This is a genomic window from Streptomyces sp. NPDC001709, from assembly GCF_053596375.1.
Genome location: NZ_JBSFGB010000032.1, coordinates 68,794 through 114,834, shown reverse-complemented (window position 1 = coordinate 114,834; position 46,041 = coordinate 68,794). Strand labels below are relative to the sequence as shown.

At 72.0% G+C, this 46,041-nt stretch carries 27 protein-coding genes and 1 pseudogene (1 of these 28 only partly in view); 20 read left to right on the top strand and 8 right to left on the bottom strand.

Going from position 1 to position 46,041, the window contains the following annotated elements; genetic code table 11:
• From ACWC0C_RS35820 to ACWC0C_RS35785, 8 genes are all read left to right on the top strand, one after another.
• Positions 1–2,175: condensation domain-containing protein (locus tag ACWC0C_RS35820; RefSeq protein ID WP_450868431.1), on the top strand; the 2,175-nt coding region annotated here is incomplete at its 5' end.
• Positions 2,172–9,407, top strand: coding sequence for an amino acid adenylation domain-containing protein (locus ACWC0C_RS35815; protein ID WP_450868429.1), 7,236 nt, complete (start codon positions 2,172–2,174; stop codon positions 9,405–9,407). The genes ACWC0C_RS35820 and ACWC0C_RS35815, both read left to right, overlap by 4 nt.
• Positions 9,408–9,417: 10 nt before the next feature.
• A complete protein-coding gene (locus ACWC0C_RS35810) occupies positions 9,418–10,401 on the top strand; it encodes an ATP-binding cassette domain-containing protein (RefSeq protein ID WP_450868428.1) in 984 nt (327 codons plus the stop codon).
• A complete protein-coding gene (locus ACWC0C_RS35805; protein ID WP_450868427.1) occupies positions 10,398–11,222 on the top strand; it encodes an ABC transporter permease in 825 nt (274 codons plus the stop codon). The genes ACWC0C_RS35810 and ACWC0C_RS35805 overlap by 4 nt, the downstream gene beginning before the upstream one ends.
• A 26-nt stretch (positions 11,223–11,248) precedes the next feature.
• Positions 11,249–12,103: a tryptophan 2,3-dioxygenase family protein gene (locus tag ACWC0C_RS35800; RefSeq protein ID WP_449202013.1), complete on the top strand. Its 855-nt coding sequence runs from the start codon at positions 11,249–11,251 to the stop codon at positions 12,101–12,103.
• A gap of 43 nt (positions 12,104–12,146) precedes the next feature.
• Positions 12,147–12,695, top strand: coding sequence for a DUF3995 domain-containing protein (locus tag ACWC0C_RS35795; RefSeq protein WP_450868425.1), 549 nt, complete (start codon positions 12,147–12,149; stop codon positions 12,693–12,695).
• A 1-nt stretch (position 12,696) separates the two neighbouring features.
• Positions 12,697–13,320 carry a hypothetical protein gene (locus tag ACWC0C_RS35790; protein WP_450868423.1) on the top strand — a complete coding sequence of 208 codons (624 nt, stop codon included), beginning with the start codon at positions 12,697–12,699 and terminating at the stop codon, positions 13,318–13,320.
• Positions 13,321–13,328: 8 nt separating this feature from the next.
• A complete protein-coding gene (locus ACWC0C_RS35785; protein ID WP_450868421.1) occupies positions 13,329–14,570 on the top strand; it encodes a cytochrome P450 in 1,242 nt (413 codons plus the stop codon).
• 35 nt (positions 14,571–14,605) lie between these two features.
• Here the strand turns inward: ACWC0C_RS35785 and ACWC0C_RS35780 are convergent, their stop codons facing one another.
• From ACWC0C_RS35780 to ACWC0C_RS35770, 3 genes are all read right to left on the bottom strand, one after another.
• A complete protein-coding gene (locus ACWC0C_RS35780; RefSeq protein ID WP_450868419.1) occupies positions 14,606–16,573 on the bottom strand; it encodes an ABC1 kinase family protein in 1,968 nt (655 codons plus the stop codon).
• 81 nt (positions 16,574–16,654) lie between these two features.
• Complete coding sequence (locus tag ACWC0C_RS35775; protein ID WP_450868417.1) at positions 16,655–18,796, bottom strand: MMPL family transporter; 2,142 nt, start codon at positions 18,794–18,796, stop codon at positions 16,655–16,657.
• 155 nt (positions 18,797–18,951) lie between these two features.
• Positions 18,952–19,638, bottom strand: coding sequence for a hypothetical protein (locus tag ACWC0C_RS35770; protein ID WP_450868415.1), 687 nt, complete (start codon positions 19,636–19,638; stop codon positions 18,952–18,954).
• Between the two features lie 261 nt (positions 19,639–19,899).
• Between ACWC0C_RS35770 and ACWC0C_RS35765 the strand changes: the two genes are divergently transcribed.
• The 4 genes from ACWC0C_RS35765 to ACWC0C_RS35750 all read left to right on the top strand — a co-directional run bounded on the left by ACWC0C_RS35765 (position 19,900) and on the right by ACWC0C_RS35750 (position 26,718).
• Positions 19,900–20,955, top strand: coding sequence for a polyprenyl synthetase family protein (locus ACWC0C_RS35765; protein ID WP_450868413.1), 1,056 nt, complete (start codon positions 19,900–19,902; stop codon positions 20,953–20,955).
• Positions 20,956–20,974: 19 nt separating this feature from the next.
• Positions 20,975–22,522, top strand: a complete 1,548-nt coding sequence (locus tag ACWC0C_RS35760; RefSeq protein ID WP_450868412.1) for an acyl-CoA carboxylase subunit beta — start codon at positions 20,975–20,977, stop codon at positions 22,520–22,522.
• A gap of 382 nt (positions 22,523–22,904) precedes the next feature.
• Positions 22,905–23,606, top strand: a complete 702-nt coding sequence (locus ACWC0C_RS35755; RefSeq protein ID WP_450868410.1) for an acyl-CoA carboxylase epsilon subunit — start codon at positions 22,905–22,907, stop codon at positions 23,604–23,606.
• 124 nt (positions 23,607–23,730) lie between these two features.
• Positions 23,731–26,718: a BTAD domain-containing putative transcriptional regulator gene (locus ACWC0C_RS35750; RefSeq protein WP_450868408.1), complete on the top strand. Its 2,988-nt coding sequence runs from the start codon at positions 23,731–23,733 to the stop codon at positions 26,716–26,718.
• A 24-nt stretch (positions 26,719–26,742) separates the two neighbouring features.
• Here ACWC0C_RS35750 and ACWC0C_RS35745 read toward each other — a convergent pair whose 3' ends face one another.
• The gene (locus ACWC0C_RS35745; protein ID WP_449197880.1) at positions 26,743–27,072 is read right to left on the bottom strand and encodes a hypothetical protein; all 330 of its coding nucleotides are present in this window, start codon (positions 27,070–27,072) and stop codon (positions 26,743–26,745) included.
• Positions 27,073–27,280: 208 nt separating this feature from the next.
• On the opposite strand from ACWC0C_RS35745, the gene ACWC0C_RS35740 reads away from it, so the two are divergent.
• Positions 27,281–29,794: a BTAD domain-containing putative transcriptional regulator gene (locus ACWC0C_RS35740; protein ID WP_450868405.1), complete on the top strand. Its 2,514-nt coding sequence runs from the start codon at positions 27,281–27,283 to the stop codon at positions 29,792–29,794.
• Positions 29,795–29,884: 90 nt separating this feature from the next.
• On the opposite strand, the gene ACWC0C_RS35735 is transcribed toward ACWC0C_RS35740, so the two are convergent.
• A complete protein-coding gene (locus ACWC0C_RS35735; protein WP_449197878.1) occupies positions 29,885–30,124 on the bottom strand; it encodes a DUF6269 family protein in 240 nt (79 codons plus the stop codon).
• Between the two features lie 154 nt (positions 30,125–30,278).
• Here ACWC0C_RS35735 and ACWC0C_RS35730 point away from each other — a divergent pair, with 154 nt between their 5' ends.
• From ACWC0C_RS35730 to ACWC0C_RS35720, 3 genes are all read left to right on the top strand, one after another.
• On the top strand, positions 30,279–31,883 hold the full coding sequence (locus ACWC0C_RS35730) for a tryptophan 7-halogenase (RefSeq protein ID WP_450868404.1): 1,605 nt from the start codon (positions 30,279–30,281) through the stop codon (positions 31,881–31,883).
• A gap of 551 nt (positions 31,884–32,434) precedes the next feature.
• Complete coding sequence (locus ACWC0C_RS35725; RefSeq protein WP_450868402.1) at positions 32,435–36,082, top strand: Z1 domain-containing protein; 3,648 nt, start codon at positions 32,435–32,437, stop codon at positions 36,080–36,082.
• 1,398 nt (positions 36,083–37,480) lie between these two features.
• Entirely contained in the window at positions 37,481–37,969 is a 489-nt protein-coding gene (locus ACWC0C_RS35720; protein WP_450868400.1) for a GNAT family N-acetyltransferase, read from the top strand.
• A 381-nt stretch (positions 37,970–38,350) separates the two neighbouring features.
• On the opposite strand, the gene ACWC0C_RS35715 is transcribed toward ACWC0C_RS35720, so the two are convergent.
• A complete protein-coding gene (locus ACWC0C_RS35715) occupies positions 38,351–39,571 on the bottom strand; it encodes a metallophosphoesterase (RefSeq protein ID WP_450868398.1) in 1,221 nt (406 codons plus the stop codon).
• A gap of 1,275 nt (positions 39,572–40,846) precedes the next feature.
• Positions 40,847–41,899: pseudogene (locus ACWC0C_RS35710) on the bottom strand (fatty acid desaturase family protein).
• 248 nt (positions 41,900–42,147) lie between these two features.
• Between ACWC0C_RS35710 and ACWC0C_RS35705 the strand changes: the two are divergent.
• The 4 genes from ACWC0C_RS35705 (at position 42,148) to ACWC0C_RS35690 (ending at position 45,157) form a co-directional block, all read left to right on the top strand.
• Positions 42,148–43,125, top strand: coding sequence for a magnesium transporter CorA family protein (locus ACWC0C_RS35705; protein WP_450868396.1), 978 nt, complete (start codon positions 42,148–42,150; stop codon positions 43,123–43,125).
• A 190-nt stretch (positions 43,126–43,315) separates the two neighbouring features.
• Positions 43,316–43,864 (top strand): DUF5994 family protein, encoded by a 549-nt coding sequence (locus ACWC0C_RS35700; protein ID WP_450868394.1) that lies wholly within the window; start codon positions 43,316–43,318, stop codon positions 43,862–43,864.
• A complete protein-coding gene (locus ACWC0C_RS35695) occupies positions 43,861–44,388 on the top strand; it encodes a hypothetical protein (RefSeq protein WP_450868393.1) in 528 nt (175 codons plus the stop codon). The genes ACWC0C_RS35700 and ACWC0C_RS35695 overlap by 4 nt, the downstream gene beginning before the upstream one ends.
• 283 nt (positions 44,389–44,671) lie before the next feature.
• Complete coding sequence (locus ACWC0C_RS35690; protein WP_450868391.1) at positions 44,672–45,157, top strand: DUF5994 family protein; 486 nt, start codon at positions 44,672–44,674, stop codon at positions 45,155–45,157.
• Positions 45,158–45,195: 38 nt separating this feature from the next.
• Here the strand turns inward: ACWC0C_RS35690 and ACWC0C_RS35685 are convergent, their stop codons facing one another.
• On the bottom strand, positions 45,196–46,041 hold the 3' portion of the coding sequence (locus ACWC0C_RS35685; protein ID WP_450868389.1) for an ATP-binding protein. The gene runs 423 nt beyond the window's last position; the window shows 846 of its 1,269 coding nt (coding positions 424–1,269); its start codon lies beyond the right edge, outside the window; the stop codon is at positions 45,196–45,198.

The window sequence follows — 46,041 nt, the reverse complement described above, 5'->3', positions numbered from 1 at the left end:
GGCAGGGCGGACGACCAGGTCAAGATCCGCGGCTTCCGCATCGAACTCGGTGAGATCGAGGCCGTGTTGGCCCGCCACGACAGCGTCGGCCAGGTAGCTGTCCTGGTCCGCGAGGACACCCCGGGTGTCAGGCAGCTCGTCGCCTACGTGGTCCCACGCCCCGCAACGACCGCCGACCCGGCGGAACTGCGTGCCCATGTCGGCGAGGCCCTGCCCGACTACATGGTCCCGGCCGCCGTGGTCGTACTCGACGCCTTCCCGCAGACCCCGAACGGCAAGCTGGACCGCAAGGCCCTGCCCGCCCCCGACCTCTCCACCGCCTCCACCGGACGCCAGGCCGCCACCGAACGCGAGGAGACCCTCAGCCGTATCTACCGCGAGCTGTTGAACCTGAAGTCCGTCGGAGTCGACGACAGCTTCTTCGACCTCGGCGGCGACAGCATCATGTCCATCCAGCTCGTCAGCCGCGCCCGCGCCGCCGGGCTCGTCATCACTCCCCGGCAGGTCTTCGAGCACCGCACGGTCGCCGCGCTCGCCGCCGTCGCCGGCAGCCTGGACCAGGTCGTCGGCGAAGGCCCCGACCTCGGAACCGGAGAGGTGCCGCTGACGCCGGCCGTGCACTGGCTGCGCGAACGCGGCGGACCCATCGGCAGGTTCAACCAGTCGACGCTCCTGCAGGCCCCGGCGGACCTCACCCTGGACACCCTCACCGGCGCCCTGCGGACCCTGTTCGACCACCACGACGCCCTGCGCGCCCGGCTGATCAGAGAGACCGGGCAGTGGCGGCTGGAGGTGCCCGAGCGGGGCACGGTGGACGCCACCGAGCGGGTGCTGCGGGTCGACGCGGCCGGTCTGGACGACGTACAGCTGCGGGCGCTCACCTCCCGGGAGAGCGAGGCCGCCTGGGGGCGGATCGATCCGGACGCCGGGGTGATGCTGCACGCGGTCTGGTTCGACGCGGGGGCCGGGCGGGCCGGGCGGCTGCTGCTGGTGGCCCACCACCTGGTCGTCGACAACGTGTCCTGGCAGATCCTGGTGCCCGACCTCGCCGCCGCCTGCGACGCGCTCGGCAAGGGCGAGGAGCCCGCGCTCCAGCCGACCGGCACCTCGTTCCGGCGCTGGGCCCAGCACCTGCTGGAGCTCGCCCACACCCCGGTGCGCGAGGCCGAACTCCCGCTGTGGGAGGGCATGCTGGAGGAGCCGGACGCGCTGCTCGGGGACCGTCCGCTCGACCCCGGTCAGGACGTGTTCGCCACGATGCGCTTCCTGACCAGCACCGAGACCGCCGAGCAGGTCGCCCCGCTGCTGACCACCCTGCCGGCCGCCTACCACGCGGGCGTGAACGACGTCCTGCTCACCGCACTCGCCCTGGCGGTCGCCGACTGGCGGGCCCGGCGCGGCGAGGACGACGAGACCGCGGTCCTCGTCGACCTGGAGGGACACGGCCGGGAGGACGTCGTCGACGGCGCCGACCTGTCCCGTACCGTCGGCTGGTTCACCAGCCTGCACCCCGTGCGCCTGGACCCGGGCGAGCACGATCCGGCCGAGGTGGACCGTGGCGGCGCGGCCGTCGGCGAGGCGCTCAAGCGGGTCAAGGAGCAGCTGCGCGCCCTGCCCGACCACGGTCTGGGCTTCGGCCTGCTGCGCCACCTCAACCACCGCACCCGGGACGTCCTCCGCGACCTCCCGGGACCCCAGATCAGCTTCAACTACCTGGGCAGGAGCGCCCCGGCGGGCAGCGGTGACACGGCGCCCTGGACGCCGGTCGCCGACGCCGCGATGGTCGGCGGCGCCGACCTCTCCGGTGGCCGGCCCGACCCGGAGACCCCGCTCACCCACGCCCTCGGCGTCAACGCGATGACCGAGGACCACCCGGACGGGCCGCGGCTGCTGCTCGTCTGGTCCTGGCCGCAGACCCTGCTGCGCGAAGCGGACGTCCGCGAACTCACCGCCTGCTTCTCGCGCGCCGTACGGGCGCTCGCGGCCCACGCCGAGCAGGCCGGCATCGGCGGACTCACCCCGTCGGACCTGTCACTGGTCCGGCTCAGCCAGGAAGAGCTCGACGCCTTCACCTCGGGCGCCGGGCCGCTCGCCCCGGACGACCGGGACGGCCAAGACGGGGACGACTTCGACGACTTCGACGACTTCACGGACGAATGGGAGATGGCCAAGTGAGCAAGTCCGCAATCGAGGACGTCCTCCCGCTGTCACCACTGCAGGAGGGCATGCTGTTCCAGGCCCTGTACGACGAGGACGGCCCGGACCTCTACGTCCACCAGCTCCTCCTCGACCTCGAGGGACCCCTGGACGCCCGCGCCCTGCGCCTGGCCGCGCGGGCCCTGCTCAAGCGGCACGCCAACCTGCGGGTCGGCTTCCGGCACGACCGGTCGGCCGAGCCCGTGCAGCTGGTGCACAGCCAGGTCAAGGTGCCCTGGGCGCAGATCGACCTCAGCGCCCTGGACGAGGACAAGCGGGAGGCCGAGCTCGCCCGGCACGCCGACGAGGACCGGGCGCGCGGCTTCGACCTGACCCGCCCGCCGCTGCTGCGCTTCACCGTCTTCCGGCTCGGCCCCGACCGCTTCCGGCTGATGCTGACCAAGCACCACATCCTGATGGACGGCTGGTCCGTGCCGGTGCTGGTACGGGAGCTGTTCGAGCTGTACGGCAGCAAGGGCGACCCGGCCGTGCTGCGCCCGGTCACCCCCTACCGCGACTACCTGGCCTGGCTCACCGGCCAGGACGCGGACACCGCCCGCGAGGCGTGGCGCACCGCGCTCGACTCCATCGACGAGCCGACCCTGGTGGCCCCCGTGCACCGCGGCCGGGAGCTGGTCCGGCCCGGCTGGCTCCGGCACGAGGTCCCGGCGGAGATCACCGCCGCGCTGCTGGCCTTCGCCCGCAGCCGCTCGCTGACCGTCAACACCGTCGTCCAGGGAGTCTGGGCCCTGCTGCTGTCCGCCCTCACCGGCCGCGACGACGTGGTCTTCGGCGCCATCGTCTCGGGCCGGCCACCGGAGATCCCGGGCGTCGACACCATGGTCGGGCTGTTCATCAACACCCTGCCGGTGCGGGTCCGCCTGCGTCCCGAGGAACCGGTCGTGGACGCGCTCACCCGGCTCCAGACCGAGCAGGCCGGACTCCTCGCCCACCAGCACGTCCGGCTGACCGATGTGCAGCAGCTCTCCGGCCACCAGGAGCTGTTCGACACCACGCTCGTCTTCCAGAACTACCCCGTGGACCCGACCACCGAGGAACTGGAGGTCGACGGCGTCCGGTTCAGCGGTGTCGACGGCCGCGACGGCGCGCACTACCCGCTCAACCTCGCCGCCGGGCTGATGGGCGACGATCTGCACCTGCGGCTGTGCTACGCCCCCGACCTGTTCGACGAGAGCGCCGCCCGGTCCGTCCTGGACCGGCTGGTGCGGCTGTTCACGGCCGTCGTCGCCGACCCCGGCCGCCCGGTCGGGCGGCTCGATGTGCTCTCCCCGGCCGAACGCGGGCGTCTGCTCGGCGACTTCAACGACACCGCCCGCGAGATACCCGCGGCGACCCTGCCCGAGCTGTTCCGGGCCCGGGTGGCCGAGGCGCCCGACGCGCCCGCGCTGCTGTGCGGCGACACCACCGTCTCCTACGCCGAACTCGACGCCCGCGCCAACCGGCTGGCCCGCCGGCTCGTCCAACTGGGCGTCGGACCGGAGCAGTTCGTCGCCGTGTCGGTGCCCCGCTCGGTGGAGCTCGTCGTCGCCTTGTGGGCCGTGCTCAAGGCCGGAGCCGGCTATCTCCCGCTCGACCCCGCCTACCCGGTCGACCGCCTCTCCTTCATGGTGGCCGACGCCCGGCCCAGCCTGCTGATCACCACGGGTGCCGCCGCCGGGCAGCTCGCCGGTATGGCACCGGACGTACCCCGGCTGGTCCTGGACGACCCCGGCACCTCGGCGGCCGTCGCCGCCTGCGACGCCGGGGACCTCACCGACGGCGACCGGCTGGCGCCGCTGACCACCGCCCACCCCATGTACGTCATCTACACCTCCGGCTCGACCGGCCGCCCCAAGGGCGTCGTGGTCCCGCACCACGGCCTGGCGAGCCTCGTCGCCACCCAGGCCGACGCCGTCCAGGCGGGCCCGGGCAGCAGGGTGCTGCAGTTCGCGTCGGTGAGCTTCGACGCCGGCTTCTGGGACATCTCCATGGGCCTGCTCTCCGGCGCCGCCCTCGTCCTCGGCTCCGCCGACGACCTGCTGCCCGGCGATCCCCTCGCCGGCCTGGTCGCCAGGCACCGGGTCACCCACGCCACGCTGCCGCCGGTCGCGCTGGCCTCGCTCCCGGCCGGCCCGGACGTGCTCGCCGGCGCCACCCTCGTCTCCACCGGCGACGCCTGCACACCCGAGCTGGTCGCCCGCTGGGCCCCGGGCCGCCGCCTCCTCAACGGCTACGGCCCGACCGAGACCACCGTCGGCGCCACCATGAGCGGCCCGCTCGGCATCGGCGGCACCCCGCCCATCGGACGCCCCTTCGTCAACTCCCGCGTCTATGTGCTGGACCGCTGGCTGCGCCCGGTGCCGCCCGGTGCGGTCGGCGAGATGTACATCGCCGGGCCCGGCCTCGCCCGCGGCTACCACGAGCGGCCCGCACTGACCGCGACCCGGTTCGTGGCCAGTCCCTTCGGCCCGCCCGGCTCCCGCCTCTACCGCTCCGGCGACCTCGGCCGGTGGCGGGCCGACGGGCAACTGGAGTTCGCCGGCCGCGCCGACCACCAGGTCAAGGTCAGGGGCTTCCGCATCGAACTCGGCGAGATCGAGTCGGTGCTCGCCCAGCACGAGACCGTCGGCCACGCCGTGGTCGTCGTACGCGAGGACGAGCCCGGCGACAAACGGGTCGTGGCCTACGTCGTCCCGGCCGAGGGCCGCGGCGCGGACCCGGAGGCCCTGCGCGAGCACATCGGCGCCGTGCTGCCCGAGTTCATGGTGCCCTCCGCCACCGTCGTGCTCGACGAGTTCCCGCTGACCCCCAACGGCAAGGTCGACCGCAAGGCCCTGCCGGCGCCGGAACTCGCCGGCTCCACCACCGGCCGGGCACCCGAGACCGCGGAGGAGGAGGCGCTGTGCGCCCTCTTCGCCGAGGTGCTGGGCCTCGAGGCGGTCGGCGTCGACGACAGCTTCTTCACGCTCGGCGGCCATTCCCTGCTGGCCACCCGCCTGGTCAGCCGCGTCCGCTCCGACCTCGGAGTGGAACTCGCCATCCGCGCCCTCTTCGAGGCACCGACCCCGGCCGAGCTGGCCGCACGGGTCGCCGCGGCCGGCGGCGCCCGGCCGCCGCTGCGCGCGGCGGACCGGCCCGACGCGGTGCCGCTGTCCTTCGCCCAGCGCCGGCTGTGGTTCCTCAACCGCATGGAGGGCCCGAGCGCGACGTACAACATCCCGCTGGCCGTACGGCTGCACGGCCCCGCCGACCGGGACGCGCTGGACGCGGCGCTGGCCGACGTGGTGGCACGCCACGAGAGCCTGCGCACCGTCTTCCCCGCCACCGACGGCGAACCCCGCCAGCAGGTACTGCCCGCCGGGACCGCCTTCACCTTCGCCGACGCCACCGGCGACACGGTCGACGCGCTGCTGGCCGCCGAGGCCGCCCGCGGCTTCGACCTGACCTGCGAAGTCCCGCTGCGGGCCACCCTGTTCAGCACCGCGGCCGAGGAGCATGTACTGCTCCTGGTGGTGCACCACATCGCCACCGACGGCTGGTCGATGGCCCCGCTGGCCCGCGACCTCGCCGCCGCCTACGCCGCCCGCCGGGCCGGTGCCGCACCGGCGTGGACGCCGCTGCCCGTGCAGTACGCGGACTACGCGCTGTGGCAGCGCCGGGTGCTCGGCGACGAACAGGACCAAAAGAGCGTCGCGGCCCAGCAGATCGCCCACTGGAAGCGGACCCTGGCCGGCCTGCCCGACCAGCTCGAACTGCCGCTGGACCGGCCCCGCCCGGCGGTCCTCGGCAACCGGGGCGCCGGTGTCCCCTTCACCCTGGACGCCACCCTGCACGCCCGGCTCGCCCGCGTCGCGCACGACACCCGCGCCAGCATGTTCATGGTGCTCCAGGCGGCCTTCGCCGCCGTCCTCACCGCGGAGGGCGCGGGCACCGACATCCCCGTCGGCACCCCCGTCGCCGGGCGCACCGACGACGCCCTCGACGACCTCGTGGGCTTCTTCGTCAACACCCTGGTGCTGCGCACCGACACCTCCGGCACCCCCACCTTCCGGGAACTGGTGGCCCGCGTCCGGGAGACCGACCTCGCCGCCTACGCCCACCAGGACCTGCCCTTCGAGCGGCTCGTGGAGGTGCTCAACCCGGCCAGGTCGCTGGCCCGGCACCCCCTCTTCCAGGTGCTGCTCTCCGTCCACAACAACGCCGAGGCCGACTTCCGGCTCGACGGCCTCACCAGCAGCCCGTACCCCGCCGAGTCCGCCGTGGCCAAGTTCGACCTGGCCGTCCACCTCGGCGAACGCTTCGACTCCGCGGGCACCCCGGCCGGCGTCGACGGCGTGCTGCAGTACAACACCGAGCTGTTCGACCGGAGCACCGCCGAGCGGCTCGCCGGGCGGCTGAACACCCTGCTCACCGCGGCCACCGACCGGCCCGACGCACCGGTGTGCACCCTCGACGTGCTCACCCCCGAGGAGCGGCGGCGGCTGCTCGCCGACGGCGACGGCGGAACGGGCGAGGTGCCCGCGCAAGCGCTGCCCGCGCTGTTCGAGGCCCAGGTGCGGCGCACCCCGCACACCACCGCGGTCGTCGCCGGCGACGAGACCCTCACCTACGAGGAGCTGAACACCCGCGCCAACCGGCTCGCCCGGCTGCTGGTGGACCATGGCGCAGGGCCCGAGCGGGTGGTCGCGATCGCCCTGCCCCGCTCGGCCGGCCTGGTCGTCGCGCTGCTCGCGGTGCTGAAGTCCGGCGCCGCCTACCTGCCGCTCGACCCCGACCACCCGGCCGACCGCACCCGCTTCGTCCTCACCGACGCGACCCCCGTCCTACTGCTGACCGACAGCGCCACGGCCGCGGGGTTGCCCATCGGTTCGGCTTCGGCTGGTGTCACGGCCGCGGGGTTGCCCGTCGGCTCTGCTTCGGCTGATGCCGCAGCCGCCGGGCTGCCCGCCGGTTCCGCCTCGGCCGACGCCGCAGCCGCCGGGCTGCCCGCCGGTTCCGTCGCGACCGGCGCCACGGTCGCCCGACCGGCCGCCGTACCCACCCCACTGCTGCTCGACCACCCCGGCACCCTGAGGGACCTGGCCGCGCGGGGCGGTGGCGACCTCACGGACGCGGACCGAGTCGCGCCGCTGTGCCCGGCCCACCCGGCGTACGTCATCTACACCTCCGGGTCGACCGGCCGCCCCAAGGGCGTGGTGGTCGAACACCGGTCGGTCACCGACTACTTGAGCTGGTCGGCAGCCGCGTACCCGAGCGCCGCGGGCACCGCCCTGCTGCACTCCCCGGTCACCTTCGACCTGACCGTGACCGCCCTCTACACCCCGCTGGTCACCGGCGGCCAGGTGCGGATCGCCGCCCTCGACGACGCACGGGACGCCGGCACCGGCATCACGTTCCTGAAGGCGACCCCCAGCCATCTGCCACTGCTCGCGGCGGCCCCCGACGACCGCACCCCGTCCGGTGAACTCCTCCTCGGCGGGGAGGCGCTGACCGGCGAGGCCCTCGCCGCCTTCCGTGCCCGCAGGCCCGGTACCACCGTGGTCAACGTCTACGGACCGACCGAGGCCACCGTCAACTGCACCCAGTACCGCATCGGACCGGGGCAGCCGCTGCCCGCCGGACCCGTGCCGATCGGCCGCCCCTTCGCGAACACCCGGGCGTACGTGCTCGACGCCTGGCTGCGCCCGGTCCCGGCCGGCGTGCGCGGCGAGCTGTACATCGCCGGCGCGAGCCTGGCCCGCGGCTATCTCGACCGGGCCGCGCTCACCGCCGAACGCTTCGTCGCCGACCCGTTCGGGCCGGCCGGGACGCGCATGTACCGCACCGGGGACCTCGCGCACTGGGACGCCGGGGGCCGGCTCGTCTACGACGGCCGCGGCGACGGACAGGTCAAGCTGCGCGGCTTCCGCATCGAGACCGGGGAGATCGAGTCCGTGCTGACCGGGCACCCGGGCGTCGGCCGGGCCGCCGTGGTGCTGCGCGAGGACACCCCGGGCGACCAGCGCCTGGTCGCCTACCTCGGCGGGGACGCCGTACCCGGCACGGACGAGCTGCGCACGCTGGTCGCCGCCGCCCTGCCCGAGTACATGGTGCCCGCCGCGTTCGTGACGCTCGACGCGCTGCCGCTGACCCCGCACGGCAAGCTCGACGTACGGGCCCTGCCCGCACCCGGGTTCACCTCCTCCCAGGCGTACCGGGCGCCGCGCACCGAGCGCGAGGAACTGCTGTGCCGGCTGTTCGCCGAGGTGCTCGGGGTGGAGCGGGTCGGCGTCGACGACGACTTCTTCGACCTGGGCGGCCACTCCCTGCTGATCATGCGGCTGGCGGGCCGGATCCGCGCGGCCCTCGGTGCGACGCTCACCGTCCGCACCGTCTTCGAGGCGCCGACGGTCGCCCGGCTCGCCCCCCGGCTGGGCGACGACACCCTCGACGACGCCCTGGAGGTCCTGCTGCCGCTGCGCTCCACGGGCACCCTGCCGCCGCTGTTCTGCGTGCACCCCGGGCTCGGTGTCGGCTGGGTCTACTCCGGGCTCGTACCGGCCCTGGAACGGGAGCGGCCGGTGTACGCGCTGCAGGCGCGCGGACTGACCGGAGCGGACCGGCTCCCGGCGAGCGCCGAGGAGATGGCCGACGACTACCTGGACCGGATCCGCAAGGTGCAGCCGCACGGCCCGTACCACCTGCTCGGCTGGTCCTTCGGCGGGCTGATCGCCCACCTCATGGCCACCCGGCTGCAGGCGGAGGGCGAACAGGTCGCGCTGCTCGCGCTCCTCGACGCCTACCCGACCGGACGGGTGCACGTCGAGCACCACGGCGACGACTTCCTGCGCGGACTCGCCGGGCTGACCGGGCGGGCGCCCGCCGACGACGGCCGGCCGCTCGACCACGCGGCCGTCGCGGAGCTGCTCGGCTCGGGCGAGACGGGTCTGGTCGGCCTCACGGCCCGGCACGTCGCGGCCATCGAGCGCGTCGCCGCCAACAACCAGGCCGTCGGCGACGCCCTGCGGCCCGGCGTCTACCGCGGTGACGTCCTGTACTTCCTGGCCACCGAGGGCCGCGGCGCGGACGCCCCGAGCGTCGAGGCCTGGCACCGCCATGTGGCGGGACGGCTGGAGATCCACGAAGTCGCCTGCGCCCACGACGAGATGACCCGTCCCGGGCCGATCGCCGAGATCGGCCGAGTCCTCGCGGACCGAGTCCGCGGTGAGTGAGGAGCGAACAGTGGAGCTGGCGATACACACGGAAGGACTGCGCAAGCGCTACGGCGACCACGAGGCGCTGCGCGGCGTCGACCTCGCGGTCCCGGCCGGCACCGTGCTCGGCGTGCTGGGACCCAACGGCGCGGGCAAGACCACGACCGTCCGCATCCTCGCGACCCTGCTCGAACCCGACGCGGGCACCGCCCGGGTCGCCGGGTACGACGTGGTGCGCGAGCGCCGGCAGGTGCAGCGGGCCATCGGCCTCACCGGCCAGTACGCGGCCGTCGACGAGCAGCTCACCGGCGCCGAGAACCTGCGCATGATCGGCATGCTGCAGCGGCTCAGCCGCGCCGCGGCCAGGCAGCGGGCGGCCGAACTGCTGGACCGGTTCGACCTGTCCGACGCGGCCGGCCGGCCCGCCAGGACGTACTCGGGCGGCATGCGCCGCCGGCTGGACCTGGCGGCCAGTCTGGTCGCCCGGCCGTCCGTGCTCTTCCTGGACGAGCCGACCACCGGACTCGACCCGGCCAGCAGGCTCGGCCTGTGGGCGATGATCCGCGAGGAGGTCGCGGCCGGGGTCACCGTGCTGCTCACCACCCAGTACCTGGAGGAGGCCGACGAACTGGCCGACCGGATCGTGGTCGTGGACTCGGGCCGGGTGATCGCCGAAGGCACCTCCGACGAGCTGAAGCGCAGGGTCGGCGGGGAGCGCCTGGAGGTGGCGCTCACCGACCCGGCCCAGCGGCCCGTCGCCGCCGCCGCGCTCAGCCGGGCCGTGGGCGCGGTGCCGTTCGGCGACGAGGCCGGCCGGGTGCTGTCCGTGCCGGTGGACAGGACGCTGCACGACATCGCCGAGGCGGCGGTGGCACTCAGGACCGCCGGGGTGACGGTGACGGACTTCGCGGTCCGCCGCCCCTCCCTCGACGACGTCTTCCTCAGCCTCACCGGACACACCGGCGCGCAGGACCACAGCGAGGATCGGCACAAGGAGAGGACCGCGGTATGAGCGCACTGGCGGAAACCGCCCCCCGCGACGGGCTGCTGACGGGCCTGAACGACGGCCTGATCTGCCTGGAACGGCATCTGCGGCACCTGCGGCGGGCCCCGGGCCGGCTGGTCAACGCGGTCCTGCTGCCGATGATCTTCGTCCTGCTCTTCGGCGTGCTCTTCGGCAGCGTCATCGAGGTGCCGCACGGCGACTACGCCGAGTTCATCATGGCCGGCATCTTCGTGCAGGGCGTCATGAGCGCCGTACCCGGCACGGCGGTCGGCGCCGTCGAGGACCTGCGGGGCGGGCTCGTCGACCGGTTCCGCTCGCTGCCCATGTCGGGTGCGGCCGTGCTGATCGGCCGCACCCTCGGCGACACCGTGCTGCGCGCGCTCAGCTGCCTCGCCATGGCCGCCGTCGGCCTCGGCATCGGCTGGCGCACCCACGAAAACGCGCCAAAAGTGCTCGCCGGCTTCGGCATCCTGCTGCTCTTCGGCTTCACGATGGCCTGGCTGGGCGCGCTCATCGGGCTCTCGCTCGGTGACCCGGCGACCGCCTCGTCCGTGCCGTCGCTGCTGCTGATGCCCGTGCTGTTCCTGTCCAACGCCTTCATCCCGCTCACCGGACTGCCGCACTGGCTGGCCGTGGCGGCCGAATGGAATCCGCTGAGCTCCGTGGTCGGCGCCTGCCGCGCGCTGTGGGGCAACCCGGCGGCGACCGCCCGCCACTCCTTCCCGAACGACCATCCCGTCGTCCTCAGCCTGGCCTGGATGGCGCTGATCCTCGCGGTCGTCGCCCCTTGGGCCGTCCGCACGTTCCGTACCGCCGTCGCTCGTTGAGCGTCGCCCACCGAGGGGACCATCCCATGACCGACACCGTCGCCGAACGCCCGACACATGCCGCCGCCCCCGCCGAACCGCTCTCCTATGGCACGTACCTGGAGGTCCCCGAACTCCTGACGCTCCAGCGCCCGCGCACCGACGCCCATGACGAGATGCTGTTCATCATCACCCACCAGGCCTTCGAGCTCTGGTTCTCCTGCGCGCTGCACGAGCTGGAGAACGTGCGCGAAGCGCTGCAGAACGAGCGGTTCGGGCCGGCCCGCCGGGGCTTGCGCCGGCTGAACCGGATGGGTGCGCTGTGGCTCGGCCACCTCGACGTGCTCGCCACCATGACACCCGCCGGCTTCAACGAGTTCCGCGGCGCGCTGGGGGAGTCCAGCGGCTTCCAGTCCGTGCAGTTCCGCGAGCTGGAGATGATCTCCGGGCTGCGCGACCGCCGTTACCTGAACCTGCCCGGCGCCACCGTCGCCGAGCGGGAGCGGCTGCTCGGCCGCTTCCACGAACCCAGCCTCAACGACGTGTTCACCCAGGTCCTGCGGCGCCGCGGACTCACCCCCGAGGAGCTCTTCGTCCCCGGCCGGCCGCACGAGGAGCTGCGGGACACCGCCGAGGACCTCCTGGAGTACGACGCCCTCTTCCACCACTGGCGTTACCAGCACTGGCTGCTGGTCGTCCGCGCGCTGGGCACCCGCCCCGGCAGCGGCGGCAGTTCGGGCTCGGAGTTCCTGCGCTCCACCCTGGACAAGTGGTTCTTCCCCGAACTGCACGCGGCCCGCAGTCACGTTCACGCCACACCTGGCGAACAGCGGGACACCGGGTCCGGCGGCGAGACAGTCTACGGCTGCCCGATGGGGTATGGATCCGAGCTGTCCGCCTGACCCGGCATCCGACGGGACCACCGGCCACCGCGATTGGAACGTCATGGAAAACACGCCCGCCGCCGCCCACCGTACCTTCGCCCGCGTCACCGAGCGGGCCCGCCACATCCCGCCCGCGACGGCGCGGCAGCGCGGAACGGCCTTCACCGCATGCGTGTGGATGGTCGTGTTCGCGGCGTTCCACAGCTACTGGGCGCTGGGCGGCACCTTCGGGCTGCCGCCGGGTGAATCCCTGGTCGACAACAAGCCGTTGTTCGTCATCGACCTGATCGCCATTCCGATGAACCTGGGCGGGGCCGCCCTCGCGCTCGCCCTGGTGCAGCCCTGGGGACTGTTCTTCCCGCGCCGCCTGGTGCTCTTCGGGGCCTGGGGCTGCGCGCTGCTGATGGTCGGCCATGCCGCGCCGTCGATGGTGGACCTGGCCGTCTTCCTCACCGGTCAGCGCGGCAAGCCGCTGACCGGCGAGGACCGGTTCAGCGTCCTGGTGTACGAGCCCTACTGGATGCTCGGCGGCCTGCTGTTCACCGTCATGGCCCTGGCCTTCCAGCGGCGCACCCGGCAGCGGGCCGCGGCCCGGGAAGGGAGCGAGTGACATGGACGAGCGGGCAGAGGAGCAGGCAGACGGACAGGCAGACGCGCAGGCGGACGGGCGGGCACTGGACCGGCTGCTGCCCCGCTGGGACCACCGGGAGGAGCACTCGATCGCGGTGCGCGCCTCCCGCGCCCGGGTGCTGCGCGCGGTCGACGAGACCCGGTGGCGGGACGTCCCCCTCTTCCACGCGCTGATGCTGGCCGGCTCCCTCGGCACCCGCCGGGACAAGGCCGACGAGGCCTTCCTGGCCTCCATGACGGACGGCGGCTTCACCGAACTGCACCGGGACGAAAGCCAGTTGGTGGTCGGCGCGGTCGTCGCCATGGTGGCGCCCAAGGGGCCCGCCCGGCTGGCCGAGCCGGTCGCGGACGTCTTCGCCGGCTTCGACCGGCCCGGCCACTACAAGGTCGCCTTCGACTTCCGCGTCGGCGAGGGACGGCTGACCACCGAGACGCGGGTGCTCAGCACCGACGAGGCGGCCCGGCGCCGGTTCGCCCGCTACTGGATGCTCATCCGCCTGCCCAGCGGCGTCATCCGCCGCGAGTGGCTGCACGGCATCCGCAAGCGCGCCGAGGCGCCGCCCGGCGCCCACCCACCGAACCCCGAACCCGTGAACCGACAGTGAGAGCGGACATGACTGCGACCGAGACCGTCCCGGCCACCCACGGCGACCTGGACGCCGTGGACCTCACCGACCCGCGCACCTTCGTCACCTCGACCCCCGGCGACCTGCACGACCTCTGGCAGCGTTTCCGGACCGAGCGCCCGGTCCACCACCACCGGCCCACCGAGGGCCGGCCCGGCTTCTGGGCGCTCACCCGCTACGCCGATGTGCTGGCCGTCTACAAGGACAACGACAGGTTCACCTCCGAGCGCGGCAATGTGCTCGCCACCCTGCTGCAGGGCGGCGACTCGGCGGCCGGGAAGATGCTCGCCGTCACCGACGGGAGGCGCCACCGCGCCATCCGCAACCTGATGCTCAGGTCGTTCTCGCCGCGGGCCCTCGGCCATGTCGTCGAGCAGGTGCGCATCCGCACCCGGGACCTGCTCGCCCAGGTGCTGGACCGCGACGGCTTCGACTACGCGGAGGCCATCGCCGAGCACATCCCGATGGGCACCATCTGCGATCTGATGGCCGTGCCCCCGCAGGACCGCCAGCCGCTGCTCGACTGGAACAAGCAGGTGCTGAGCGCGGACAGCAGCGACGGCACGGCCGACGACGCCTGGCTCGCCCGCAACGAGATCCTCCTCTACTTCTCCGACCTGGCGCGCAGCCGCCGCAGGAACCCCGGCGACGACGTGATCAGCGCCCTGGCCACCGGTGAGATCGACGGCAGGCCGCTGACCGAGGAGGAGATCGTCCTCAACTGCTACAGCCTCATCATCGGCGGCGACGAGTCCAGCCGGATGGCGTCCATCGGCGCCGTCCTCGGCTTCATCGAACACCCCGGGCAATGGCGGGCGTTCAAGGCCGGCGAGACCGGCGTGGACAGCGCCACCGAGGAGGTGCTGCGCTGGACCACACCGGCGATGCACTTCGGCCGCCGGGCCCTGGTCGACGTGGAGATCGACGGCCGCACCATACCGGCGGGCGACGTCGTCACGCTGTGGAACAGCTCCGCCAACTTCGACGACGGCGTCTTCGCCGACCCGCGCCGCTACGATCTGGGCCGTACCCCCAACAAGCACGTGACCTTCGGTTTCGGGCCCCACTTCTGCCTCGGCGCGTTCCTCGGCCGCGAGGAACTCAAGGCGCTCCTCGCGGCTCTGCGCGACATGGTCTCCACCGTGGAGTCCCGCGGCCCCGCCCAGCGGGTGTACTCCAACTTCCTGTACGGCTACAGCAGCCTGCCGGTGGCGTTCACGGCCGCCTGAGCCGGGGCCGACCGAGCCGGCGGCTCCCCGGGGCTTCAGGGCCCGGGGAGCCGCCGCTGGGAGCGGAAGACGGTGAACACCACGCGGATGACCAGCACGGAGCTGACCACCAGCACGTTGTAGCCGAGCAGTTGGTAGAGGGTGAGCGAGGGGCTGAGCCGGGGGCCGTTGCGGGTGCCGAGCAGCAGCACCCCGACCAGTGCGGTGATCCCGCCCAGGAACGCCAGCAGCACATCGTGCACGAGGGACCGTACGAAACGGCGGTCGCGCTCGTCCGCGAGCAGCCTGACCTGCACCCCCAGCCGCCCGTGCTCCAGCGAGTTGGTGATCCGCTCGATCCGGCGCGGCAGCCGGCGCAGCATCGGCGCCAGCGCGAGCGTCTCCTCCGCCAGCACCCGGCCGACGGACTGCGGAGTCAGCTTGCGCTCCAGCTGGTTCGCGGCGAAGGCGCGTGCCTCGGCGACGATGTCGAAACCGGGGACCAGCTGTTCCATGGCCCCCTCCAGGGTCGCCAGGGCCCGGAAGGTCGCGGCGATCTCCGGGGGCACGGTCAGCCCGTGCCGGGCGACCAGCAGGAACAGGTCGGCGAACATCTCCCGGTCGGGCCGCACCCCGGGCGTGAGGTGGCGGGCCATGAACCGGCCCAGCGCACGCTCCAGACGCATCTCGTCGATGTCCTCGCGGCGGTCGACCAGTTCGAGGAGGGCGTCGGCGAGCGCGACCGGGTCGCTGCGGTGGATGGCCAGCAGCAGATTGCCCAGCGCCGCCCGCAGCACCCGGTCGATACGGCCCACCGAGCCGAAGTCCAGCAGGCCGAGCTTGCCGTCGTCGAGCAGCATGATGTTGCCGGGATGCGGATCGGCGTGGAACACCCCGCCGATCATGATCTGCTCCAGCACGCACTCCAGGAGCTGCCGGGCCAGCTCGGTCCGGTCCAGGCCGCGTTCGGTGATGATCGAGCCCGCCGCGTTGAGCGGGGTGCCGGTGAGCCACTCCAGCACCAGCACCCGCCGGCCGCACAACTCCTCGTGCAGGAGCGGCATCCGGACCGTGGAGACCATGCCGGGGCGGTCCGCCGCGGCCCGGATCGTGGCCATGTTGCGGGCCTCGATACGGAAGTCCAGCTCCTCGTTGAGCGAGGCGGCGAAGCCCTCAGCGAGCTCCACCGCGCCCATGTCCCGGCCCCAGGCGGTGTGTTCCTCGAACTTGCGGCTCATCCGGAACAGGATGTCCAGGTCCCGGTCGACCACGGCACGGGCGCCGGGCCGCTGCACCTTGACCACCACCTCCTCGCCGGTGGCCAGCCGGGCCCGGTGCACCTGGGCGATGGAGCCCGCGGCGAGCGGCTCGGGGTCGAACTCGGCGAACACCGCCTCCGGTTGCCGGCCCAGCTCGTCGGTCAGCACCTGCCGCACCTGCTCCCAGGGCTCGGCCGCCACCTGGTGCTGCAGCTTGGTGAGTTCCGTGACGAACTCGGCCGGCAGCATGTCGTAGCGGGTGGACAGGACCTGGCCGAGCTTGACGAAGGTGGCCCCGGCCTCCTCCAGGGCCAGCCGCAGCCGGACCGCCAACTGCCCGCGCTCCAGGGCCGCTTCCGGACCGCCGCGGCCCCGGCCGCGCAGCGCACTGCCCAGCCCGTGGCGCATCGCGATCCGGCTCAGCTGCCCGTACCGGCGGGTGCGGGCCACCCGCCGGCGTACCGCCTGCGGCCAGCGCACCATCCCGGACAGCGAACCGGAGGGCACCACCGCCTCGGACAGCGCGAGGAAGCCCACCGCGACCAGCACCGTCAGCCCGATCTGCACCGAGACCAGCGCCCCGCGGCGGGCCTCGCCCATCGCCGCGCCGATCAGACCGCTCGCCCCCATGGCCACCAGACCGGTGAGGGCGGCGCGCACCTTGCCGATTCTCAGTCCGAGCAGGCGCCGCGCCCCGATCGACAGCAGGGCCACGGTGAGGACCAGGGTGACGGCGGCGATGAACAGGAAAAGGGTGAGCTCCATCAGACATGCGCCGTCCGGTCCCCCCCACCCCTCGGGCGGCGGGGACCGGACGGCGCCCTCCTCTCGCACGGATCACATGGGTCACACGAGCGTGCGCTCGTCGTCCGGGACGGGTGCCGGCGCCGGGACGGCGGCCACCCGGTGCCCCGGCCACCAGGCGCGGCGGCCGAGCAGTGTCGTCAGGGCGGGCACCAGCAGCATCGCCATCACGAAGGCGGACAGCAGGATGCCGAACGCCACCGCGAAGCCCATCTGCTGGAGCATGGAGTTCTCGGCGAGCATCAGCACGCCGAAGGTGCCGGCCAGGATCACCGAGGCCGCGCCGATGGTCGGCACACACCGGGCCACCGCCCGGGCGGCGGCCTCCCGGGGAGTACGGCCCTGCTCGATCTCCTCGCGCAGCCGGGCGACCATGAGGATGTTGTAGTCGGTGCCGATCGCCACCACGAAGAGATAGACGATCACCGGCAGTGTGAACAGCAGCCCGTTCTTGCCCTGGCTGTTCTGGAACAGCCAGACGGTGGCACCGAGCGTGGCGCCGAAGCCGAGCGCGACCGAGACCATCAGGTACACCGGGGCGACCACACTGCGCAGCAGCAGGCCGAGGATGAGCATGATGGCGACGCCCGCGGCCGGGAACACCACCTTGTAGTCGTGGTCGACCGCGTGCTCGATGTCGGCGAGCACCGCCGTGGTGCCGCCGACCAGCGCCTTCGACCCCGCGGGCGCGGTCCGGTGGGCGGCGTCCCGCAGCGGTCCGGAGACCAGCTCGATGGCCTTCTCCCCGGTGGGCTTGTCGTCCAGCACCACGCTGTACTGGGCGACCCGGCCGTCACCCGAGAGCACGGCGGGGGAGACCTGGCCCACCCCGTCCACCTTGGCCAGCGCGGCGCCGTAGGCGTCCAGTTGCGCCTTGGTCAGCGTGCCGCCGCCGTCCTTCTCCAGGTACACGGTGGTCGGGTCGGTCTCGCCGGCCGGGAACCCGCGCTGCAGGTCCTTCATGGCCCGCACGGACTCCAGGTGCTGGGGGAGGGAGCTGGTGGTGTCGAACTCCGCGCGGAAACCGAGCACTCCGGTGGCCAGCACCAGCAGCACCCCGCCGGTGACGGCCGCGACGGCCGCGGGGCGCCGCTCGGCGAGCCTGCCGATCCGGCCGGCCAGGACGTTCTTCGGCTGCTTGCGCCAGGACTTGGACGGCCAGTACGCCTTGGTGCCGAGCAGTGAGAACACGGCGGGCACCAGGGTCAGACCGGCGAGCAGGGCGACCGCGACCGAGATCGCGAGCGAGGGGCCCATCGTGCGGAGCATGCCCATGGTGGACAGCAGCAGCGCCATGAAGGCGACGATGACCGCCCCGGCCGCCGACGCGATGGTCTCACCGACCAGCGTGACCGCGGTGATCATGGCCTGCTTGGGTGCCTGCCCGGAACGCAGCTGCTCACGGTGGCGGAAGAGCAGGAAGAGGATGTAGTCGGTGCCCACGCCGAACAGGACCACGATCAGGATCGCCGAGATGGAACTGTCGGCCTTGAGACCGCCCAGCTCCGCCGCCGTCGCGATCAAGCCGGTGGCGACCATGAAGGCCACCCCGATGATCAGCACCGGGAGCACGGCGATGAGCGGGCTGCGGAAGATGAGCAGCAGCAGGACGACGATGAGCACCAGCGTGGCCGACATGATCATGGAGTCGGTGTCGCCCGACGCCTTCTTGGAGTCCAGCGCGCTGGCCGCCTGCCCGGTGATGCCGAGCCGCAGACCGGTGCCGCCGAGCAGCGGCTTGGCCTTGTCGCGCAGCTTGTCCACCGAGTCCATCAGCCCCGGGTCGTAGGGGTCCTTGACGGTGGCGACGACACTGGCCAGAGCTATCTGCCGGTTGGGCGAGACGGCCTGCGCGTTGGTCTCGATCCGCTTGATGTGGTCGATGCCGAGGCCCTGCAGACGTGAGGTGATCTCGGCGACCTCGGCCTGGTCCCGGGCGGTCAGCTTCCCGCCGTCGGCGCGCTGGAACACCGCGAGGGCCGCCGGCTGTTCGTGCCGGGGGAACGCGCGCTCCTGCACCTTGCCGGCCTGCACCGACTCGTAGTGCGAGGGCAGGAAGTCGGCCTGGTCGCCGGTGGACTTCAGTTGCGGGGCGAGCACGGCCAGTGCCACCGCCGCCACGATCCAGGCCGAGATGGTCAGCCAGGGCCGGAGGACGGCGGCCCGTCCGATCCGTCCGAACATGAGACTCCTTCGTGAGCAGGTGCACGGCACGGGCCGCCCGGCCTGCCCGGCTGGGCGGCGCGGGCGCCCGAAACGGCTCGTGCGGTGGGGGATTTCGGCGAGTGTAGGAAGCGCGGACCCCCCTCATGCCGGTTCGTGGCAGCTTGCTGCCACCGTCAGGCGCAGCCGTGCCGCCAGTTCCAGCCGACGAAGGTGTGCCGCAGCTCGACGTCGAAACGGCAGGAGGCGGTGCCGTCGGCGCCCAGGTCGACGTACGAGTGGTGGCTGTTGGCGTACCAGTTCCCGGTCACGTCGAAGATGCCCCGGTAGCTGAAGTCGGCGTGTGCCTCGGTGTGGGAGACGGCGCAGTCCGCGGTGCAGTCGGCCCCGTGGCCGCTCGACGCCGGCGACCAGCCGGCGTTCCACGGCTCGCGGTTGTACTGCTCGGTGGCGTCGGCGGCGGCGCTGACGACCCGGCCGCCGCCGGTGGTCCAGTCGGCGGTCGTGTACAGGCCGGTCATCCGGATGCCGCAGCAGTCGTACATCTCGTTCCAGCCGGAGACATGATGCGTGCCGTCCGCCGCGGGGGCGGCCGTGGCCCGGTGCGCCGGCGCGGCCTGGGCCACCCGGCCCACCGGCACCAGCCGCACCGCGCCGAGCCGCGCCCGGCAGTCCGCGCCGATCGAGACGTCCTGCTGCACCGCAAGGCCCGCGGGCGGGACGGGCAGCGAACCCGTCAGCCGCAGCGCGCCACAGGAACGGGCGGCGGGCCGGGCGCCGTCCCCGGCGGCCAGGGCGGCGGGTGCGGCGGTGGTGAGCACAGTGGCGGCGAGCACCACACAGAGAGCGAATCGGGTACGCAATTCCCGTCCTTTTCCACGGAGTTCGATCGAGCCGGAGTTCGACGCGGCTTTCGGGAAGGGAACTTAACGCCGGGGCCGGGATTCCGGGCCGGTCACCCCGTAAATGGCAGGAAGCTGACGTTCCGGGTTTCCCGGCGCGCCCCCCTGGTGGCTGGCACCTTCATGTCAGCGCAGTTGAGACCCCATGGGACCGGTACGGACAGTGGTCGTCCGCAGGTGCGAGATCGGCACTGCTCCACCACGTATCGGAAGGGTCTGGCGATGAATGTGCGACACGCCGACGGGACCGCGTCGGAACTTCGCGCCGAACCTCCTTTGGAAACCGGCCCGCTCGACCGGCTCGCCCTCGACGATCCCGGCCTCCGGGCCCGGCTGCGGGAATCCCTGGAAGGTGTCGAGAAATGGCTCCTCGCCCTGGCGCAGGACGCCGGTGATCCCCGTGTGGGCGCGCTCACCGGATATCTCGCCGAGGCCGGCGGCAAACGGATGCGGCCCCTGCTGGTGCTGCTCGGCGCCGAGTTCGGCGAACCGTGGCGGGACGGGATCACCCAGGCGGCCGTCATCGCCGAACTCGTGCACATCGCCTCCCTGTACCACGACGACGTCATGGACGGCGCCCCCACCCGGCACGGCGTGCCCAGCGCCCACGCCCGCTTCGGTGAACGGGCCGCGGTGCTGGGCGGCGACTGGCTGCTCGCCCGCGCCGCCCAACTGGCCGCACAGCTCGGCCCCGAGGCCGTACAGCTCAACGCCCGTACGGCGGGCCGCCTGGTGGCCGGCCAGCTGCGCGAACTGACCGGCCCCGCCCCCGGCGAGGACCCGGTCACCCACTACTTCCAGGTGCTCGCGGGCAAGACCGCGGCCCTGCTCGCGATGTCGCTGGGCATCGGCGCCCTCCAGTCCGGCGCGCCCGCCGCGGCCGTGACCGCGCTGACCGAGTACGGCGAACACCTCGGCGTCGCCTTCCAGATCGCCGACGACCTGCTCGACCTGCGGTCCCCGGCCGACGTCAGCGGCAAGGAGCGCGGCACCGACCTGGTGGCCGGGGTGCCCACCCTGCCGGTGCTGCTGGTCCTGGAGAGCACCGACCCGGCCGACGCCGAGCTGCGCGCCCTGCTCGCGGCGGGCCCCGTCCCCGCGGGCAGCGCGCGACGCGCCCTGGACCTCTTCGCCCGCTCGCCCGCCCTCGCCGAGACCGAAGCCGTGCTGCGCCGCCGCCTGGACCGGGCCCGCGCGGCCCTCGACGCACTGCCCGCGCTGCCCGCGCGGCGCGCACTGCTCGCCCTGTGCGACTACGTCGCCCACCGAACCAGCTGAACCGGCAAGGGAGTCGGCCATGACGATGCAGGAGCGGATCGCCGAACTCGACCGCGTCCGCCGCGAGGTCCTCGACGGCGCGCCGGCCGCGACCGAGGCGCAGCACGCCAAGGGCAAGCTGACGGCGCGGGAGCGGATCGAGCTGCTCGTGGACCCGGGGTCCTTCCAGGAGGTCGAGCAGCTGCGCCGGCACCGTGCGCAGGGCTTCGGTCTGGAGGCGAAGAAGCCGTACACCGACGGTGTGATCACGGGCTGGGGCACGGTGGAGGGCCGTACGGTCTTCGTGTACGCGCATGACTTCCGGATCTTCGGTGGTGCGCTGGGCGAGGCCCATGCCACGAAGATCCACAAGATCATGGACATGGCCATCGCGGCCGGTGCGCCGCTGGTCTCGCTGAACGACGGCGCGGGCGCCCGTATCCAGGAGGGTGTGAGCGCGCTCGCGGGCTATGGCGGGATCTTCCAGCGCAACACCAAGGCGTCCGGGGTGATCCCGCAGATCTCCGTGATGCTGGGCCCGTGCGCGGGCGGCGCGGCCTACTCGCCGGCGCTGACGGACTTCGTGTTCATGGTCCGCGAGACCTCGCAGATGTTCATCACGGGCCCGGACGTGGTCAAGGCGGTCACCGGCGAGGAGATCACCCAGAACGGCCTCGGCGGCGCCGATGTGCACGCCGAGACGAGCGGTGTGTGTCACTTCGCGTACGACGACGAGGAGACCTGCATCGCCGAGGTGCGGTACCTCCTCTCACTGCTCCCGCAGAACAACCGCGAGGCACCACCCGCCGCCGCGGCCACGGACCCCGCCGACCGACGCTGCGAACGGCTGCGCGCGCTGGTGCCGCTCGACGGCAGCCGCCCCTACGACATGCGCGAGGTGATCGCCGAAGTCGTCGACGACGGCGAGCACATGGAGGTCCACGAACGCTGGGCCACCAGCGTGATCACCACCCTCGCCCGGCTCGGCGGCCAGGTCGTCGGCATCGTCGCGAGCCAGCCCAGCTCCCTCGCCGGTGTCCTCGACATCCACTCCTCCGAAAAGGCCGCCCGCTTCGTGCAGCTCTGCGACGCCTTCTCGATCCCGCTGGTCACCCTCGTCGACGTCCCCGGGTTCCTGCCGGGCGTCGACCAGGAGCACGGCGGAATCATCCGCCACGGCGCGAAGCTGCTGTACGCCTACTGCAACGCGACCGTGCCGAGGATTTCGCTGATCCTGCGCAAGGCGTACGGCGGCGCGTACATCGTCATGGACTCGCGGTCCATCGGCGCCGACCTCTCCCTGGCCTGGCCCGCCAACGAGATCGCCGTCATGGGGGCCGAGGGCGCGGCGAACGTCGTCTTCCGCCGTCAGATCGCCGGGGCGGAGGATCCCGACGCGATGCGGCAGCAGCTCGTCAAGGAGTACAAGGCCGAGCTGATGCACCCGTACTACGCGGCCGAACGCGGCCTCGTCGACGACGTCATCGACCCCGCCGATACCCGCTCCACGCTGATCGCCGCCCTGGTGATGCTGCGCACCAAGCACGCCGGCCTGCCCACCCGCAAACACGGCAACCCCCCGATGTGAGGAGGCCCTCATGACCCGCACGTCCCCGGCCCCACCCACGACGCGCGAAGAGCGGCCCGGTCCCGCCCCCGAAGGCCCACCCGATGCCGCCTCGGCGACATCCGCGATTCTGGGGGCGCCGCTCGCTCCCGTACACGATGGGCCGGTCAGCCCTGCCCCCGCTGCCCCTGCGCTCGTTGGGCCGCTGGGCCGCGGGCTCGATGGGCCGCTAGGCCCCGGGCTGGCAGGGCCGCTTGCCCCCACCTTGGAGGCGCCGCTCGACCCTGCCTCGGCCGCCCCCGCGCTCGACGGGCCGCTGGCCCCCGCGCTGGAAGGGTCGCTAGCGCCTGTGCTCGGTGGGTCGGTCAGCCCCGCTCCCGCTGCCCCTGCGCTCGATGGGCCGATGGGCCCCGGGCTGGCAGGGCCGCTTGCTCCCACCTTCGAGGCGCCACTCGCCCCCGCCCCGGCCGCCCCCGCGCTCGACGGGTCGCTCGCCCCCGCCCCCGAGGCGTGCCTCGGCTCTGCCCCGGCTGCCCTCACCCCTGAGGCGCCACTCGGCCCCGCCTCGGCCGCCCCCGCGCTCGATGAGCCGCTAGCCCCCGCCCCCGAGGCGCGCCTCGGCTCCGCCCCGGCCGCCCTCACCCCTGAGGCCCCACTCGGCCCCGCCTCGGCCGCCCCCGCGCTCGACGGGCCGCTCGCCCCCACTCCCGAGGCGTGCCTCGGCTCTGCCCCGGCCGCCCTCACCCCCCAGGCGCCCCTCGGCCCTGCCTCGGCCGCCCCCGCGCTTGATGAGCCGCTAGCCCCCACGCTCGACGGGCCGCTCGCCCCCACCCCCGAGGCGCGCCTCGCCTCCGCCCCAGCCGCCCCCACCCCCGGGGCGTCCCTCGGCCCCGCCCCGGCCGCCTCCGCCCTCGAAGGGCCGCTCGGGCCCGCCCTGTTCCGGGTCATCGGGGGGAACCCCACGCCCGAGGAGGTCGCCGCTGTCGCCGCGCTGCTCACCGCGCTCGCCGCGGCCCCCGCCGAAGCCGCCGGCCGGGAGCCGGTGCCCGCCCGCTGGCACCGCCCCGCGGCCACGCCGCCGGCGTCCTGGCGGGCCCGCGCCTGATCAGGTCCGTACTGGCAGCTTGCTGCCGCCCGCGTTGCGGCCCCGTGCGGCGCCTTGTTACTCAGACAGAAAGCGGCGAAACGGGCCGTACGGTGCGGCTGCGGCCGGAGTTCGGGAGGCAGCGGTGCTTCAGGTGGTGTTCCGGATCCTGGGGCCGCTGGACATCAGCGCCGAGGGACGGCCCATGACCCTGCAGGGCGGCCGCCAGCGCACCATCATGTCGATGCTGCTGCTCGCCCCCGGCCGGGTCGTCTCCGTCGACACCCTCGCCGACGCCGTCTGGCACGGCGAACCGCCCGCCACCGCGCGCAACCAGATCGCCATCTGCGTCTCGGCACTGCGCAAGTCCCTCAAGACCGCGTTCGGCGTCGACGGCGTCCTCGTCACCAGCCACCCCGGCTACATGCTCTTCGCCGGCGAACACCGCATCGACGCCGTCGAGTTCGAGGAACGGGCCGCCGAGGGGCAGGCCGCCGCCCGCCGGGGCGACCTGGAGGAGGCACGCGCCCACTTCGAGGAGGCCCTCGCCATGTGGCGCGGGCCCGCCCTGGCGGGTGTCACCGCCGAGCGCGTGGAGGCCGAGGCGACCCGGCTGACCGAGCTGCGCCTCGACGTGTACGAGCAGCTCACCGCCGTACGCCTGGAACTCGGCCAGCACGGCGAACTCAGCGCCGAACTCGCCCGGTTCGTACGCGACAACCCGCTGCGCGAACAGGCCGTCGCCCAGCTGATGCTGGCCCAGTACCGGTGCGGCCGGCGCGCGGAGGCCCTGGAGACGTACCGGGAGGCCCAGCGGCTGTTCGCCGAGGAGCTCGGCATCGACCCCGGCCCGGCCCTCAGGGAACTGCACGAGGAGGTACTCGCCGACTCCCCGGGACTGCTCGCGCCCCCGGAACAGGTCACCCTCGCACCGGCCACGATCGTGCCCGCCCATCTGCCGCCCGCCCCGGCCTCGTTCACCGGACGCCGGGACGAACTCGCCACCCTCGACCGGCTCCTGGACCACCTCGACGGGGCGGCCCTGCCGGTCGGCTCCATCACCGGCACCGGAGGCGTGGGCAAGACCGCGCTCGCCGTCCACTGGTCCCACCAGGTGGCCGCCCGCTTCCCGGACGGCCAGCTCTTCGCCGACCTGCGCGGGTACGACGAGGAGGAGGCACCGCGCAAACCGAGTGCCGTCCTCGACCGCTTCCTGCGCGCCCTCGGGGTGCCGGGCCCGCAGATCCCCGCCGACCAGGTCGAGCGCACCGCGCTGTTCCGCAGCGTCCTGGGCGGGCGGCGGGTGCTGATCGTCCTCGACAACGCCCGCTCGTTCGCGCAGATACGCCCGCTGCTGCCCGGCACCTCCCGCGCCTGCGTCCTGGTCACCAGCCGCGACAGCATGGGCGGCGCCCTGGCCGGCGACTACGCCTTCGTCCCCCTCCAGCTGGGCTCCCTCGCCCAGGACGAGTCGATCACCCTGCTCTCCCGGGTCGCGGGCGACGACCGCTGCGCGGCCGACCCGGTCGGCGCGGCCCGGCTGAGCGAGCTGTGCGACCGGCTGCCGCTGGCGCTGCGGATCGCCGCCGCCCGGCTCGCCGCCAAACCCCACTGGACGGTACGGACCCTGCTGTCCCGCCTGGAGGACCAGCACCGCAGACTCGACGAACTCAGCATCGACTCCCGCGGCGTGCGCGCCGGCCTCAGGCTCAGCTACCGCGGCCTGCCCGCCGGCACCGCCCGGATGTTCCGGCTGCTCGGCGTGCTCAGCGTGCCCGAGTTCTCCGCGTGGACCGGCGCTGCCCTGCTCGACCTCGACCTCGTCGACGCCGAGGACCTCATCGAGCAGCTCGTCGACGCCCAGCTGCTCGAACCCGTCAGCGTCGGCGTCGGCCACGTCCGCTACCGCTTCCAGGACCTGCTGCGGCTGTTCGCCCGCGAACGCGCCCTGGAGGAGGACCCCGACGCCGAGCGCTGCGCCGCCGTGCGTCGCGTCAGCGGCACCTGGCTCGCCCTCGCCCGCGAGGCCCACCGCCGGATGTACGGCGGTGACTACACGGTCGTCCACGGTCCGGCACCGCTGCGGGAGCTGCCCGCCCACCTCGTGGACAGCCTGCTGGAGGATCCCATGGCCTGGTTCGAGACCGAGCGGCTCGCCCTCACCGCGCTCGTCGACCAGCTGTCCCGCGAGGACGAGTCCGCCCACGCCTGGGACCTGGCCGTCACCGCGGTCACCCTGTTCCAGAACCGCAACTACCTGGAGGACTGGCGGGACTGCGCCGAGAGTGCCCTGGCCGCCGCCCGGCGCACCGGCGACCGGCTGGGCGAGGCGGCGCTGCTGCAGTCCCTGGGCACCCTGGAGATCATCCAGTGGGACTTCGACTCCGCCCATGAACGGCTGCTGCCCGCCCTGCGCCTGTTCGAGGAACTGGACCGGCACCAGGGCCGCGCCCTCGTGCTGCGCAACCTCGCGCTGTGCGCACGCCACCGCTCGGATCTGGACGGCGCCCTCGAACTGGGCCGGGCCGCCCTGGAGATCTTCCGCGAGGTCGGTGACCACTACGCGGAGGCCCATGTGCTGGGCCTGCTCGCGCAGATGGAACTGGAGCGGGGCGACGCACAGGCCAGCCTGCTGCTGTCGTCGGAGGCGGTGGCCAAGAGCCGGGGGCTCGGCGTGGCCCGCGGCGAGGCGCAGAGCACCGTACGGCTGGCCGACGCACTCATTCAGCAAGGGGACGGGGAACGGGCCGAGGCGGCGTGCCGGCGCGCCCTGGAGCTGGTGCTCGACAGCGGCGACCGGCGGGGCGAGGCGCATGTGCTGCGCGCGCTGGGGGAGGCACTGTGGTGCCAGGACCGGCTCGCGGAGGCGGAGACGGTGTTGCGGGACGCGATCGAGGCCGCCGACCAGGTGCCGGACCGGTACGTCCAGGCACGGGCGGCCGTCCTGCTCGGCTGTGTGCTGATGCTGCGCGCGGACCGGGCCGGTGCCGCGGCGAGTCTGCGCAGCGCGGGGGAACTCTTCGCCGATGTCGGCGTACGGCAGTGGCGGGACCGAGTGGACCGCCTGCTGGCGGCGCTCGCGCAGGACGAACCGGCCGACGCCGGCCTGCTGTTCGCCCTCGCCCGCCCCTGACCGGCCGCGGCGCCGGCCCGCCGGTCACGTCCACGGGTCGTCGCGCAGCGGGGCGGCGGAGGCGAGCGTGGTGGAGGCGGGAGAGGCGGGGGCGGGGGAGGCGGGGGCGGACGTCCAGGGATCGTCACGCTGCACGACCTTCCGGGTCAGCGTCCAGGGATCGTCCGCGGCCCGCACCGACGTCCACCGGTCGTCCGCCCGGACGCCGGCCGGCGCGTGACCGGCGAGGGGGCTCAGGTCGTGCGTGGCGCCGAGCGTGCCGACCGCGGCGAGAAGCAGCACGGCACCGGCCGCGAGCCGGCCCACCGGAGCGGTCGCGGCGGCCTTGCGGGCGGTGTGGAAGATGCGGTTCACGGGGTCCTCCTGGGGGTGGTGTCCGGCGGTCCGGGGCACTGCCCGGCCTGACACCGAGAACGCTACGGAGCCGCCTTTTTACGCCGCTTTCAAAGCTGTTTCGCGGCCTCGAAATCGACCCGACAATGATGAAAAACCGCAGGTCAGTAGCTTTTCGCGGCAGACGGCCCGGGACCGCAGCGGGCCCGCGCAGCCGCGGAGGCCCGCGATGGAATTCAGGATTCTCGGCCCCGTGTCCGCCGAACGCGACGGGCACCCCGTACCGCTCGACGGCGCCAAGCAGCGGGCCACTCTCGCCGTGCTGCTGCTCGCGCAGGGCGGGCTCGTCACGGACGAGCGGCTGACCACCCTGCTCTGGGGCTGGGACCCGCCCGCCACGAGCACCCGCCAGCTCTACACCTATGTGTCCCGGCTGCGCACCCGGCTCGGCCCCGGGACCCACCTGACCCGGCGCGGCAGCGGCTACCGGATGGACCTGGCCGGGGCCACCCTCGACTGGCACACCTTCCGCGAACTCGCCGACGCGGGCCGGGACCACCTGCGCGCCGGGCGCTTCGCCGACGCCGAGCGCAGCCTCGCCGAGGCGCTCGGGCTCTGGCACGGGCCGGCCCTCGGCGATGTCACCGAGCAGCTCGCCCAGGCCGAGGGGCCGCGCCTGGAGGAGGCCCGGCTCGCCGCGCTCGAGGAGCACACCGAGGCGGCACTCGCCCTCGGCCGCCACGACGACCTGGTCCCCGCCCTCACCGGTCACGTCCGCAGCCACCCGCTGCGCGAGCGCCTGCGCGGCCAGCTGATGACCGCCCTGCACCGCGGCGGCCGCCAGGCGGACGCCCTGTCCGTCTACGACGAAGGCCGCCGCCTCCTCACCACCGACCTGGGCATCGACCCCGGCCCCGCCCTGCGCACCCTCCACCAACAGATCCTCACCGGCACGGTCCCCCATCCCGAGGCCCCGGAACGCCCCACCACCCACATCACCGCACCCCCGGCGCCCGCCACGGCGGCACCGGGGGAAACGCCGACGGCCGAGCCGACACCCGGGCCGGACGCTGCGGTTGGGTCCGGGGTCGGGCTGGCGGTGGCGGCCGGGTCGGGGGTCGGGCTGGGGGTGGCGGCCGGGTGGGGGGTCGGGCTGGGGGTGGCGGCCGGGTCCGGGCTGCGGTCGGCGGCTGGGTCCGAAGTCCAGCTGGGGACGGGCACGTTGGTCGAGCCTGGGGCGGTCGGGGCGGGACCCGGCGCGGCTGCCGCTGCGAGCCGGGCGGTCGCTGGGGGAGCGCCGGCGTCGGCGGCGTCCGGCCCCGCCGCGACGCCCGCCGGCGACACGAGGGCCTGCCCACCGGCGCCGGCCACCGCGCACGCGGCGACGCCGGCCCGGATGTACCCGGCACCCGGGTCCACCATGCCGACCGCCGACGGAACGACGGCGCCCCCGACCACCGAGGCCATCCGGCCAATGGCGGCCACGGCCACCGATTACACGGCCACAAGGGCCCTTCATTACCCGGAGGCCCGGGGCGTCCCGGACCCGCCTGCTGTGGCCCCTCATGACCCGGTGGCTCCGCCCGTCCCGCAGCCGAGTGCCACAGCCATCACGCGCCCGGCCAGCACGGTCCCCCACCCCCCGGCCGCCCCCCACCCCCCGACCACCACACCCCCCGGTACACCCGCCCGTGTCATCCCCGCTCTCCTTCCCGCGCCGCCGGTCGACTTCGTGGGTCGGGGCGCGGAAGTGCGGGAGGTGATCGACGCGTTGCGGGGGCGGTACGACGTCGTTGTCGCGGGGGCGCCCGGGACCGGGACGTCGGCGTTGGCGTTGCGGGTCGGTGACGTGTGCCGTGGGGAGTTTCCCGACGGGCAGTTGTACGCGGATCTGCGCACCGGTGACGGCGGTCGGCGCGAGGCCCGCGAGGTGCTGGGCTGGTTCCTGCGGGCGCTCGGGGCCGACGGCGACCGGCTGCCCGAGGGCGTCGACGACCGGGCGCGGCTCTTCCGCGCACTGGTCGCGGACCGGCGCATGCTGATCGTTCTGGACAACGCCGCGGACGACACCCAGGTACGGCCGCTGCTGCCCGGCGGCGGCCCCAGCCGCACCGTCGTCACCGGCACCCACCCCACGCTCGCCTCGCTGGGCGCGGTGCGGCTGGTCCGGCTCGGCCCCATGGCCCCGGCCGAGGCGGCCGAACTCCTCGCGTCGGTGGCGGGCGCCGAACGCCTCGCCGCGGAACCCGAAGCGACCCTGCGCGTGGCCGAGTTCTGCGACCGGCTGCCGCTCGCGCTGCGGATCGCCGGCGTCCGGCTCGTCACGCGCCCGCACTGGCCGGTCGCCCGCCTCGCCGACCGCCTCGCGCCCGAGGAGCATCGCCTCGACGAACTGCGGATCGGCGCCCTCGACCTCGGCACCGCACTGCGCACCGCGCTGCACGCGCTCACCCCCGCCGCCGCCGAGGCGCTCGGCGTGCTCGCGGCGACCGGTCCCTCCCGGCTGACCGCCCGGGACGCCGCCGCGCTGCTGGACCTCACCCCGAGGCACGCGGAGGACCTGCTGGAAGAGCTCACCGACGCCCGGCTGCTGACGGCGTCGCCGAACGGGGACGAGGCCGGCAGCACGCACCACGGCGAGCCCTGTTACCGGCTGATGCCGCTGGTACGGCTGTACGCGCTGCAACACTGCCCGACCGCGACCCGGCACCGCCCGCACGACCGGCACACCGCCGCCGCCTGAACCAGCGCTCCGCTCCGCCCTTTCCCTCCCGGCCCGGTGGCCGGCCCACCCCTCCGACGGGCCGGCCACCGGGCTTTTGCGTGTCACGGCTCAGCCGCACCCGCCCGCGTGCCCCTCGTCCAGTCCATACGTGCCGACGTACCCGTTTCCCTCCGGCCCCCGCACGGCCAGCTCGTTCAGCGCGTCCACGTAGGCCGCCAGCAGGTCCGCCCATGGCGTCCCGGCGTCCCGCAGCAGCAGTTCCTGGTCCAGCGCCGCGGAATTCTCGATCTCCGTCAGATATTCCAGAGGGTGCTGGACCTGATTCGGGGAGTTCAGCTCGTCGTACATTTCTCCTCCTCTTCGTATCGGGTCCCTCTCAGGCCCCGCACAAACAGAGTGGAGTTCCCTTCTGTACGCACTCCCCGGCCGCTCTGTATTCGCCGGTACAGAAGGAATACAGGGCAATACAGAACGCATATGGGCCGCCGTCGAGAATTCCCTCATGGACAGCCTGGAAATAGGAGAAATCGTGGTCGTCGGCGGCACGCTGACCGCCTGGGCGGCCGCCGCCCGGCTGGCCGCCACATTCGGCCCGGCGGTCGGCGTCACCGTGCTGGAAACCCCGCGGCCCACCCCGGCGGCCGACCCGAACGGCCGGGTCGTGGCCCTGTCCCCGCAGGTGCAGCGGGACCTCTTCGACCGGCTGGGCATCCAGGAGGAGACCTGGATGCGCGCCTGCTCGGCGTCCTTCACGCTCGGCGTGCGGTACGTCAACTGGCGCAGCGGGGGCGCGGCACAACTCGCCCCGCGTCCCCTGCCCGGCCACGCACCGGATCGCTTCGACCGGCCCTTCGCGCCCCTCCCCGAATGCGAGGAATTCCCGCTGTCGGAATTCTGGCGGCTGCGCCGCCGCACGGGCGAGACCGTCGAACCACTGGACCGCGCCTGTTTCCGTGAGCCGGCGCTGCTGGACGCCCGCAGATCGCCACGCTGGCTGGACGGCAGGATCGCCGTTCCCTACGGCTGGCACGCCGACGCCGAACTCCTCACGCGATTCCTGCGCCGAACAGCCGTACAGCGATTCGGAGTCCGCACCGCGCGGGGTGCGCTGCTGGGCGCCGACCGGGACGGCGACGGCATGCTCACCGCCCTGCGCACCGCCGACGGCGCCCGGCTCGCGGGAGACCTCTTCCTGGACTGCTCCGGCCCGGCGAGCCTGCTGCTGAGCGGGGTGCTCCGCGAACCCTTCACCACCGGGGCGGGCCACCCGCTCACCGATCGCACGGTCACCGTCAGCGTGCCCTACGACAGCGCCGTGGCCGGTATCGAGCCGAACGGCACGGCCACCGCCCTGCCGTTCGGCTGGGCCTGGCACCGTCCGCTCCCGGACCGGATCGGCGCCGGACTCGTCTGCGCGAGCGCGTGGACGGACGAGGAGCGGGCGGTGCGCACGCTGTGCGCCCTGTGGGGCCTGCGCCCCGCCCTGGCCGACGTGCGCGTCGAGCACCGGCCCGCCGGGGCCGCCCGCCGCGCCTGGGTGCACAACTGCGTGGCGCTCGGCCCGGCCGCCCGGTCCGCCGACCCGCTCGCCGACGACGGCCTCGCGGGCGTACTACGCCAACTCGACCGCCTGGTACGCGACTTCCCCGCACCCCAGCACCCGCACGCCCCGGCGGACCGCTTCAACCGGGCCGCCGCGGCCGACGCGGCGGCGGCCGACGACCTGGCCCAGCTCCTCTACCGGGCCGCCCCGCGAGCGGACACGCCGTTCTGGCAGGCGCACCACGAACTGCCGCCGTCCGACACCCTGTCGGCCTGTCTGGAGGCACATCGCGCCGGACTGACCCCCGAACCGGGCGAAACGCGCCTGCGGACCGTGCTGGCCGCCCTCGACCCGCAGGGAGGCCCCCCACCGGCGGCGCTGCGGCACCGCACGGCCGCCCGCCGGGCCGCCGACGCCCACTTCACGCGGATCCGCCGCCAGCAGCGCATCCTGCTGGAAACCCTGCCCAGCGCCCACACCTACCTGCACCGCCTGCACACCCGCCACTCCCCGGCCCCGGCCCTGACGGCCGCCGGCACGCATGGTGCGACAGTAAGTTCCTGATCGCGAGTGACGGAATGTAACGCCTTCAACGCAAGGTGCCCGGCTTCGTTGAAGATGCCAGGCACTGCATGCAGTTGGACGGTGGCGCGCTGAGAGCAGATCGCGCTCCATGAAGTCGCCTGCCTCGGCCCATGTGGTGAAGCCCCAGTCAACGACTCCGTACCCACCAGGTGAGCCAGGCTGTCAGCGTGGCGCCCAATGCGGTCGCCGCACCGCGGAGCACGAACCGGCCGATCAGCAGCCAGGCCCGGCGGATCATCCGACGCGCACGTCGGGAATTCCGAGGGGAGATCTTCGACTTCCTTGGACGCTTTCGCATCGTTCGCCTTCCTCACATGCGTGACGCGCACATCGGGTCAGGGCCACGGGCATGGCCGAGCCCCGACCGTTTCGCACGGGACTCTGGTGCACCCGTGGCAACGCGTTGCCGGATCACAGCGCAACAGGCCAGGTCTGTTGCCAAATCTCCGGCAACAGACACGAGCCAGCCCAACAACCGGTAGGACTGTCTGGTGCCGTCAGAACACTGGGCAGGCGGAAACCTGCGCGAGTTGAGCAAGGAGCTGCCTGAACTCCATCAAGCCCTGGCCAAAGCCCTACGTGGTGCGTTCGAGGTCATGCAGATCACCTTGAGGGAATACGCCAGGCGACATCACCTGAGCGTGTCGGTGGTGAGTCGATATCTGAGCGGGAACCGCCTTCCGTCCAAAGACTTCATCGAGAAGACCATCGAACTGGCCGGCACCCGTCTCACCGCGGAAGACGCCACCACTTTGCGGAACCTCCACAGCCGGCGGGCTGAGGAGAAGGCGGAGCACGGAGAGAGCAGCATCCGGACACTGACGGCGCGCATGCTCAATCAGAAAGTGCAGTACGAGACGGCGACCCGCCAGCACTTGGCCACGATGGGCGCCTTGGATCGGGCCCAAGCGGAGAGCCGCAGGCTGAAGACTCAGCTGCGCCTTTCCACCGGACCGCTGGCCGACACCTCCGATGACCTCCTCAGCGAACTGGAGCGGTACGCCGCACTTCGCGCGACAGGTGCACGCGATGCCGTCACCTCCATTTCGCACGACACCCATCGCCGCTGGCGCACTGCGCTGAACCAATACGATCGCGCCCCGGCCTTGACTTGGACGGACACCGCACCGTGCACCCCCGAGCGCCGCGTGGCCAGCTATCGGCGACTGGGGCTGGATCAGCTGCATCGCGACGCGCTCGACGAACTCGTACCGTTACAGGTCGGCGGCGACGCCGCTGTCGATGACGTTGCGCTCGAGGTGCATTCCCTGGCGCTGGGAGCCATGCACGCCAACGGCCCCCGTCCGCTCGCACGCGCCCTCGAATACTGGTCCGAGGATCATTCGTCTGTATCGGGTGCCAGTGCTCTGGACGCGAGCCAGTTCACTTTCCGCAGTCACCTGGCGTCAGGCGAAACCGCTGCCCCGCTCCTGGCTCCGTGGCGACGAAGCCTCACCGAATGGGACCACGCGGAACAGCCTGCTTGGACATCCACCCCACCCCGTACTGCCGAGCGGCGCATCGCGGTGTATGAGCGCCTCGCACTGGAGCCCGCGACCCGCAGAGTGCTCACGGAGCTGATCCCGATCTCCTTCGCTGAAGGACCGATCATCATCAGTAGCGAGTTCACCCCGTGGTACACGCCCACTCACCAGCCCGGCCGCCCCTGGTACTGGCCCGCCTACCAGCGCTACCTGGCGCAAGTCAAGGGATGGACCGCCGAGGCCGTGGCCACCGTGGGAGAGAGCGCTGCCCAAGTGGTCGCACGTCTCGCGGACCCCACTGATGCTGCCGCCTACCAGTCCAAGGGTTTGGTCATCGGTTACGTCCAGTCCGGGAAGACCGCCAGCATTACTGGGGTCGTCGCCAAGGCCGTCGATGCCGGCTACCGATTGGTCATCATCCTCAGTGGCTCTCTCAACATCCTCCGCACCCAGACACAACGGCGGATCGACAAGGAGTTGGTCGGTCGCGAGAACATTCTGCGCGGAGCCCCCGAAGAGGACTGCGAGTACGCCTTGGACCCGGAGTGGAGGGCGGGACTGTTCTTGACTCACGGCGGGCTTCCATCCCTCCACGGAGCGTTCGACGTTCTCCGGCTCACGACCCTGAACAGCGACTACCAGTCCCTGCAACAGGGGATCACCGCACTCGAGTTCGAGAAGCGTGATCCCACGCTGCCGCTGTACCACCCGGCCAACCTGCATCGCACGGCCGCCCGGCTCATGGTGGTCAAGAAGAACAAGGCCGTGCTCGGCTCGGTTATCAGGGACTTGCATAGGCTCGGTGCCCAGTTGCAGGAGATTCCGGCACTGATCGTGGACGACGAGTCCGACCACGGATCGGTCAATACGCTGCACCCTGGGCATCAACGTGAAGGCCGTGAGCGCAGCGCCATCAACGGACTCCTCTCCGAACTGCTTGGCCTGCTTCCCCGAGCCCAGTACGTTGCGTATACGGCTACGCCGTTCGCCAATGTCCTCATTGATCCGCACGATGCGGAGGACGTCTTCCCAAAGGACTTCGTGCTCTCGTTGCCCCGCCCGGCCGGGTACATGGGGGCGCGCGACTTCCACGACATGGACTCTGCCATTCCTCCTGAGAAGCGAACGGTCGCCAACTCCCAGGAGATGGCCCATGTCCGCGCCATCCACGAAGCCGAACCGGGCGACGACTCCTCTCTGCAACAGGCCCTCGATGCCTTTGTCCTGTCGGGCGCCATCAAGCTGTACCGCGAAGCCCTCGACCCGAGAAGTATCGCGTACCGTCACCACACCATGCTGGTCCACGAGTCCGTGCGCATCGCCGACCATCGCCAGCTCATGGATCGTCTCCTTAAGCTCTGGTACGTCCCCGGCTCACTCGAGGCCGAGGCTCTTCATCGGCTGAGGGCGCTCTACGACCTGGACTTTGCCCCCGTATCCGCCCACCGGGCCGAAGACCTCGCACGCCCTGTCTCGTTCGACGAGCTGATCCCGTACATCGATGCCGCGCGTGCCCGCATCGCCGACGGCTCAGAGAAGCCTGTGATCATCGTCAACGGTGACAGGGATATCGAGCGCGCCAGCGTGGACTTCGACCAGCGCCCCGTATGGAAGATCCTAGTCGGGGGCGCCAAGCTCGCCCGAGGCTTCACCGTCGAGGGCCTCACCATCAGCTACTACCGCCGTGCCGCCTCACAGGCGGACACCCTGATGCAGATGGGCCGCTGGTTCGGCTTCCGCGAAGGCTATGCCGACCTGGTCCGGCTCTACATCAGTCGCGGTGAAGCTGCTGGGAACAAAGAGATCGATCTCTACGAGGCGTTCGCAACGATGTGCCGCGATGAGGAGGAGTTCCGGTCTCAACTCGCCGACTACGCACACTTGGTGGACGGCAAGCCGATGATCACTCCCGCGCAACTCCCGCCATTGGTGGCCCAGTACCTGCCCTGGCTCAAGCCGACGAGTCCCACCAAGATGTACAACGCCGAACTCGTGGAGGTCCGGTCACCGGGGAGCTGGATCGAACCGTCGGGCTACCCCCTGGACATCGGCGCGAAGCGCCGAAACACGGAGCGGTGGCGCGCGATCCTCGGCACCTTCCAGAGCCCCGTGATCCCCGTCTCCGTGCCGGCCGACGGCAGCCGGAAGGAGACCTCCTTCTCCGCGTACACGACTGTCATCGGACACACGCAGTTCCTTGAGGTGCTCAGCAGGCTGGAGTGGCTGACCCCGGGATATTTTGCACCGCACCTCGCCTATCTGCAGAACGCAAGCACCACGGGGGCAAGCATCGAGGATTGGCTGATCCTCGCCCCCCAGCTAGCTCCGCCGCAGCGCCGGGCCGGATCTGTGCTGGGGTCCCCCGAGCTCTCCCTCTTCGTCCGCAGTCGGCGCAGGGGGCCGCTCTTCGGCACTATCAGCGGCCCCGCACATCGCCTGGCCGCCCGGGCTCTTCGTGCGAGCCTTCCGGATCGCAGGGGGATCGCATTGCTCTACCCGGTCCTGGAGGCGGGTGACGCCTACCAACACACCGCGTACCTGCCCGGCACGCCGGTCGACCCGTCCCTGGTCTCTCTTGCCTTCACCCTGCTCCCGCCTGGCGACTCGAAGGATGAAGAGGCTCCGCAACCTCCTCTGGTCCGATTCCGCGCCAAGGACTCCGCGTTGCCCGATCGCCCCGTGATCGACAGGTAGGCGAAGGCGTCCTGTGCGGTTCAGGCAGTCCCGACGGTCCGCGGTCAGCGGCCTGCCGTCTCCGCTCCGGGGAAGACCCTTCGCGCCAGGACCCGCCGAACGACGTCACAGTCAGGCAAGGGTGGAGCCTTCGGCTCGGAGCGCTTGGCCTGCTGCTGGCTCCGAAGAGCCAGGGTAAGGGCGGCGATGACGGTCTCCTGATGGCCGACAGTCCCGAGCGCGCGTGCCGCACGGTCGAGCAAGGCGATGTTCAGCTCGATGGAGCATGTCGGTTCTGTGACGGCTGGCGACCGGGGGGGAGGACGTGGACGGGGTACGCCACGGTGTGGCGGCCCCTTTTTGGGCACCGCTGCGGGAGCAACAGCTGGCGCGGGTTCCGATGTGGCAGCGTCCGGGGCGCCGAGAACCGCCTCCAGCTGTTGGACCAGCTGGGGAAGGCACTCGAACGCCCCCACGAGCCCGTGCGGAACCGGAAGTTACCGAGTGGGGGTTTGGCCATAAGTCGGAACGTCAGCGCGATGACGGACAACCGCCAGCGGCTCACCGCCAGGCGGCGGGCGACCGTGTGGATCCACGTTTCGGGATGCCGGTCTCCGTTCAGTACGGATGCCATGCGAGCTACCAAGGGTGTGGGTGGACCCATTGCTCTACTTTTCACCAGAGAAACTCCGGCATTTTCACGGCGGCTCCGAGGGATTCCTTGGAGGCCGATCCCTCGAGGTCGAGGCAACGGCGTTGCCCTCGGGGGCCGCCTGGCGGTCGGCGAGTCCGGCTCGGCCGGTGCCAGTGAGTCCGAGGGCCCGGATCTGGAAACGGCCATCGCCCACCTCGAGAAGATGTGCACTGCGCATACGGTGGTCCCGGCATCGTGCCGTTCCATCGGAGTGTATAAGTGGGTGGAGTTCTCGGGACCGCGCGGTGAGACGACTCTCCCCGAATCCCTCGTGCGCACTCCGCGTGAGATGCAGGAGTACGCGGCCAGAGTGGCCCACGACATGATGGTGTGGACGGCCAGCATCGACTGATAGTGGCGAGCCCGCTGTATGTCGAGATCGCCCCGCCTCCGCGGGAGGGGGCCCTGGTGCCGCAACCCACGCGGCGCCGATGGCCCTGGAAGTTCCGGGTCTACCCGCCGGAGGTCTTCCACCTGGTCGGACAGCTACAGCCAGGACCCCGCTCATAGGGGCTGTGATACGGCGAGGCTCGCCAGAAGCCGTTCCGGTGGGGACCTCCGCGCGGAGCCGTGAGACGCCGAAGCCGCGCCGGAGCGCTCCGGCGCGGCTTCGGCGTGAGATCGGTTGCGCTCGCACGAGTGGTTCCCGGGAGCGGTGCAGGATCGCCTGCCCGAGCAGCCGACCCGCCGCAGGAAGGCACTCCCCGGTGCGAAATACTCTCCCGATGAGTTCACGCACTTCTCCGATCAGCCAGCCGATCACGATACGGAGGGCAGTCGCGCGGGATGCCAAACGGCTCACGCGGCTCGTGCGTGGCTCAGGCGCCTACGAGGGCAAGTACGCAGCCGCAGTGGCGGGCTACCGGGTCGGTCCGGATTACATCGAAGCCCACCGCGCCTTCGTAGCCATCGGCGCCGACGAGCATGGAGGCCGGGTCGTCGGGTTCTACTCGCTCGTCCTCGCTCCACCGGAGCTCGACCTGCTGTTCGTCGCCGACGAAGCGCAAGGACGTGGTATTGGACGGCTGCTCGTCGCGCACATGCAGTCCGAGGCCCGTGCCGCCGGGCTCGACCGTGTCAAGGTCGTGTCGCATCGTCCTGCCGAGGACTTCTACCACCGCGTCGGTGCAGTGCGGACCGGGACCGCGCTCGCGAACCCGCCCGCCGTGCCGTGGGACCGTCCCAAATTCGAGTTTCGCATTCCTTCGGAATGACGCGGTGTGCCGGTTCGCAGGGCACCGGCTTCGCCTGCATGGTGGCTGGCATGCAGGAGCCGCTGGACGCCACGCGCTCCGTGTGTGCCGACCGGCTTCCGTGGGGCCCGCGGTGGTGATGGTCCTGCCGGAGCCGCTGGCGGAGGCGGCGGAGGTCAGGCTGTAGGCCGACTGCAGGTCGCTGGGGCCGTAGCCGGTGGGGGAGTCCGCGGCGGCGTTCGGCCGGACGGTCTGGGGTGCGATGCCCTTCTTCGCCGCCTGCTCTTCCTGGAAGGCGGTGGTGCCGCTGGTGCCGCGCAGGGCGTTGCAGGATGCGTAGCCCTTCTTCGAGGTGCCGGTGCATTGCAGCATCTCCAGGCGGAACCGCCGGCCTTCCCAGCGCTACGGCATGGGGGGCCGCTGCGGGGAGCGGAGTACGAGCAGGGTGATCTCGCTCGGGGCGAAGACGCGGAAGGGCGGGCCCCAGAAGCCGGTGCCACGGCTGGTGTAGAGGAGGGTGCGGGTGCCGTGGCGGCTGAGGCCGGCGAGGGCGGGCTGATCGATGCGGACCAGGTGGTGGAAGGGCCAGATCTGGCCGCCGTGGGTGTGACCGGAGAGCTGGAGGTCGACGCCGCCGGCTGCCGCCCGGTCGACGAACTTGGGCTGGTGGGCCAGGAGCAGGACGGGCAGGTCGGGGTCGGCGCCGTGCAGGGCTCCGGCGAGGTCGGCGTGGTGGCCGGCGAGGCCGGAGGACTCGGCCGTGACGTCATCCACGCCGGCGACCACGAGGGTGTCGCCACCGCGTTCGAGCAGTAGATGGCGGTTGCGCAGTGGCTCCCAGCCCAGCTCGTCCATCAGGTCGACCCAGCCCTGGGCCTCGCTGTAGTACTCGTGGTTGCCGGTGACGTAGACCCGGGCCCGGGTGGCCTGCACGGTGCCGAGGGGGGCGGCCTGGGCGCGGCGGCGTTCGGCCGTGCCGTCCGCGATGTCTCCGGTGTGGCAGACCAGGTCGGCCTTCAGCGTGTTGACCGTCTCGCAGACCCGCGCCGACCAGCGGGCGCGGTCGAGCGGGCCGTAGTGGGTGTCGGTGATGAGGACGACGCGCGTGCCGTCCAACCCGGCTCCCAGGCGCGGAAGTTGCACGTCCAGGCGGCGTACCCGAGGTACCCGGCGGGCCTCGGCGTACCCCCAGGTGAGCAGCACGGTGGCTACGCCGAGGACCGCCCAGGTGACGATCCGGGCCCGGTCCTGGCCGTCGCCGACGCCGGTCACGGTCAGGGCGAGCCGCAGCGGGACGCCGAGCACGACGGACCAGGTGAACAGGGTCCAGCTGGTGCCCAGGAGGGTGTCTCCGACGATCGCCGCCCAGTCCTGCTGGCGTCGGCCGTGGCCGCGCACCATCGCGAGCGGCATACCGATCAGGCCGAGGGCGAACAGGGCGGTGCCAGCGAGCGTGACAGGGAGCGGCCAGTGCTGGCCGGTGTACAGCAGCAGCCAGCAGGGCACGGTCCACAGCAGGACGGGGGCGATCAGGGGGAGGTAGCGCATCAGGCGGTGCAGTCGGCTCTGCTGAGTCGTGTGCGCCGCACTGTCGGCGGATCGGGTTTCGCTGGCGTCGGTCACGCTTCCCCTCCTTGAGCAACCAGGCTGCCGTCGCGCGCACTGTATCCGGCCGTCCCGGGCCGGTCGGACGGACGGGGTGCTCATGGTGGGCAGCCCCATGTGGCGAGGTGGCCTCCGCGTTCGCCCCCCGGCTCACGCGGTTGGTGACTCTGCTCCTGACCAGGGCCGCGGCGGCTTCGAACGGTGAGGCGTAGAAGCTCCGGAAGCAGTGGGGAGTACGGCCCATCGTCGTGGGCCGGGTGAGATCCACATGCCGGTGCCCGTAATCCTCAGTATTTCTGGGTGGGGATGCTGTGACGGGCGGGAGGATGGGTGGGTGCTGTCCCGGGTCCGGGGCCTGACTCATGACACGCCTGGCCGAAGTGTCCTGGTCTCACGGTGTCGGCCGTTGCCGGGGAGGGTGCGTTGCCGGTGCCGGGCCGGCGGAGCGTGTCCCGATCGGGGCCTGCCGATCGTTGTGGCGTCCTCACGATTCTGACCGCCCGATGCGGCCCGGTACCGGCAACGCGACGCGCCATCGGACCGGAAGGTACTGGGGAGCCGTGAGGCTGCCCGCGAGGTCTTCCACCTGGTCAAACAGCTACAGCCAGCACCCCGCTCATAGGGGCTGTCGTGACAGATGAGAGGCTCGGGCGGGTGAGCGAGACACCACCGAACACCCTGCAATACCGCTTTGACGGGCCAGAAGACGCCCCGGTCCTGATCCTGGGTCCCTCACTGGGTACCACCTGGCACAGGTCGTATCGATCGTCCATGGGTGTCCAGCCGCTCCGGGGCGCGCACAAGCTTGCAGGTCAGGTCCCTCTGGTTCGCGGGTGTCCGCTCAGTTCGTGACAGCGATGTGAGAGAGGGCGAAGCAGTGAAGCCCATCCGGGAACCATCCCCCGACGGGGCTTCTGCTCGGAGCCCTGAGACGAAGCCCCGCCGGAGCGCTCCGGCGGGGCTTCGCCGTGATCTCGACTGTGCTTGCGCGCATGACCGCGTTCGGCTCCGCACACAGTGCGCGCTCCTGCGATGCTCGCGGGACGCTGGATTTGCGATTGCGCCCATCTGGGAGGGGAGCCGTAAGACGACGCAGCCGCGCCGGTTAGCCGACGGGGCTGTTCCAGCCGCTGGGTCTCACCGGATCACTTCAGCCGGGCACCGGGACAAGGCGCTGGAGTACGGCAAGGGCATCTGGATGCGTTACAGCTGCCGACTCATGCAAGCGGTTCGACGGGATTGCCTCCTGGTTCAGACAGGGCGGCGAGATCGTCTACCGCCGGCGCCGGTGCGTCATGCTCGGGCGCTGCTGATACGGGCTCGCCGCAGTGGCGCTCCTGCTCGGTGGAGGCTGGCGAGTGCTTGCCGGTAGGAGGCGATCAGTCCGGTTTCCCGATAGTCGACTCCCAAGTCCTGGCAGTAGCGGCGGACGATGGGCCGGGCCCTGCGCAGGTGCGGGCTGGGCATGCTGGGGAACAGGTGGTGTTCGATCTGGTGGTTCAGGCCGCCCAGGGCGAGGTCGGTGAACCAACTGCCGCGTACGTTGCGTGCGGTGAGGACCTGGCGGCGCAGGAAGTCGGGGCGGTCCTTGCCGGTCAGGATCGGCATGCCCTTGTGGTTGGGGGCGAACAGACAACCGAGGTACAGGCCGAACAGGCACTGGTGGACGGCCAGGAACGCGATCGCCATGCCGGGCGGGAGGACGATGAACACTGCGGTCAGGTAGGCGGCGGTGTGCCCGTAGAGCAGCGTGCCGTCCAGGGCGCGGTTCTTCAGGGCGCGGTTGCCCAGTGCTCGCGCGCTGGAGACATGAAGGTTGACCCCTTCGAGCAGGAGCAGGGGAAAGAAGAGGAACGCCTGCCGACGGCCGATGATCCTCGGCAGTCCGGTCGCGGCGCGGGCTTGGTCCTGGGACCACACCAGCAGGTCCGGGGCGATGTCGGGGTCGAGGTCCTCGTGGTTGGTGTTGGCGTGGTGGCGGGTGTGTTAGTCCTGCCACCATCCGTAGCCCATCCCGATCGCGGCCCCGGCGATGCGGCCGACCGTTTCGCTGGGCCGGCGCCGGCGGAAGACCTGGCGGTGCGTGACGTCGTGGGCGAGCAGAGCCACCTGCCCGAACATCACGGCGAGGAACGCGGCGAGCGCCAGGGTCCACCACCCGGCGCCGATGACGACGAACGCGCTCCAGCCCCCGGCGTAGGCGACGGCCACGACGATGGACCGGACGGTGTAGTAGCCGGGGCGCCGGTTCATCAGGCCGGCCTCGGCGATCTTCTTCGACAGGCGGGCGAAATCACTGCCACCTGCGGGGGGAGGCGGGCGACGGCGCGGGGTATGCGTGGTCATGGTCTCGGAGTGTCCTTCCCGGCTGACGGGCCGCATCCGGTCGTGCGGTGTACGCCGGATGCGATGCGGCGGCCGGGTACCCACATCCCTGCCTTCGGACCGGCACCCGATGCTCGTCGGTCGGAGCTCCGGGTGTCGCGGGCTTTGACGTAAGGCCCCCACGGAGGGGTGGCTGCTGTCGATGAACCTGCCGCGCTGAAATCGGGGCGAAGCGGCATGACAGGGGTGTAAGACACTAGCCTCGGGCCATGGTGACGCGTACCCGGCTGTATCACGACGGCACTCTGGTCCTGGAGGGCTTTCCCGTCAGTGACGTCTCTGCGCATCTCGCTGATCCGGCGTCGGTCCTGTGGCTAGACCTGCACCGGCCCGGAGCCGCTGAACTCACCATGCTCGGTCAGGAGTTCGGCATCCACGAACTGGCTCTGGAGGATGCCGCTCACCATGGACAGCGGCCGAAACTCGACCGCTATCGCACCCACGAGTTCCTCAGCGCCTATGCCGTGACCGTCAGCCCGGACGGTGCGCAACTGACGTACAGCGAGATCGCCGTATTCCTCACCAGCCAGGCCATGATCACCGTCCGCAAGGACGACGGCCTCGACATCGAGGACGTTGTCGCCCGCTGGGACGAGAGCCCGGACCTGGCCGGCCACGGCGTCGGATTCCTGCTGCACGGTCTGCTCGACCATCTCGTGGACGGACACTTCGCCGCGGTCCAGCAGTTGGACGACAGCATCGAGGACCTGGAGGGTCTGCTCTTCGCGGCCGGGCGCCGTGAGATCGAAGCCGTGCAGCGCCGGGTTTTCGCACTGCGTAAGTCGCTCGTCCAGCTGCGCCGCGTCGTGCTCCCGATGCGTGAGGTGGTCAACACCCTCATGCGCCCCGGCCTGCACCTGATCAACGATCCTCTCGCCCCGTACTACCAGGACGTCTACGACCACGTGCTGCGTGCCACCGAGTGGACGGAATCACTGCGGGACCTGGTGGCCTCGGTCATGGAGACGAACCTCTCGGTCCAGGCCAACAGCATGAACCTGATCATGAAGAAGGTGACGAGCTGGGCCGCGATCATCGCCGTACCCACCGCGATCACCGGCTACTACGGCCAGAATCTTCCCTACCCCGGTTTCGGCCGGCAGTCCGGATTCATCACATCGGCAGCCGTCATCGTGGTCCTGTCCGCAGTGCTGTATCTGACGTTCAAGCGCAAGGACTGGCTCTGACCGGCCCAGTGCCGGGCGCGGGTGACCAGGCCGAAGGCAGGAAATACCTGGTCACCCCAGGCTTCTCGGGCCGGTGAGCGGAGTAGTGTGAAAGCACCGGGAGTTCTTCGCGTACCGGCTCCGCTGCGGGTGCCGTTTCCGGTGATCGACAACGCCGGGCCGCTCACGAGCCCGGGGGCAGGTTCGCACCATGTCCGTGACCATCGACCGTACGACATGGGGCAAGCGCGCGCCGTCGCTGCCGGCTCGCCTGTCCCTGACACCCGCGCCGGGCGGGCTGGACGGCACGTGGTGGCCTCGCTCCCGTGCCCTGACCCGTGAGCTGCCACCCTTGACAGCCGCCCTGGGCGATCTCTGGGGTCGCATCACGGGTATCGCGGTGAACCCGGCCCACTGGCCCGTCATCCCGTGTCGGGTGTCCATCGCCGGGCGTACAGTGCACGTGGGCTGGTCCACCGAGGAGCAGGATCCGCACAGACTGACCTTCTTCTCCGCCAATGGCCGCCGGGACGTCCTGGTGATTCCGCCGGAAACCGGTGCGGAGGCAGCCGCGCAGCTCATGGCGGGCGACGGCATCGAGGCCCCGGCACTGGAGGAAGCAGCAGACAGGATCGACGCCCGGATCAGGGAAGAAGCGTGGGAGACCGACGGCGGAGCCGGTCGGGCCGTCGTGCCTGCCCCGGCATATCGGATCGGCAGGCCCTTCGCCCGCCGTTCGACGGAGGTGAGAGAACCATGACGGTCATCGCCGCGGCCGCGCTGCTCCTTCTGATCGCCGTCGGAGTCGCTCTGATCCACCGGCTCAACGGCCAGCACGCCGAACGGATCGCTGCCTTCCACTACAGCGATGTTCTGCCGGGGATCGGGCGTCGGCCCCGGAGGCACCGTCGGTCGGCGGTGGACGCGACCGTTCCGACGCGCCCCACCGCGACGGCGACCGCGGATGACATCGACTTCGGCCCGACCGTGGGCGGTAGAGGAAGGCGCGTCATGGCGATGTTGCGAGACCGGAAGACGTACCGCGAGAGGATCATGCAGGCTCTGTACCAAGCCGCCGAGGGCAATCGCCTCCTGGGCGTCGATGGGGCGAAGCTCCGCACCGACCTGGGTATCCCTGAGCAGGACATGGCCGCTGCCTGTATGTACCTGGCAGGTGAAGGCTGGGTCGTCGTGGACTGGGAGAGGGGCAACACGCCCGGGATGATCACGCTGACGCACCAGGGGATCCGGCAGATGGAGACGGAAGAGGAAGGGCGTGGCTGAACCGCCGCGTCGGCTTCTCGGACCGAAGTGAACCCTCGCAAGGATTGCTTATGGCGGATTAGTCCCTTTGACGTAACCTGGAAAGCGGGTCGGCGCACGCTCACGTGCAATGACCCGGAAGGGCGGCTCCGGCGGGTATACGCCGGAGCCGTTGCCTGTTTCCGCAACCGCGCCTGCGGCGAAGCGCTCGCGGGAGCGTCGTGCGGAGTACCGTGAGGTAGCAGGGTCGTATCGTGGTCGCACGCCGTGCGGTCGCACTGCTCTCTGCGGACGGGCGGACACCATGGCAGGCTCAGACACCCCCGACTTCCCCAGGCTCCTGCCGGACGCCGTGCACCGGTCGGTGAAACCCGGAACGGCCCTGCTGCGACTGGAGACCACCCACGCACGCGAGGGAATCCTGGACGGCGCATGGTGGCCGCGGTCCCGGGACATCGGTGCCGAGCTTCCCTCGCTGATCTCCGCGTTGACCGAGCATCTCGGGCCCATCACCCGGGTCGGTCTGGACGGCAGCGCCTGGGACGAACTGCCGACCCGGGTGATGGTCGTCGGCCGGGTCGTGCACATCGACTCCTTCCCGGTCGGTGACGACACCGTCCTCATCACCCGGGGCGACCGGGACCACTTCTCCCTGCTGCTGGTCCCTCCGGACACGTCGCCCGACGCGGCACGCGCCGCGATGGCCAGGGCCGTACGGGCCGACAACGTCGCCGAGGCCAGGCAGATCCTCATCGAAACGGGCAGCGACACGCCACCTACGCCGGCCTGACACGTCCGTCGCAGATCGACTCTCCATCGGCCTGGACGCTAGATGCGGGCGAACTCCTCCGTCTGTTGGGCGAATTCCTGGGCCATCGCGGAGCTGACCGTGGCCTTGGTGTCGCGGATCGTGTCCAGGTAGGCGTCGGTGGTGGGGGGGGTCCGGGTTCCGGTGTCGAAGGTGCGCTCGAACTGGGCCTGGGAGACGGTGCGCGCCGCGTGGGCGATGTCGGCGGGGGTGAACCCCTCGCTGGCGGACGCGAGTACCGCGCTGTCGGCCCGTGCGCCCGCTCGGGCCAGGTAGCTCTCCCACAGCGCGGTCCTGGCGGTGTGGTCGGGAGGGCCGATCGGCAGCACGTAGTCGAAGCGGCCGTGCCGCAGGAACGCGGAGTCGAGCGTGGTCACGTTGTTCGTGGCACAGACGAGCAGCCGTCCGTCCTGGCTTCGGAACCGGACGATCGCCTTGAGCAGTTCGTTGACGACGCCGACAGCGGTCGCGTCCGCGCCGCCGCGTTCGCCGGCGACCTCCTCGACCTCGTCGATGAAGACGAGGACGTGGTCGAGCCGGGCGATCTCGTCGAAGCGCCGGTTCAGCCCGGTCGCCAGGCCGTACTCGGCGGCCAGACGGGCGGGGAACAGTTCGAGGAAGGGCCATCCCAGGCGGCTGGCGATCGCGTGCGCGAACGTGCTCTTGCCGGTCCCGGGCGGGCCGAACAGCATCACCGCCCGTGGCGGTTCCACTCCGTGCTGGGCGGCCAGTTCGGGATGGGCCAGCGGCAGGACCAGGCGCCGCTCGATGAGCTGCTTCTCCCGTTGCATGCCCGCGACCTTCTGCCACAGTCCCCCTGGCGGCAGCTCCGCTCCGAGCGAGGACAGCGTGCCTGCCGACTGCGG

Excerpts from the sequence above, each read along its gene's own strand:
- ACWC0C_RS35805 (WP_450868427.1), top strand. The coding sequence starts at position 10,398 with ATGAGCGCACTGGCGGAAACCGCCCCCCGCGACGGGCTGCTGACGGGC.
- ACWC0C_RS35800 (WP_449202013.1), top strand. The coding sequence starts at position 11,249 with ATGACCGACACCGTCGCCGAACGCCCGACACATGCCGCCGCCCCCGCC.
- ACWC0C_RS35795 (WP_450868425.1), top strand. The coding sequence starts at position 12,147 with ATGGAAAACACGCCCGCCGCCGCCCACCGTACCTTCGCCCGCGTCACC.
- ACWC0C_RS35790 (WP_450868423.1), top strand. The coding sequence starts at position 12,697 with ATGGACGAGCGGGCAGAGGAGCAGGCAGACGGACAGGCAGACGCGCAG.
- ACWC0C_RS35785 (WP_450868421.1), top strand. The coding sequence starts at position 13,329 with ATGACTGCGACCGAGACCGTCCCGGCCACCCACGGCGACCTGGACGCC.
- ACWC0C_RS35780 (WP_450868419.1), bottom strand. The coding sequence starts at position 16,573 with ATGGAGCTCACCCTTTTCCTGTTCATCGCCGCCGTCACCCTGGTCCTC.
- ACWC0C_RS35775 (WP_450868417.1), bottom strand. The coding sequence starts at position 18,796 with ATGTTCGGACGGATCGGACGGGCCGCCGTCCTCCGGCCCTGGCTGACC.
- ACWC0C_RS35765 (WP_450868413.1), top strand. The coding sequence starts at position 19,900 with ATGAATGTGCGACACGCCGACGGGACCGCGTCGGAACTTCGCGCCGAA.
- ACWC0C_RS35760 (WP_450868412.1), top strand. The coding sequence starts at position 20,975 with ATGACGATGCAGGAGCGGATCGCCGAACTCGACCGCGTCCGCCGCGAG.
- ACWC0C_RS35755 (WP_450868410.1), top strand. The coding sequence starts at position 22,905 with ATGGGCCCCGGGCTGGCAGGGCCGCTTGCTCCCACCTTCGAGGCGCCA.
- ACWC0C_RS35740 (WP_450868405.1), top strand. The coding sequence starts at position 27,281 with ATGGAATTCAGGATTCTCGGCCCCGTGTCCGCCGAACGCGACGGGCAC.
- ACWC0C_RS35735 (WP_449197878.1), bottom strand. The coding sequence starts at position 30,124 with ATGTACGACGAGCTGAACTCCCCGAATCAGGTCCAGCACCCTCTGGAA.
- ACWC0C_RS35730 (WP_450868404.1), top strand. The coding sequence starts at position 30,279 with ATGGACAGCCTGGAAATAGGAGAAATCGTGGTCGTCGGCGGCACGCTG.
- ACWC0C_RS35720 (WP_450868400.1), top strand. The coding sequence starts at position 37,481 with ATGAGTTCACGCACTTCTCCGATCAGCCAGCCGATCACGATACGGAGG.
- ACWC0C_RS35705 (WP_450868396.1), top strand. The coding sequence starts at position 42,148 with ATGGTGACGCGTACCCGGCTGTATCACGACGGCACTCTGGTCCTGGAG.
- ACWC0C_RS35700 (WP_450868394.1), top strand. The coding sequence starts at position 43,316 with ATGTCCGTGACCATCGACCGTACGACATGGGGCAAGCGCGCGCCGTCG.
- ACWC0C_RS35695 (WP_450868393.1), top strand. The coding sequence starts at position 43,861 with ATGACGGTCATCGCCGCGGCCGCGCTGCTCCTTCTGATCGCCGTCGGA.
- ACWC0C_RS35690 (WP_450868391.1), top strand. The coding sequence starts at position 44,672 with ATGGCAGGCTCAGACACCCCCGACTTCCCCAGGCTCCTGCCGGACGCC.